The 57671-nt window shown below is 49.1% G+C and carries 55 protein-coding genes and 11 pseudogenes (2 of these 66 running past the window's edge); 14 read left to right on the top strand and 52 right to left on the bottom strand.

Translation table 11 applies throughout. From position 1 onward, the window contains the following. The 29 genes and pseudogenes from DWX91_RS05730 to DWX91_RS05585 form a co-directional block, all read right to left on the bottom strand. Positions 1-222: the 5' portion of a metal-dependent hydrolase family protein gene (locus DWX91_RS05730; protein WP_118471456.1), read on the bottom strand. Its footprint begins 978 nt before the window's first position; 222 of the gene's 1200 nt are visible here — the first part of the coding sequence; its start codon is at positions 220-222; its stop codon lies beyond the left edge, outside the window. 256 nt (positions 223-478) lie between these two features. Then, a pseudogene (leuA, locus tag DWX91_RS05725) lies at positions 479-2145 on the bottom strand (2-isopropylmalate synthase). Positions 2146-2454: 309 nt separating this feature from the next. Then, positions 2455-3009 (bottom strand): phosphatase PAP2 family protein, encoded by a 555-nt coding sequence (locus tag DWX91_RS05720; protein ID WP_182431244.1) that lies wholly within the window; start codon positions 3007-3009, stop codon positions 2455-2457. 23 nt (positions 3010-3032) lie between these two features. Further along, entirely contained in the window at positions 3033-4385 is a 1353-nt protein-coding gene (locus tag DWX91_RS05715; protein ID WP_118471462.1) for an MATE family efflux transporter, read from the bottom strand. A gap of 149 nt (positions 4386-4534) precedes the next feature. Further along, complete coding sequence (locus tag DWX91_RS05710; RefSeq protein WP_118469225.1) at positions 4535-5824, bottom strand: type II restriction enzyme; 1290 nt, start codon at positions 5822-5824, stop codon at positions 4535-4537. Next, the gene (locus DWX91_RS05705) at positions 5811-6659 is read right to left on the bottom strand and encodes a DNA adenine methylase (RefSeq protein ID WP_118493355.1); all 849 of its coding nucleotides are present in this window, start codon (positions 6657-6659) and stop codon (positions 5811-5813) included. Before DWX91_RS05705 ends, DWX91_RS05710 begins: the two co-directional genes overlap by 14 nt. Before the next feature lie 188 nt (positions 6660-6847). Further along, a complete protein-coding gene (locus DWX91_RS05700) occupies positions 6848-7243 on the bottom strand; it encodes a prepilin-type N-terminal cleavage/methylation domain-containing protein (protein WP_118481832.1) in 396 nt (131 codons plus the stop codon). A gap of 212 nt (positions 7244-7455) precedes the next feature. Then, positions 7456-8798, bottom strand: a pseudogene (locus DWX91_RS05695) (MATE family efflux transporter). Positions 8799-8802: 4 nt separating this feature from the next. Further along, positions 8803-8940 (bottom strand): hypothetical protein, encoded by a 138-nt coding sequence (locus tag DWX91_RS16575; RefSeq protein WP_182431245.1) that lies wholly within the window; start codon positions 8938-8940, stop codon positions 8803-8805. Positions 8941-9180: 240 nt separating this feature from the next. Then, a complete protein-coding gene (locus tag DWX91_RS05690; RefSeq protein ID WP_117796841.1) occupies positions 9181-9849 on the bottom strand; it encodes an aspartate/glutamate racemase family protein in 669 nt (222 codons plus the stop codon). Between the two features lie 78 nt (positions 9850-9927). Further along, positions 9928-10290: a hypothetical protein gene (locus DWX91_RS17260; protein WP_243098982.1), complete on the bottom strand. Its 363-nt coding sequence runs from the start codon at positions 10288-10290 to the stop codon at positions 9928-9930. Positions 10291-10319: 29 nt separating this feature from the next. Beyond that, on the bottom strand, positions 10320-10868 hold the full coding sequence (locus tag DWX91_RS17255; protein ID WP_243098981.1) for a hypothetical protein: 549 nt from the start codon (positions 10866-10868) through the stop codon (positions 10320-10322). 16 nt (positions 10869-10884) lie between these two features. Further along, entirely contained in the window at positions 10885-11562 is a 678-nt protein-coding gene (locus tag DWX91_RS05680) for an AroM family protein (protein WP_227589689.1), read from the bottom strand. Between the two features lie 166 nt (positions 11563-11728). Continuing rightward, positions 11729-12814, bottom strand: coding sequence for a DUF917 domain-containing protein (locus DWX91_RS05675; RefSeq protein WP_118471474.1), 1086 nt, complete (start codon positions 12812-12814; stop codon positions 11729-11731). 42 nt (positions 12815-12856) lie between these two features. After that, complete coding sequence (locus tag DWX91_RS17895; RefSeq protein ID WP_412693835.1) at positions 12857-13501, bottom strand: hypothetical protein; 645 nt, start codon at positions 13499-13501, stop codon at positions 12857-12859. Next, entirely contained in the window at positions 13453-14169 is a 717-nt protein-coding gene (locus DWX91_RS17890; RefSeq protein ID WP_118522193.1) for a cytosine permease, read from the bottom strand. The genes DWX91_RS17895 and DWX91_RS17890 overlap by 49 nt, the downstream gene beginning before the upstream one ends. A gap of 42 nt (positions 14170-14211) precedes the next feature. Then, positions 14212-15873: a nitrilase-related carbon-nitrogen hydrolase gene (locus DWX91_RS05660; RefSeq protein WP_118538472.1), complete on the bottom strand. Its 1662-nt coding sequence runs from the start codon at positions 15871-15873 to the stop codon at positions 14212-14214. 244 nt (positions 15874-16117) lie between these two features. Next, a complete protein-coding gene (locus tag DWX91_RS05655; protein ID WP_118538470.1) occupies positions 16118-16900 on the bottom strand; it encodes an IclR family transcriptional regulator in 783 nt (260 codons plus the stop codon). A 109-nt stretch (positions 16901-17009) separates the two neighbouring features. Further along, positions 17010-17549 (bottom strand): histidine phosphatase family protein, encoded by a 540-nt coding sequence (locus tag DWX91_RS05650; RefSeq protein ID WP_107000727.1) that lies wholly within the window; start codon positions 17547-17549, stop codon positions 17010-17012. Positions 17550-17966: 417 nt separating this feature from the next. Continuing rightward, on the bottom strand, positions 17967-18128 hold the full coding sequence (locus DWX91_RS05645; RefSeq protein ID WP_243034048.1) for a hypothetical protein: 162 nt from the start codon (positions 18126-18128) through the stop codon (positions 17967-17969). Positions 18129-18131: 3 nt separating this feature from the next. After that, positions 18132-19316, bottom strand: a complete 1185-nt coding sequence (locus tag DWX91_RS05640) for an AI-2E family transporter (RefSeq protein WP_147354387.1) — start codon at positions 19314-19316, stop codon at positions 18132-18134. A 221-nt stretch (positions 19317-19537) separates the two neighbouring features. Continuing rightward, positions 19538-20284: a YoaP domain-containing protein gene (locus DWX91_RS05635; protein WP_118471486.1), complete on the bottom strand. Its 747-nt coding sequence runs from the start codon at positions 20282-20284 to the stop codon at positions 19538-19540. Beyond that, positions 20281-20937 (bottom strand): TetR/AcrR family transcriptional regulator, encoded by a 657-nt coding sequence (locus DWX91_RS05630; RefSeq protein WP_107000730.1) that lies wholly within the window; start codon positions 20935-20937, stop codon positions 20281-20283. Before DWX91_RS05630 ends, DWX91_RS05635 begins: the two co-directional genes overlap by 4 nt. Before the next feature lie 193 nt (positions 20938-21130). Continuing rightward, positions 21131-21601, bottom strand: coding sequence for a flavodoxin (locus DWX91_RS05620; RefSeq protein ID WP_107000731.1), 471 nt, complete (start codon positions 21599-21601; stop codon positions 21131-21133). Between the two features lie 122 nt (positions 21602-21723). Then, positions 21724-21861, bottom strand: a pseudogene (locus DWX91_RS17245) (LysR family transcriptional regulator); the annotation flags it as partial. Between the two features lie 316 nt (positions 21862-22177). Beyond that, a pseudogene (locus DWX91_RS05605) lies at positions 22178-24087 on the bottom strand (heavy metal translocating P-type ATPase). A 188-nt stretch (positions 24088-24275) separates the two neighbouring features. After that, entirely contained in the window at positions 24276-24494 is a 219-nt protein-coding gene (locus tag DWX91_RS05600) for a cation transporter (protein WP_107000734.1), read from the bottom strand. Between the two features lie 247 nt (positions 24495-24741). Continuing rightward, positions 24742-24849 (bottom strand): annotated as a pseudogene (locus DWX91_RS05595) (DNA-3-methyladenine glycosylase I); the annotation flags it as partial. Positions 24850-25696: 847 nt separating this feature from the next. After that, positions 25697-26692, bottom strand: a complete 996-nt coding sequence (locus DWX91_RS05585; protein ID WP_182435058.1) for an NAD-dependent protein deacetylase — start codon at positions 26690-26692, stop codon at positions 25697-25699. A 127-nt stretch (positions 26693-26819) separates the two neighbouring features. On the opposite strand from DWX91_RS05585, the gene DWX91_RS05580 reads away from it, so the two are divergent. From DWX91_RS05580 to DWX91_RS05565, 4 genes are all read left to right on the top strand, one after another. Next, a complete protein-coding gene (locus DWX91_RS05580; protein WP_107000738.1) occupies positions 26820-27263 on the top strand; it encodes an Rrf2 family transcriptional regulator in 444 nt (147 codons plus the stop codon). Positions 27264-27507: 244 nt separating this feature from the next. Next, positions 27508-27870, top strand: a complete 363-nt coding sequence (locus DWX91_RS05575; protein ID WP_107000739.1) for a CGGC domain-containing protein — start codon at positions 27508-27510, stop codon at positions 27868-27870. Between the two features lie 53 nt (positions 27871-27923). Next, positions 27924-28310 (top strand): ArsR/SmtB family transcription factor, encoded by a 387-nt coding sequence (locus tag DWX91_RS05570; RefSeq protein ID WP_118538464.1) that lies wholly within the window; start codon positions 27924-27926, stop codon positions 28308-28310. Continuing rightward, complete coding sequence (locus tag DWX91_RS05565) at positions 28307-29329, top strand: helix-turn-helix domain-containing protein (protein WP_118538462.1); 1023 nt, start codon at positions 28307-28309, stop codon at positions 29327-29329. Before DWX91_RS05570 ends, DWX91_RS05565 begins: the two co-directional genes overlap by 4 nt. A 126-nt stretch (positions 29330-29455) precedes the next feature. Here DWX91_RS05565 and DWX91_RS05560 read toward each other — a convergent pair whose 3' ends face one another. From DWX91_RS05560 to DWX91_RS05550, 3 genes are all read right to left on the bottom strand, one after another. Then, entirely contained in the window at positions 29456-29872 is a 417-nt protein-coding gene (locus DWX91_RS05560; RefSeq protein WP_412693834.1) for a sugar O-acetyltransferase, read from the bottom strand. 256 nt (positions 29873-30128) lie between these two features. Further along, positions 30129-30239 carry a DUF2200 domain-containing protein gene (locus DWX91_RS17240; RefSeq protein WP_147341939.1) on the bottom strand — a complete coding sequence of 37 codons (111 nt, stop codon included), beginning with the start codon at positions 30237-30239 and terminating at the stop codon, positions 30129-30131. A 142-nt stretch (positions 30240-30381) separates the two neighbouring features. Then, a complete protein-coding gene (locus tag DWX91_RS05550) occupies positions 30382-30777 on the bottom strand; it encodes a pyridoxamine 5'-phosphate oxidase family protein (RefSeq protein ID WP_107000742.1) in 396 nt (131 codons plus the stop codon). 119 nt (positions 30778-30896) lie between these two features. On the opposite strand from DWX91_RS05550, the gene DWX91_RS05545 reads away from it, so the two are divergent. After that, positions 30897-31235, top strand: a complete 339-nt coding sequence (locus DWX91_RS05545) for a winged helix-turn-helix transcriptional regulator (RefSeq protein ID WP_107000743.1) — start codon at positions 30897-30899, stop codon at positions 31233-31235. 410 nt (positions 31236-31645) lie between these two features. Here the strand turns inward: DWX91_RS05545 and DWX91_RS05540 are convergent, their stop codons facing one another. After that, complete coding sequence (locus DWX91_RS05540; protein ID WP_333489793.1) at positions 31646-31960, bottom strand: hypothetical protein; 315 nt, start codon at positions 31958-31960, stop codon at positions 31646-31648. A gap of 12 nt (positions 31961-31972) precedes the next feature. Continuing rightward, the gene (locus tag DWX91_RS05535) at positions 31973-32236 is read right to left on the bottom strand and encodes a hypothetical protein (RefSeq protein ID WP_333489792.1); all 264 of its coding nucleotides are present in this window, start codon (positions 32234-32236) and stop codon (positions 31973-31975) included. A 324-nt stretch (positions 32237-32560) separates the two neighbouring features. Here DWX91_RS05535 and DWX91_RS05530 point away from each other — a divergent pair, with 324 nt between their 5' ends. The 3 genes from DWX91_RS05530 to DWX91_RS05525 all read left to right on the top strand — a co-directional run bounded on the left by DWX91_RS05530 (position 32561) and on the right by DWX91_RS05525 (position 34919). Then, the gene (locus tag DWX91_RS05530) at positions 32561-34321 is read left to right on the top strand and encodes a diguanylate cyclase domain-containing protein (protein WP_118538480.1); all 1761 of its coding nucleotides are present in this window, start codon (positions 32561-32563) and stop codon (positions 34319-34321) included. An 87-nt stretch (positions 34322-34408) separates the two neighbouring features. Continuing rightward, positions 34409-34555 carry a hypothetical protein gene (locus DWX91_RS16570; RefSeq protein WP_182435057.1) on the top strand — a complete coding sequence of 49 codons (147 nt, stop codon included), beginning with the start codon at positions 34409-34411 and terminating at the stop codon, positions 34553-34555. 46 nt (positions 34556-34601) lie between these two features. Beyond that, positions 34602-34919, top strand: a complete 318-nt coding sequence (locus DWX91_RS05525) for a hypothetical protein (protein WP_147354386.1) — start codon at positions 34602-34604, stop codon at positions 34917-34919. Here the strand turns inward: DWX91_RS05525 and DWX91_RS05520 are convergent. Both DWX91_RS05520 and DWX91_RS05515 read right to left on the bottom strand, forming a co-directional pair. Next, a complete protein-coding gene (locus tag DWX91_RS05520) occupies positions 34905-36056 on the bottom strand; it encodes a sensor histidine kinase (protein ID WP_118538458.1) in 1152 nt (383 codons plus the stop codon). The two genes, DWX91_RS05525 and DWX91_RS05520, sit on opposite strands and share 15 nt — an antisense overlap. Further along, on the bottom strand, positions 36053-36730 hold the full coding sequence (locus DWX91_RS05515) for a response regulator transcription factor (RefSeq protein WP_107000745.1): 678 nt from the start codon (positions 36728-36730) through the stop codon (positions 36053-36055). Before DWX91_RS05515 ends, DWX91_RS05520 begins: the two co-directional genes overlap by 4 nt. Positions 36731-36877: 147 nt before the next feature. Here DWX91_RS05515 and DWX91_RS16565 point away from each other — a divergent pair, with 147 nt between their 5' ends. The 4 genes and pseudogenes from DWX91_RS16565 to DWX91_RS05500 all read left to right on the top strand — a co-directional run. Continuing rightward, positions 36878-37024 carry a CD1871A family CXXC motif-containing protein gene (locus DWX91_RS16565; protein WP_181357199.1) on the top strand — a complete coding sequence of 49 codons (147 nt, stop codon included), beginning with the start codon at positions 36878-36880 and terminating at the stop codon, positions 37022-37024. Positions 37025-37049: 25 nt separating this feature from the next. Beyond that, the gene (locus DWX91_RS05510; protein WP_181357212.1) at positions 37050-37943 is read left to right on the top strand and encodes a 4Fe-4S binding protein; all 894 of its coding nucleotides are present in this window, start codon (positions 37050-37052) and stop codon (positions 37941-37943) included. 11 nt (positions 37944-37954) lie between these two features. Further along, the gene (locus DWX91_RS05505; RefSeq protein ID WP_181357213.1) at positions 37955-38905 is read left to right on the top strand and encodes a TlpA disulfide reductase family protein; all 951 of its coding nucleotides are present in this window, start codon (positions 37955-37957) and stop codon (positions 38903-38905) included. A gap of 89 nt (positions 38906-38994) precedes the next feature. Then, positions 38995-39236, top strand: a pseudogene (locus tag DWX91_RS05500) (peptide-methionine (R)-S-oxide reductase); the annotation flags it as partial. On the opposite strand, the gene DWX91_RS05495 reads toward DWX91_RS05500, so the two are convergent. The 3 genes from DWX91_RS05495 to DWX91_RS05485 form a co-directional block, all read right to left on the bottom strand. Continuing rightward, positions 39203-39433 carry a hypothetical protein gene (locus DWX91_RS05495; protein ID WP_107000748.1) on the bottom strand — a complete coding sequence of 77 codons (231 nt, stop codon included), beginning with the start codon at positions 39431-39433 and terminating at the stop codon, positions 39203-39205. The pseudogene DWX91_RS05500 and the gene DWX91_RS05495 sit on opposite strands and share 34 nt — an antisense overlap. 139 nt (positions 39434-39572) lie before the next feature. Continuing rightward, the gene (locus DWX91_RS05490; protein ID WP_233430213.1) at positions 39573-39710 is read right to left on the bottom strand and encodes a hypothetical protein; all 138 of its coding nucleotides are present in this window, start codon (positions 39708-39710) and stop codon (positions 39573-39575) included. Between the two features lie 211 nt (positions 39711-39921). Then, positions 39922-41238, bottom strand: coding sequence for a hemolysin family protein (locus DWX91_RS05485; protein ID WP_107000749.1), 1317 nt, complete (start codon positions 41236-41238; stop codon positions 39922-39924). 776 nt (positions 41239-42014) lie between these two features. Here DWX91_RS05485 and DWX91_RS16560 point away from each other — a divergent pair. After that, complete coding sequence (locus tag DWX91_RS16560) at positions 42015-43256, top strand: hypothetical protein (protein ID WP_181357200.1); 1242 nt, start codon at positions 42015-42017, stop codon at positions 43254-43256. Positions 43257-43282: 26 nt separating this feature from the next. Next, positions 43283-43948 (top strand): type I restriction-modification system subunit M N-terminal domain-containing protein, encoded by a 666-nt coding sequence (locus DWX91_RS17885; protein WP_333491304.1) that lies wholly within the window; start codon positions 43283-43285, stop codon positions 43946-43948. 521 nt (positions 43949-44469) lie between these two features. On the opposite strand, the gene DWX91_RS17235 is transcribed toward DWX91_RS17885, so the two are convergent. The 13 genes and pseudogenes from DWX91_RS17235 to trxA form a co-directional block, all read right to left on the bottom strand. Continuing rightward, the gene (locus DWX91_RS17235; RefSeq protein WP_233430214.1) at positions 44470-44631 is read right to left on the bottom strand and encodes a hypothetical protein; all 162 of its coding nucleotides are present in this window, start codon (positions 44629-44631) and stop codon (positions 44470-44472) included. 294 nt (positions 44632-44925) lie between these two features. Then, positions 44926-45855, bottom strand: a complete 930-nt coding sequence (gene trxB, locus DWX91_RS05455; RefSeq protein WP_117796825.1) for a thioredoxin-disulfide reductase — start codon at positions 45853-45855, stop codon at positions 44926-44928. Between the two features lie 14 nt (positions 45856-45869). After that, positions 45870-46192: pseudogene (locus DWX91_RS17880) on the bottom strand (thioredoxin domain-containing protein). A 161-nt stretch (positions 46193-46353) separates the two neighbouring features. Then, positions 46354-47534: pseudogene (locus DWX91_RS05445) on the bottom strand (MBL fold metallo-hydrolase). Positions 47535-47571: 37 nt separating this feature from the next. Next, positions 47572-48614 (bottom strand): annotated as a pseudogene (locus DWX91_RS05440) (ribonucleotide-diphosphate reductase subunit beta). A 10-nt stretch (positions 48615-48624) separates the two neighbouring features. Beyond that, complete coding sequence (locus DWX91_RS05435) at positions 48625-51141, bottom strand: ribonucleoside-diphosphate reductase subunit alpha (protein WP_182435056.1); 2517 nt, start codon at positions 51139-51141, stop codon at positions 48625-48627. Positions 51142-51311: 170 nt separating this feature from the next. Next, positions 51312-52516 (bottom strand): annotated as a pseudogene (locus DWX91_RS05430) (FprA family A-type flavoprotein). A 22-nt stretch (positions 52517-52538) separates the two neighbouring features. Next, positions 52539-54451 (bottom strand): annotated as a pseudogene (locus DWX91_RS17875) (acyl-CoA dehydrogenase family protein). A 22-nt stretch (positions 54452-54473) separates the two neighbouring features. Next, a complete protein-coding gene (locus tag DWX91_RS05420) occupies positions 54474-54905 on the bottom strand; it encodes an RrF2 family transcriptional regulator (RefSeq protein ID WP_015553424.1) in 432 nt (143 codons plus the stop codon). A gap of 344 nt (positions 54906-55249) precedes the next feature. Next, positions 55250-55687 carry a hypothetical protein gene (locus DWX91_RS05415; RefSeq protein ID WP_243098980.1) on the bottom strand — a complete coding sequence of 146 codons (438 nt, stop codon included), beginning with the start codon at positions 55685-55687 and terminating at the stop codon, positions 55250-55252. Positions 55688-55764: 77 nt separating this feature from the next. Next, complete coding sequence (locus DWX91_RS17215; protein ID WP_243009408.1) at positions 55765-55920, bottom strand: hypothetical protein; 156 nt, start codon at positions 55918-55920, stop codon at positions 55765-55767. Next, positions 55917-57611: an FAD-dependent oxidoreductase gene (locus DWX91_RS05410; RefSeq protein WP_118538454.1), complete on the bottom strand. Its 1695-nt coding sequence runs from the start codon at positions 57609-57611 to the stop codon at positions 55917-55919. Before DWX91_RS05410 ends, DWX91_RS17215 begins: the two co-directional genes overlap by 4 nt. After that, positions 57608-57671, bottom strand: partial view of a thioredoxin gene (gene trxA / locus DWX91_RS05405; RefSeq protein WP_107000757.1) — the 3' portion only. Its footprint extends 257 nt past the window's final position; 64 of the gene's 321 nt are visible here — the last part of the coding sequence; its start codon lies beyond the right edge, outside the window; its stop codon occupies positions 57608-57610. The genes DWX91_RS05410 and trxA overlap by 4 nt, the downstream gene beginning before the upstream one ends.

Genomic DNA, 57671 nt, shown 5'->3' with positions numbered 1-57671 from the left:
CGGCTGGCTGTAGTAGTAGCCGAAATGCACATGCATATCAAACAGTCCCGGCAGGATCGTCGCCTCGCCGTAATCCTTTACCATCTCTTCCGGGTAGCGCCCCGCCGCTTCCGCAGCGTCTCCTATCCAGCCGATTTTTTCCTCTTTATCCAGATACACCGCCTGATCCTGCAAACAGGTTCTGCCATCTCCGGTAATTAAATACTTCGCCCTTAGAATCATTTTCACGGACTTCCTTTCTCTTTTTCATAAGCATGAAATTTTCAGTCGAATATCGTCATTTCACGCAGTTTTTCAGTTTTCTATATCGTAACACCGGGATTTTGTTCTTGTCAATATTGGAATGCGGAGTATCCGGTGAAACCTGTTTTAAAAAAGATGGGCAGGCAGAAAAAGAGCGGCACACATTTCTGCATACCGCCCAAACCAGCGACTGTCCACACACAAGCAGTCACTCTGAATTGATTCATTTTATTTTTTAGTAGAACAATCTGTTTACCGCACTGAAGATACCGCGGATAGATGCTCTCGTAATGTTAGAGCTGATGCCGACACCGTAGGTGCCCGGCCGCTCTTTACATCCATCAGATGGATGTAGGACGCTGCCTGTGCGCCGGAACCGGAACGAAGTGCATGCTCGTTGTAGTCCAGAACACGGATCTCGATGCCAAGTGCCTCCTCGATCGCTCTCTGTACCGCATCGATCGGTCCGTTACCTACGCCCTCAACGGTGCGCTCGGTGTCATGAGCGGTAAAGGTAAGAGTTGCAACGGTTGCGAATGCGCCGCCCTCGTACTCCTTGTCTGTGATCTGGCATTTTTTGAAGTGCATCGGCTCTTTTCTGTCCAGGTAGTTTGCACGGAACTCGTCCATGATCTGCTCCGGAGCTACCTCGCCCTGCTTCTCTGCAATCTTCTGGATAATGTCAGCAAACTCTTTGTGCATTCCCTTCGGAAGACGGAATCCGTAGAAGGAATCCATGACGAAGGCTACGCCGCCCTTGCCGGACTGGCTGTTGATGCGGACAACCGGCTCGTACTCGCGTCCGATATCACTCGGATCGATCGGCAGGTACGGAACCTCCCAGATGCCGTCGGTTCTCTTCTGCAGCGCCTGCATACCCTTGCTGATTGCATCCTGATGGGAACCGGAAAATGCGGTAAATACCAGCTTGCCTGCATACGGATGTCTCGGGTCAACGGTCATCTTTGTGCAGCGCTCACAAACCTCGGTGATCTCCTTTACATTTTCCAGATTTAACTCCGGGTTGATACCCTGGGAGAACATATTGTAAGCGATATTTAATATGTCAATATTACCAGTACGCTCGCCGTTTCCAAGCAGTGTACCCTCGACACGGTCTGCACCTGCTAAGAGCGCCAGTTCGGTCGCTGCAATGCCGGTACCACGGTCATTGTGCGGATGGATACTTAAAATAATGCTGTCACGGTTCTTAAAATGCCTGTTCATCCACTCGATCTGGTCTGCATATACGTTCGGAGTCGTCATCTCAACCGTTGCCGGAAGGTTGATGATGATCTTATTGTCCGGGGTTGCGCCCCACTCTTCCTGTACAGCGGTGCAGATATCCAATGCGAAATCAAGCTCGGTTCCGGTAAAGCTCTCCGGAGAGTACTCAAGGATTACTTTTCCGTCGTAATCTTTCATATATTTCTTTACCATGCGGGTACCATCGATCGCGATCTGCTTTACTTCCTCGCGGTCTGCATGGAATACAACCTCACGCTGTAAGGTAGAAGTTGAATTGTAAATATGTACGATCGCCTTCGGAATACCCTGGATGGCATCAAAGGTTCTCTTGATCAGGTGCTCGCGGCACTGGGTCAGAACCTGTACAACTACGTCGTCCGGGATAAGCTTGCGCTCTACTAACTGGCGCAGAAAATCGTACTCAATCTGGGAAGCTGCCGGGAAGCCAATCTCGATCTCTTTAAATCCAAGTTTTACCAGGAGATTGAACATCTCAATCTTCTCCTCTACGACCATCGGCTCAACCAGTGCCTGGTTGCCGTCGCGCAGGTCAACGCTGCACCAGATCGGCGCTTTCTCAATCTCTTTATTCGGCCACTCACGCTCCGGGTAATCTACCACCGGAACTCTCTTATATTTCTTGTAATTTAACATGTCTTTCTCCTCCATCACTCTATCCCTGGTCTCGTTCCAAGTACCTCATCATCAAAAAACGCATTTCCTATCATCCTAAGCTTTGGAGTCGATAGATCACGCCGTACCTTTTAACAATGAATAAAATTACTGATTCTGGTCTAACCCCATCATAATCATCCCTTTTCTATCATAAAAGAAATTATTTCGATTATAGATTATACCATCGGAAATAAAGGATATCAAGAGAAAAACGGGACAATTACAGGTGTTCTGGCATTACTGTACACGCATACGTGCCCAGTAACTTCTGGCATCTCTTACATAAAATTATCTATTTTTTCTGTCCTCTGGTTTTTTCATCTTCTGTCTCCAGGACCGTATCAGATGCGCTGCCAGCCGGTTTCCAAAATACCCAGCCGCGCATCCCACAATCATGCCGCCCAAAACATCGGTCGGGTAATGCACATATAAATACATTCTTGAAAACGCCATCAGGATCGCCAGAGGCAGCGTGATTTTCCACCATTTTTTCGCCCCGGCAAAGTACAGAGCCGCGACCGCAGCAAACGAAGCCGCCGTATGTCCCGACGGGAAGGAATAGTCCGCCGGGCGGGCAATGAGCAGCTGAATTGTCTGATTCACATCGCACGGACGGATCCGGCAAACCATAGGCTTTAGTAAGATATTACAGATGATCGCATCCAGACAGAGCGCTGCCGCCAGCGCAGCTCCCCATCTTCTCGTCCGCGGAATCATAAGCAGCAGGCATGTAAACAGAATCCAAATCATTCCTGCATTTCCAAGCCGCGAAATAAACACCATCCAGACATCGCCCACCGGCGTCCGCATCTGCTGAATCCAATCCAGTATTTGTAACTCCATTTTTATTTTGCTCCCTCTGTTTTTTACACAACTTTATGTGCGAGCCATCTCCGGCCCATAAAGCGGAATGTGAATACGATGCCCCGGATCGTCCAGTCTGTAAACATGCCGATCCACACCGCGATCGGTCCGAAGCCATGGACGCGGCAGAGATAAATGCACAGCGTCACCCGGAACGCCCACATACTGATGCAGGAGAGAATCATCGAAAACTTCACATCCCCGGCAGCCCGCATTCCATATGCCGGAATAAATGCGAGCGTCCAGACGATCGGCTTTACCACCGTGATCCATCCGACCATGTAGAGACACATCTTCGCACTCTCCGGCTCCATGCCGCCCAGAATCGTGACCGGTTTCGTCGCCAGAAATACGAGCGCACAGCTTGCGATGATGACGATCTCCGCCACTGCCGTCAATTTTTTGATATAATAGATCGCCTCATCCTTGCGCCCCGCGCCGAGACACTGTCCGACCACCGTCATCATGCCGATTCCGATACCGATCGCCGCGATGCCGTTTAAGTTTTCCAGAATATTCGTCATCGCCTGGGCTGCGATCGCGATCGTCCCGAGGGTCGAGACGGTTGACTGAATCGCAAGCTTTCCAAACTGGAACATCGCATTTTCGATACCGTTTGGGATTCCCAATGAGAGAATCCGCATAATCCGGCGTCCGTCCGGACGGATATGCAGATAGTCACGCACCGCAATTTCCTGGCTGGGATTGTGCAAAAAGGCAAACACCACCACTGCCGAGATAACGCGGGAACCGAGCGTGGCAATCGCCGCACCGGCAACTCCAAGATGGAAGCCCCAGATAAGCACCGCATTTCCGGCGATATTTAACCCGTTAGAGACGACCGCGATCGTCATCGGAAGCCTTGTATTTCCCTGCGCCCGGTAGATCGAGGAACCGGCATCATAGAGGGCGATAAATGGGAACGAAAGCGCCGTGTAGAAAAAATAGATCTGCGCTGCCTCCATGACATCCGCCTCGACGCTGCCGAAAATCAGCCGCAGCAGCGGTCCGCGTGTCAGAAGGCAGACTGCCATGACCGCCGACGAGATGCACGCCACCACAAAAGATAACTGTCTCGCGGATTCCTCCGCATTTTTCTTATCTTTCTGTCCGATGTACTGGGAGCAGACGATCGTGCCGCCTGCTGCCAGCGCATAGAATGCCTGTATCACTAAAATATTGATGGAGTCAACCAACGAAACCGCCGAGATCGCCGCCGCTCCCACGTTGCTGACCATAATGCTGTCCGCTGTACCCATCAGGGAGTTTAAAATCTGCTCTACGATCAGCGGAACCAGAAGAATCCGCAGATCGCGGTTGCTGAAAAGATGATTTGTCTGCTCTTGTCTGCCCATATGCTGTCCTGTAACTTTCTATATTTTATTCTCTGTCCAAATGGTCTGTTTTTCTAACGGTCAGGCATCACATGCACGGACGCCGCCGCATCTGAGACGAAATTACCCCCTTAGCATGATAACGGATAAATATAATAATTCCCATTTCCCTATCCTTCGTTCACCAGCGTCAGAATCCAGTACAGCCATGCTCGCACTGAACTTGACCTTCGCACGATCAGATTCTCCCCGCAGACCTGGTATTCCCGCATTTTCTTTGCGACATACTCCTTGTCCGGAACATCTCCGATCTGAAGGGCAGCTTCAAATAAATCGTGGAAAATCGGGTGTTCCAGAATCAGGCGGACGTATTCGAGCTGGCGCGCCCTATACGGCAGTTTCAAAAGCCGTCTTCCTATCGCCGTGATATGCACTTTCACGCCGTCCTCATCCGTCTGCTTCTCCGCCAGCCCCAGATAGCGGCACGCGTTGAAATAATAGTCCGACTGTCGCTCCTTAAATCCAAAAAGCTGCGCGATCTCCCCGCCCGTCATTGGATTCTCGTTCAGGCGCTCCACCAGTGAAATAACCTTGTAAAAGCTGTCCGCCTGGATAAAGGTAACCGCCGGTTCCGGCTTGACCTTTGTCCGTGCCCAGACATCGTATAAATCATCCAGCGTAATCTCGATTTCCTCTAAGCTGTAATTTCGCTCCTGCACCAGCCGCAGCGAATTGTAGTAGCGCAGGTCCGTAAATTCATATTCCAGCAGGCGGAAAATATTATTCGAATACACCATAAATACCGGACGGATCGGCTTGTGTATCTTCTCCGCCCAGAGTCTCGCCGGATAATAAAGCTGCCGGATCAGAAAATTGCTGTGGACGACGTTTTTTCCCTCGATCAGCGTAAATACATTCTCATTTTCAAATCCACCGTCGATCTCGACCTGCGAATTCTGTACCTGGATAAGTGGCTTTTTCTCAATCGGCTCTGATTTTTGATAGTCGCTGACATAAAACTCAAAATTTCCAGACCCCATCCGCCCCGAAACCGTCTGCACCATGCGATCCTCGCCCAGAAAATCATCCAGAATCCCCGTGATGCTCATAACGTTGATCGCGCTGGCTTCCGAGCGGATGTCATGAAGGTCGATCGACTCAAAGTAATCGGGTATCTTCGCGCTCGTCACCCGTTTGATATCGGACGGAATCTCCGGAAAATCCTGATACAAGTCAAACTCGCCCAGCACATAGCCGCCGCGCGACACCGGAAGAATCGAAATCTTCTTTCCAAACACCCGCGGCAGGGATTCCCGCGTGTCAAATTTCGTCATCAGACGCGGTTCCTTGACTTCGCGGATCTGGTCAGCGGTGATGTAAAACCGCCCATGTTTCTCAATTTCCCGCTCAATCCGGTATTTATCAAATAAAATTCTCCATTTATCATCAATCAAGCTCATAATTGCGTACCAGAACTTCCTGAATCTCTCCGCGCTTCTCCGGTTTCACGTTGATCGCGCGCTTAGCATCCACGTGGTCGATGATGTAATCTTTATATAAATCCTCGATAAATTCGCAGGACGAATTGGAAAGCAGGAACTTGATGCCCTTTGCATTCAACATGTCACACTGCTCTTTTAATGCGATCTGCTCTTCCTCCCCGAAGCCGCCCGCGGTGTAGCCCGTGAACGACGCCGACGAGCTAATCGGCATATAAGGCGGGTCAAAATAGACGAACGCGCCCTTCCGGATGCCCTTTAACGCCTCGCGGTAATCGCCGCATTTGATCGTAATATTCGCTTTATTTAAATACGCATTCAGCGCATGGATAGTCGCCTCGTTCGTGATATTCGGGTTCTTATATCTGCCCCACGGAGAATTGAACTCGCCGGAGCTGTTGACGCGGAACAGGCCGTTGTAGCAGGTCTTGTTCAGGTAAATGATCCGCGCTGCCCGCTCGACGTTGGTCCGCGTCTGATACGTCTCCTTGTCGCGATCCCACGCCCGCACCGTATAATAATACTCCTCGCAATTCTGTTCCTTATGGGCGCTCAGCGCCGCAATCAACGCTTCCGGCTCTTCCTTGATCATCCGGTATACATTGATCAGCTCTTCGTTGGAGTCATTGATCACCGCCTTGTTCGGCTGTCTCCCAAAGAGCACCGCACCGCCCCCGATAAACGGCTCATAATAGGTCGAACATTCCGGGATCAGCGGATTGATGCTGTCCAGCAGCTGCCGTTTGCCGCCTACCCATTTGAGGATGGGCATGACGAACGGATTTTTTCTTGACATCGGATAGGGTACCTCCTTCTGTTTGTCTTCCGGATACATTGCAATACAAAAACGGGAAATCAGATGTCCGCTTGTGCTCTGATTACCCGTTTATTATAATCGTACAACTGTTCTAGTTCATTATACTTGACTTTGGGGTGGATGTCCAGCATTAGAACCGGAAATTCCTTATGTATTCTCAAGCTATATCATTGACTCGTATACTTCTCTCCTAAACCTAAGTCACATTTTGCATGACCTTTATTACAATTATATGCAATTGAATATCCTTTATCCGTAGTAAAACTAACTGCACAGGTTCCAGCCTTTATCTCAGCCTTATGCCCATCTAAAAAAGTCACCGAATGCCAGTCATAGTTGGGATTTGTATGCCAATCCGTTTTAACTTTCGGATTCTGTTGCTGGGTAGACATATAATCTGCCTGTATTTCCGCATAATATGCCCTGAGATTCGCCCAGTCTGCCGCCACCTCTGCCTTGTGCATCTGTGCCGTAAAAATCGGGATTGAAATTGATACCAGTATTCCAATAATAACAACCACTATCAAGAGTTCAACCAGTGTAAAACCTTTCTGTCTCTTCATCACAAATTTCTCCTTCTGTCAGTTTATGTTATTATATTCGTTTTTTCCTCCTAAAGCAATTACATGATGTTGGGGTCAAAAATTCTCCCGCAAGCAAGCTTGCGTCGGACTTCTGACCTTTTGACCCTGGTATCATAACATATTTTTAACAAAATCGATATTCATAAATCAAACAAGACAAACGTATGTATTTCATTTCAGTACATCCAAATTTATCGAGACGGCTCCACTTTCTCAGCCGGCCAGGATTTTCTCAGTGCCGCATAGGAAACCAGAAAGTTGGCAAGCCATCCTGCCGGCACGGCAAGCCAAACAAAATTAATACCAAAACGCGGTGCACCGATCAACGCCACGGACAGGCGGATCGCAAGATTTACCATGTTGGCAACGAGGAATGGCCGCATGATTCCGAGTCCGCGAAGGACTCCATCGGTCGCCATTTTAATTCCCATGAAAATAAAGAAGTAACCAAGCCATCTCATATAATCCCCCGACACCTGATAAGCCAGGGCGGTTCCGTCTTTTCCAAGGAACAGTGATGAAATCTGCGTGTGCAGCGTTTCAATGACAAGGAAAGCAAGCGCCGCAAAACACACATCCAGCACCAATGCTGCGTGGTAGCCTTTTTTGATGCGCTGGGTTTTGTTTGCGCCAAGATTCTGGGAAACAAATGGGGAAACCGCATTGCCGATGGACACAAAAATCAGGGAAAAAACATTCTCTACACGCATCGTTGCCGCGTATCCGGCGAGTGCTGTGTGCCAAAAGGATTTACCACCGCCTGTACGATCATCATACCGATGGATACGGTAGACTGCTGAAGAACCGACGGAACAGCAATCCGAAGCATCGAGCGCAGCTCCTGTCCCTCAAACCAGGCAAAGATACTCTTATACCGCCGCATCCGGTAAAAGAAAATCAAAAGTGAAAACACAGCCGAAATGCCCTGTGCGATCAAAGTTGCAAGCGCCGCACCGAACACGCCAAGTCCCAGACCGGCTACCATCCAAAGATCCATTACAATATTCAGGATTGATGAAAAGATCAGCAGTCCCAACGGAATTTTTGATTCACCGATGGAAGTGAACATGGTAGAGAGAATATTGTACATGAACAAAAACGGAAAGCCCACAAAATAGACCCGCAGGTACAGCACTGCTTCCTCCAGAATATCGGCAGGAGTCTGTAATCCGCTCATCATCGCATGGGAAAAACAAAAGCCAAAGACACCAAGGATGATGCTCAGCAGCAAAAAGCTGATCAGTGATGTAGACACAATCGTTTTCATTTTTCCATACTCTTTGGCACCGAAATAGCGGCTCACAAGCACACCTGCACCAGCACCGGCCCCCAGTGCCACACAAATGAAAACATTCGTCAGCGCTGCACAGGCGCCAACCGCCGCCAGTGCGGAGGAACCCACAAACTGGCCGACGATAATGGAGTCCGCCATATTGTATACCTGCTGAAAAAAACTGCCGAGAATCATCGGCATTGCAAAAACCGTCAACGCTTTCAGCGGCGCATCGGTAATCAAATACTCATCTTTTGACATGATCCTATTCCTCCACAACTTCCTGCTTTTTACCCGAAAGCACAAGCTTAGCAAGTACGATCCGTAATTCGTGCACAAAAATTCCGGCAAAACCAAAACAGGATCCAGAAATAATTGGCATAACATTGTTAATTCGTTTCATAATTTCACTCATTCACTTTCTGCGCCACAGTTGCAGCTATGGTTATCCGATGCCTCCATTGCCTTTTACTGTGTTCAGCAGCTGCTGGGAATGTATGTGTACCCAGCATAATATTTATATAAACCGCCAGTTTTTCTGTCTATTTATATTATAATCGATCTTCCATTTAAGATACAATCATTATACACAAAAAAGCTCCGCCTATATTTTAGTATAGACGAAGCTTCCTAATTCTAACTCCTAATCCTCCATATTTTCTCTTCTCAATAGCTCAAACAATGTCAGCAGTCCCTCACACAAAACAGGATCCAGAACCGGAATTCCTACTGTCTTTTCGATGGAGGGAGCAATACGGATACTGGACATTCCTGTACAGCTAAGGGCAATCACATCGGCCCCCATCTCTTTCTGCGCAGCCGCTGCTTTCATGGTGGCTTCATATCCTCTGTCTGTCATCAAATCCAGGACATTTTCTACCCCATCTCCCTTTGCATTGTCTACAATCCGATCACCGAATATCCGCTGATATCCTGACGGTACATCTTCGGTAATCCCCAACACAGCCGGATGACTGCCAAAAAACAGACTCAACGCTGCAGTACTGGATCCCGCTCCTATAACCGGAATCGGTACAGCCTGTCTTGCCTCCGGAACTCCCGGGTCACCGGCACAGCTGATAATAATAGCCTGACAGCCTTCCTTCCACAGTTCCACTGCAAGATTCACCACCTTAGGTACACCTACAGCGAATGTTTCATCGTCATGAATTCCCTCCGGTTGATCCGGAATACATCGTGACACTACCTGGAACATAGGGAAATACGATTCTATCAGCTTTCCATGCAGCTGCAGCAATTCCTCGTCCTCTGTGGTCAGCACCCGAATCAGACCAACTTTATAAGTTTTCATATTATACGTTCCTTCTCTCTTGGTTCCCTAAAAATAATTTCATGAGCAAAATACTCAGGCAGCAATTGAAATATCTCCTTAAATCTGGAAAACTCCATCTAACATAACTAGCTTGTCATCCAAATACAATGTGGGATTCTTAATAATTCCGTCCATATGGCAGTCTGCCTGATTATTTCCTCCAAATCCTACGTTAGTACCAAAGGCAATATGAACCGTTTGATAAGCTTTCTCATCCTCCAGAATAACGCCGATCAGTCTGGCCGCATAGTTGGTTCCAATGCCCAGTTCACACAGAGTGGCATTGTTCCTATTTCTCAAGAGAATCTCCAGTTTCTCTGCTTCTTTTCCTTGGATGCTTTGAAGAACCCCGTCCTTCACTTTCACTTCCAAAGGCTGTTCTAATAAACCGATTCCAACCATAGATCCATCAATTACCATCGTACCATTTGCTCCTGTCTCTATCGGAGCTATGTATGACTCTCCGGAAGGAAGATTTCCCGCCTGCCCCTTTTCCCGATAGACACCAGGCTAGATACTCCACGCCGTCCCCGAAGATCCAGCGTTAAAACATGTCCATCTTTCTCTATGCGGGCTGTATTGGCATTCGTCAATAAATCAGTCACCTGCTCTGTAAGTGCCATAACACGACTGTAATCTGCAGTCATAGCACCCATGGCAAACATTTCCTCCGTGATTCCCGGCATTGTAGCAATCCTTGCTCCAGCTTCCGCTGCCTCAATTTTGGCTCGTGTATGCGTAATAGATGTTTTCATGGGGCAAATTACCACATCCGCCGCTTTCATGGCAGCTGCCACTACAGCGGGTGGTTCCTGACCAGACACCTCTCTAGCAGTCATAGTCATTAACATAGCTTCTGCTTTCAAAAGTTTAGCCGCCTGATACAAGGCCTGACCAATGGCATACTTCTCATCATCGGTCACTATCAGTACATTCTCCCCTGGTTTGACATTCATGCAGTTTGTTAAAATATTTTTTCCAATTTCCGCCAGTTCCATCGCATTTCCCCCCCTCTTATGACAGCAGTTCCATCATAACCCGGACTGCAAGTGTCCGGGACAAAATCACCCGTTTTCCAGATAATTTTTGAAATTGTTCTTTCATTCCGATATTATAGCCAATGCAGTCCATTACCACCAGATCCACATCCATTTTCGCTGCAGCTCTAGCCGCCGCATCCAAATCATCCTGGCTACCGTAGGGAGAAGCCGGAATAATAATACTCTCCTTTACATACTGATTCCACTTTTTCTCTGTCTGATCCACGTGCTGCGGTGTTGGAACCACTACAGCGATCTTTCCTCGATTAGACAAGGCTGGCACAAGCCCATTAAGCACCTTGCACGGAAAAATCAATGGCACTTTAGAATGAAACACAGCCGGAAAATCCCCCGTGCACAAAAACAGAATCAAATTTACGCCCTGCTCTTCCAACCGTTCGATACACTGCTGCAGCTGGGGCAGAATATGTCGTTCGGCAATCATAACCGAACTTCCGTCTCGAAGTCGTGAGATTAAAGTATAATCCTCTGGTCCTGGTGCAAATGCCTGGATATCCTCCCGAGTGAGCCCATCTAATGCACCTGCCTGAATTAGTTCCACCTGCTCACCCATCAGCGGAAACAGTTCTTGTACCACATCCGTCCTGGGTGACTGCCCAATGGTTATTGCTCCAACTTTCATCTTCACCATCTTAATTTCCTCCATCTTATACTTGCCCTATCGTAACTGTTCAGTACTTTCACAGTCACGCGCAATAAATGCACAGACCTACTGAACCGTTACGTCCTATCTACAAAGGCCCCGCTGCCAGTATTTTGGCGGCGGGGTCTTTCGCATAGATTTCCTTATCTCCTTATCAGAATGACACACAATCCACAATAGGACGGTTGATGATCTTCTCTACGCCCGCCAATAAGTCCTTGTCAAACATGGGAGCCGCCAACTTCAGATGCTGATAACCCACATGAATGAGATAAACTTCTTGGCCCTGTTTCAAGTCAGATGTAGGCGTTGGCCGTCCAGTCTGGCTGTCAAATGTCATAATCAGATCAGGGAATGTGCCTTTGCGCTGTCCATCTGGTCCATCCACCGTCATGTACTCATTCCAGAAAGACATCTCATATCCACCAATCTTAACGATACCTACATCAAAGCCGCCTTCACTGCGCAGCTGATACTCCTCTACCGGACCGTGAGCCAATATCTCACCGCCTAAAAATTCACAAACCTCCTGCACACCATTTTCTACCGACTTTTCTAATCCCTGTGAATAACGGCGTCCCGTCTCAATAGCCAGTGACAAGCCCCCCACAGCGCTGTTTTTTTGCAGGAACGAAGCCTTCACCGGGTTCCGGATTACAGCCACAAGGCCTCCAGCCTCCACAGCAGCCGCCCGCACCAGTTTAGAACAATGATCAATAGAACCTGTAACTGTACATTCCACGTGTCGACCCAATTCCTTTCGTCCGCCCACACAGGTCATGGTAGTAATATAATTGGGATCACGATGAAGATTCAGGCTTCCCATCACTCCCGTAGGATGAGCACGGCCGTTGCAGGGAGCGTCTATCAGAGGGATTCCCAGCATGGATGCCTCTAGCCATCCATTGAACGTAGAACCGCCTCCATTCTCATTAGTAACGATACCTCCTGGACGAATACCCGTGCTTTGAGTAAAGAGCTCCACGCAGCGCATCATATCTGCCGGGGAGACAAACTTCTCCTGTGCGGCAGGAGCCCCTACCATAGAAGCTGTGACAACCACGGTTTCCGGATCAATCTGATCCAACGGGGTTAATTCCAGCTGGCTGAACCGCACAGCCAGATCTCCGAACTCAGCTCCGGTCTTTGCCGAACCGCCTCCACCGCCGCCAAGAATGGAGCCACCAAGAGCCGCCCAACGGACATGTTCTTCTGTCAATTTCATTCTAATATGTTCCATAACTTTCTTCCTTTCTATATTCTACATCAAAATGCTTCCACCTTAATTCTTCTTATTTGCCATCAGATTAAATACCACATGCAGCACAACCGTAGCTACCATACCATTAATAGCCTGAATGCCCGGAGAGAAAATAGCAACTGCTACACCACATCCCCAAGCCAGAACGGAAGGCCACTTGATAAGTGGAAGGTTTTCGTAAGAAATGTCATTATAATTATAATTATGTTTTACTCCAAACAAAGGCAGTACCAAATAATCAGCCACCATAACTGCAGCCATTGGCGGGATTACAATACCAAGCCATGTCATATACGGCACAAAGTAGTCCACCACACCACAGAAACCTAAAGCAATTCCGATAGCGCCCAGAACAATGGTAACAGTGCTCTTTTTCTTCACTTCGATAATGTTGCATGTCGCATTGGATGCGGAGTACAGGTTCTGCTGGTTAGTTGTCCATGCAGCTAAAGTAATAAGCACAGCACCAATGATTCCTGAACCAGTGGCCAATACGCCGATGTAATCAGATACTACTCCGAAATCCCATGTTTCCAGATGCAGAGCAGCTGCAATACCAGCAATTGGAAGCAGAAAATGACCAAAGAAAAGACCAGCGATCCAAACGATAGAGATCTTTATGATATCCGTCTTTGCAAATCGGCCGCAGTCGGGAACAGTAGCCATTCCGGCTGCCCAGCTGCCAATAACTGTGGTAACGCCAGTAGCCATGGTGCCAATCTGACTTCCCGTAGGCTATAAGAGAACAAAGAATCTACGCCAATCAATCTTACACAGTTAACCAGTGCCAAAACAATAAACAGAAGCAACGGAATCGCTGCAAATGTGCTTAACTTCTCCATTCCCTTAAATCCCTTAATTGCTGTAGACGCCATCATAATTCCGCCCAGCACTGCCAGAATCGGTACACTTATCGGAAGATACTGAGACCAAATCTGCCCAAAGAAGCCCAACTGGGTGGCAAACCAACCCACGGAGGTCACACAGATAATCGCCGAGAAAATATAAGTTCCTACCCGACCTACGGTAAACCGAATCAATGACATTGCTGCCAATCCGGTTTTTGAACCGATATACACAGTCATAATCATGACCACCACTAATATAATATCACCGATTGACAGGGCAATGAGAGCATCCCGAAACTTCATGCTGGATCCCAACGCCGTACCTGTAGCCAAGTCTCCTACTACTACATTCCAACATAACCAGACGAAAAACATCTTAATCCATCCGTACCGCTTATTCTGAGGAACCGGAGTATAAATATAATCCTGATCTTCCACGTTAGACTCAGTTGTCACAGCATTCACATCTTGTTTTTTATCACTCATATGGCTCTCCCTTCTTTTAAAGCACACAATCCGTTTCTTCTATCAACTTGTCATACCATGTAGTATGTCTGGTCCCAAGCATTGGCTTTTCTCGAACAGGTTTATCACTGGACATCCACTTTCATCTGAGAATATAAATCGAGTATCCATTGTCATATCTGCAAATCCGCTCTCGTTGAGCACCACCTCATTCCGCGGTACTAGGAACATATCTGGACCAAATATGCCGCTCACTCCTTTTTGAGCCGCAAAGGCTGCGTATGTACTATTTTCATTAGCCCTTACCCTAGCAAGATGATAATGTTCCACCTCCTGTTGAACCTCTGGAATACCAGGAGGGCACGACGGATTTTCCACCGCTGGAACAGCTAAAATATCGCATCCGCCATTGGCCAGCAATCGAGGCACTTCCGTAATAAAAATTTCGTTGCCTAACAGTACACCGATTCTGCCATAAGGGCGATCAAGGACCAGTCCGGCACGGTCTCCTGCTTCCGCCCACTGTGCTTCCCTCTCAGTCAGATGACTCTTCCGATAGTAATGTCGAGAACCATCTTCGCACAAGCATGCTGCTGCATTCCATAGCTTCCCGTTTTCTTCTAATACAAAGCCCAGAATCACATCCACATGATTCTCCATGACTAGAGAAGATAGCTCTTTCCACACAGGATCATCCTCTCGAATGGCCATGCACTGTGCTTGCTGCAAGTCATCAGGCACACCTCCAAGCACCAGTTCAGGCAGAACCAGCAAGCGCTCTCCTTGCTTCCCAGCTTGACTGATAGCCTGCTTTACAGCCATAAACCCTTCTTCCCGATTCTCTGGCTTTATGCTGCATACCGCCGTAGAAAATTGCTTTCCCTCAAGCAATGGCTCCGTAGCATATGCTTGGTAATACTGACTCTGATACCATGGATAACGCTGTAACTGAAGTTCACGGTAGAGCTTCGGGCGGCGTAAAGGAATCTCGCTTCGATCCGGCTTCATCTCTAAATCAATCTCAGCCATAGCAATTCCATCTCCATAAGGATGACACGCCACTACTCTGCCCTCTGGATCAATAATCCCGCTTCCGCCGCAGAAATCGAATCCTTTTTCATTTCCGTGTCGATTAGAAGCAATCACATACATACCGTTTTCCTTAGCACGTGTCAGCCAGATAGATGAAGGGATAGATGGCTCGTTCCAGTTCATAGGCGAACACAAAACCTGTGCTCCCATAAGCCTGCTTAACCTAGGTCCTTCCGGATAACTTAGATCCATACAAATCTGTATGCCTATATTTCCAATAGGAGTATTAAACACCTTTACCGGTTCATCTCCCGTTTTAGCCCATGTACTATCAGGAACATAATGGTGCATTTTCCGATGTCGGCCAATCAGCCCCTCCGGTCCTATAAGAACCGCTGAATTGTACAACCTCTCTCCATCCGACTCAGGAAGTCCTGCAACCAAATAGCAATCTAACTCCTTTGCTAAATTCTCCAATAATCGTACCGTTTGCCCATTTGCTATGGGCTCTGCCATCTCGGCCGCCTGTTCCATGCTATCAAAATAGTATCCAGTCGCACACATTTCTGGCAGGACAATGAGCTTCGCCCCTTGAGCTGCTGCCTGACGCACCAAGTTCGTCAGAGCAGCCAAGTTTTTCTCTTTATCCATAAAATGGCAGTCATATTGGATTGCAGCACCTTTGTATTTCATGATTCTCACGCTCCTTTCTATCGTTCATTTGTTCGATGTTCCTATTATAGGAACAGCATTACTTAGATAGGAATTATGTTTTTATATTAGCATCTTGTCAGAGTCTTGTCAATATATTACATCATTTTCTAACAGATTAATTTTATGTCAATATTTTTAGCAACAAAAAAAAGAAACCCAGACAAAAGAGTATTTCTTCTGTCCGAATTTCTCATATTATCATTCTTCTTTGCATCTCAACAAATCAATCAGATATTCTACTGTAATAGTTTGAGCCCATTTGATTATTGATCTCAACAGCCAGTTGACGCCCCTGCTGAATATATTTCTCCACAGCGTCTGGTCGTTCCAAATCATATACTCCCCCTACACTCAGACCAGCCACTAGCTGGTTAGCTGAGTTATAGATAGGAAATCCGACGGCAAACAGTCCCTCTGTCAGCCTGTTATGAGTAATATCATATCCACGAGCTCGAGCAGCTTTCAAATCCTCCTTCAGCTGAGTCTTCTCCTCTTCTGCCAACTCTAAGCTATTGAGATAGTTGCTTTGAAATTGAGGCGAAGCAAATGCCAGTAATACTCGATTGCTTGCCCCACGAAACAACGGGTATACTCCCCCCACAAACACTGAACTCAAACGCCCAGTATTATCTGAAACCACACGATCCACACACAAACTCTGATTCCCACACGGAATAGTAAGATAAGTGCTGATCTTGGTGCGCTCATGGAAATTCCAAAGAAAATCGTGAGCAATTCGTTTAACATCCAGCCTATGCACCGCACAAAATCCCAATATCAGCACCTGCTCTCCCAAAGAGTACTGTTTCGTAAAAGGATCCTGTATTAAGAATCCCTCTTCGGTCAAAGTATGTACCAATCGATAGGCGATGGTTTTTCCCACCCCCAGCTCCCTGGCAATCGACGGCAGAGACAGTGTATTCTGCTGTCTGAACATTTCTAAAATAGTTAGGGCACGGTCAACCGTCTGCAGGTAGCTCGCATCCTCCTTTTTATTTGGATTCATCTCTCCTCCTTAAGTTTGTGATTTTGTAACTGTTCAGTACCTTCACAGTTACGTGATTTTTACTCTCCCGCTGCTTCCCGGTAAGCTTTACTGCCCACCTCGCTCCAGATTAGAAGTCATACCGCACCACCTGGCAGTTTTTTACGCCAAAGGATGCAAATTCTTCATTGGTCATATCCGTAAAATACGACTGAATCATCCTTGAAATTCCATTGTGTGCCACCAGAATGTATGTCTTATGGTCAGACTCCTGTTTTATTTCATCCAGCAGATTATAGATACGCTGTGCAAGCTGCAGCATGGATTCTCCCCCTTCATATCGGCAGGCAAATGACTCTTTCGCCGTCTTAAACTCTTTGCCGTCTCTCGGCGTAGACTCCCATTTTCCAAAATTCTGCTCTATGAGTCTTGGTTCTTCCCTGCAGGGAATCCCGCTCATTTCAGAAATAATTTTTGCTGTATCTGCTGCACGGCTAAGGGGTGAATAGAGAATTTCATCTGCCTTGATTCCGCTTCCTACAATATTTTTCCCGGTTTCAGCCGCCTGCTGCCGTCCATGCTCCGTCAACGGACTGTCTGTTGCTCCGCAAATTTTATTCTCCACATTCCACACAGTCTGTCCGTGTCTTACAAAATAAAAATGTCCCATGATGTCATCCCTTCTCATTAGCTTCGCAAGCTTTTTTATACCCAGGAAATTCCCTGCTGCCTATCATCGTCATACATCATTTCCGTCATTGATAATCCTGGGAAAGCAGCTGTCATAATTGTATTATAACTATACTCAGGTTAAGATACAACTCTATCCTTTACTGGGCACGTATGCGCAAACAGTTCCAGTGCTGTTCTCAAAATCCGTTTCTTTGTGACTTCCGCCATAATTATTTTCTTCATTAAAGTAACCATTCGATAACTACGCTATGATTACCGAATGGTTACTTATCAAGAACTAATGAATAATTCAAGTCGAACGTCTTCCATTTGACTTGCCTCCCTCGAAACCCTTCGTTTTTCCTCGAACGGCAGCCCTAGATCAATGCCGGCTGCTTCCGACGCCCCCAACTTATCAGCAGATACTTTCAGAACCATACCATTTATTATTGTCGTTGCGCCTCAGCACAGCTTTCCAGTCATTCCAGGGATATTCCGGCTCTGCGCCGTAATGGTCATCCATCTCATCGTAAATAATATGCTCGATAATTGCCGTGGTCTTTGTTGAATAGACCACAACTTAAAGGGTGCTTGCTTTCTTCATGAACTCCAGATAAAGGCTGAACAGCACGGCGCAGACGGGAACGCTGAACAGCATCCCTAAGATGCCAAATGCTTCGCCGCCAATCGTAACAGCCATCAGCACAAGCAGTCCAGGAAGTCCGACGGACTTGCCGACCACCTTGGGATAAATCAGATTGCCCTCCACCTGCTGCAAAACGATCAGAAAGAGAATGAACCACAGAGCCTTGCCAGGTTCTGCCAGCAGAATTAAAAACGCACCAAAGCCGCCGCCAATCCATGCGCCAAAAATCGGCATCAGCGCAGTGACGGCCACAAACGCGGAGACAGCACCGGCATACGGAATCCCAAGAATCAGCATTCCAAAGAAGCACAGAACACCGATGATAACCGCTTCGGTAAGCTGCCCGCTGACAAAATTTGTGAAGGTCTGATTGGTCAGCGCGGCAATACTAAGAAGCCGCTGCGCCGTCTTTTGCGGAAGGACTGTCACAATGAGTTTTTTCAAATGTGCCGCAACGACCTCCTTCTTTGCAAGCAGATAAAGTGCAAAAACAAGCCCCAAGAGAACGTCTACAAAAACCGACAGGACAGAGGTTGCCGCGCCCCATGTCACGGTGAGAATCCCGCTTTTCTCGTCACTGATCAAGGCGGTGACCTTCTCAATCAACAGGTCAGAGTCTATGACATATTCGGGCAGGACAATGTTATATTTTGCAGCAAACTGGACAACGCCAGCCCACCACCGCCCGATTTCCTCCACATAGACCGGAATGTTTTGGATAAACTCATCGCCGGATTCCCGCAAGCTGGGGAGCATCATAAACACCACAGCAAATAGAATTCCAAGGATAAGCACGGTGCTTGCTGTCAGGCACACGGGGCGAGTCAGCTTTGCAGGAGCTTTGCGGCACGCCTTGTTCCAGCAGCATTCCATTGGTCGAAGAACTACGTTGATCAAAAAAGCAATCGCGCCGCCGATCAGAAACGGAGTGAACAGTGCAAGCACCTTGCCGAGAAAACACAAAACAGCGTCAAGGTTTACCAGCGCCCATGCGAATACAATAAGCAGCAAAAAAGCACGGATGATATAGCGAATGATCGTCTCGTCCGGCCATTTGCCTCCCTGCGGTGCGGGTGTTTCATTTTTGTTAGAGGTTGGATTTTGCAATTTTTTCTCCATGTTTTTCCTTTCTGTCAGTATCGGAATCCCTTTTTTTAAATCCGAAAGCACTTTTGCAGGGCTTTATACTCACTCCTTGTGAATCGCACGATAGCTTTATTGTGCGCAGGTCAAAGACACGTCACATTGGCAAGCTTGAAATAATCAATATATTTTTCATTCGTTTTTTCTCCATTTCATTTGATAACATTATGTTGCGACTCAAAAATAGCGGAGTAAAATCAATTTTGTAAACCTGCCAGCGCCAGGAATTTTTTATCTGACTGGATACTCTGTGTCAGAAACTGACCGTCCCGAAACAGTGCATAAGTCGTGACCGGTGCAGGTACATTCTGTGCTGATTCTTTGTCAGTGATGTGGATGGCATTGAACGGGATACCATGTTCCTTTGCCGCCTCCTGCACCTTTGGTACCCAATAATAGGTATATGGGCATTGATCGGTGTAATAAAGAACAAAACCTGCTTCTTCAATCACCGGATGTTTCGCACATTCCTTGAAATACGGCGGTTGTGCCCCCGATTCAATGGAAAGATACATAAGATTGATCCCGCAGTCGGATATGTCTGCCACACGGAAACCCTTATAAGTAAGGAATTTCGGGTCAGCGAGGAATTCCCGCTTTCGGCCCTCCGCGCACAAAATGCAAATACCTTTCTTTCCCTGCACCCTGGCATCACAGATACACGCCTCCAGCAGATCATTTGAGTATCCGTGTCCCTTCATGGAGCCGGATACCCATAGACAGTTAATGTAAAGATAACCATCTGCCGCAATCGGCACCCAGGCGTTTTCAGCCGGAATGTATTCAATAAAGCATTTACCGCGTTCCTCACTGCGATAGAAAACAAGTCCATCATCAAAGCGCTGCCGCAGCCATTCCTTTTTTACAACACTCTGCTTACCGGACATGGCGCAGCAGATATGTTCCTTGTCAATATTGTCTTTGGTGATCCGAATATAGTTCATCCGTTATTCCTCCTGCTTAAAACAGCTGTCCCGGCAGCTTCTGATCTGTAACCAGCCTCAACCTTGGCAATAAAGCGATCAATGTGTGTCGCCAATAAGGAAGAAACCGATTCTTTTTCCTCCGCACCGTCGTAGACACTGTATAGAAGATACATTGGCCCATAGAATTCCAACGCCAGCTGCATAGCCTCCTCATCAGAATCTGCCAATTTGCGGAAGATGGCCGCCATATACTCCAGAGGACCGCCCGCCAGATAGTCGTGGTGAAGCTGTGCAAGCTTGGAATCACGGTATTGCTCCAGCGTCAGCATTTTACGGAAATTGGAGGAAAACGGCTCCTTTGTCCAATGGTCAAACTGGGCAAGGCTGTATGTGCGAATTTTTTGAATTGGTGTATGCAGATATGCTTCCGCAAAGCCGTCTGGTTCCGTTTCCGGCATTTCATACGCCTCAGCGCGCTCATAGTCCATCTTGTTCATTCGCTCCACGATCTTATCTAAGATTTCCTGTTTGCTGGCATAGTGCTTATATAAAGCAGCTTTCGTAATTCCCAACTGCCCTGCAATATCATTCATAGATGTCCCCAGATAGCCGTTCTGCGCAAACAGTTCCAGTGCTGTTCTCAAAATCCGTTCCTTTGTACCCTCTGCCATAATTATCCCCTTTATCAAAGTAACCATTCGGTAACTACATTATAGTTACGAATGGTTACTTGTCAAGAACGAATGAAAAAATTATGCCCTTTCGTTAAAATGTGCAAACTCCGGCGCAAATTCGCCAAGCGCATTTCTTCCTGCTGTCTGTACCATTTTTTCCATATTCTGTATACTTCCATAACACTGCTGTTTATAAAGAATTTACCCACTCACTGACTTTCTGTTTTGTTCCGCGGTTTAACAGACTGCCTTCTGTGATAACAGCCTCTGGTGCGGATGGCTGCAATTCTTTTACAGTATTACCGAATCCACTTCCACCGGATGTTGCAAAAAGAACGATCTTTTTACCGCTGAAATCATAGGCTTCCAAAAATGTATTGATAATTGTTGGAGCTACATACCACCAGATAGGGAATCCCAGAAGGATTTCATCATAAGAGCTCATATCTATCTCTTTCTTCATAATCTCCGGTCTGTATTTCTTATCACTCATTTCCACACTGCTCCGAGATTTTTTATCCATCCAGTCAAGATCAGCCTTTGTATATGGAACTTTTGGCTCAATCTCAAATAAATCAGCTTTTGCTTCCTCTGCAATCATCTCTGCTACTTTTTTTGTTGTTCCGCTTGCACTGAAAAATGCCACTAATTTTTTACTCATAATAAAAAGCCCCTTTCTTTGCAAATTTCTTGTATAAAAATAGATGTATAAGATTTGAATTTCTCTTATACATCTATTTTATACCCATTATTTTATTATGTCTAATGCTTATATTGAATTCTATCTACAAGTCCTTTTTTCATCATCTCATAAACCGTATCTGCTGTTGCGGTATGAAGTTCAATCTGAATCCGTGGGTATTTTTCTTTATACGTTTTACATATCCTTGCCAAGGTCTCTACTGCCGCAAATTCACCGCATAGCTCAAATTTTATGCTGTAATGCCATTACGATTTCTTACAATACAAATTCCGTCATTTCGGTCATATTCATCCAGCAGTTCCGGATAATGCGTAGTGAAAATAAGCGTTTTAGAACATAGTAAATAGCCTTTCCACTCCTGCGCCAGCGAACCAAACCTTTCATGCGTAAAATACGGATATGGTGAGAAACAGCGGACTCTGACCTATTCAGTTTGTCTGCAACTTCACTGACACATGCTTCTGAGGGACCAATTTAAAATAAAGCCTTCATGCGGGAAGGGTCCCCCCTTTTGTTTTTGTTTATTTCTGAACTTTAAAGATTTTTCACAAACAGTGCCCGGATAGCGTTGAGGACGGCTATAATCATCACGCCCACATCCGCAAACACGGCCAGCCACATATTGGCGAAGCCCAGAGCGACCAGCACGAGGCAGACCAGTTTTACGCCGATGGCCACCACGATGTTCTGATAGACGATGCCAAGGCACTTGCGTGAGATTTTGATTGCTTTGGAAATTTGCATTGGATCGTCATCCATCAGTACTACATCCGCAGCTTCAATGGCAGCGTCAGAACCCATAGCGCCATAGCAATGCCGATGTCTGCCCGGCGAAGCACCGGGGCATCGTTGATGCCATCTCCCACAAAAGCCAGTTTTTCTTTCTCCGGCTTGTTCTGAATCAACTGCTCCACTTTCTCCACCTTGTCGGCAGGAAGCAGTTCACTGTAAACCTCATCCAGCCCCAGTGCGGAGGCTACACTATCAGCCACCTTCTTGGCGTCACCAGTAAGCATCACAGTCTTGCGAACCCCAGCCGACTTTAATGTCTGAATGGCTTCCTTGGAGTGAGGCTTCACGATATCGGAAATAACAATGTGCCCGGCATATTTCCCGTCAATCGCCATGTGAATAATGGTGCCTACGCTGTGGCACGGAATAGCCTGGACCCCCAGACGATTCATGAGCTTGTCGTTTCCAGCCGCGACCTGATGATCATCCACTGTGGCGATGACACCGTTGCCGCTGAGCTCCTGAATATTGGTTACACGGCTGCGGTCAATTTCCATGCCATAGGCTTTCTGTAAGCTCTTGCTGATGGGATGACTGGAAGCGCTCTCTGCCAGGGCCGCGTACTCCACCAGCTTGCGTTCGTCCATCTCGTTGTGGTGGATGGCGTTGACCTCGAACACGCCCTGGGTCAGAGTACCGGTCTTGTCAAAGACCACGATCTTAGCCTGTGACAGGGTCTCCAGATAGTTGGACCCCTTCACCAGAACGCCCGCCTTACTGGCTCCGCCAATTCCTGCAAAGAAGGACAAAGGAATGGAAATGACCAAAGCGCAGGGGCAACTGGCAACGAGGAAGGTCAGCGCACGATAGATCCAGGTCTCCCAGCCTGCATCCAGCCCCATGGCAAACATCCGTACCAGCGGCGGCAATACAGCCAGCGCCAGCGCGGCATAGCACACCGCAGGAGTGTAGATCTTGGCAAAGCGGGAAATGAAGTCCTCCGACTTGGACTTCCGGGAGGAGGCGTTCTCCACCAGATCCAGAATCTTGGAGACAGTGGACTCGCCAAATTCCTTGGTTGTCTGAATATGGAGCAAACCTGTCATGTTGATACAACCGGAGATGATCTCATCGCCAGTCTTGACCTCACGGGGCAAACTTTCACCAGTGAGAGCGGCAGTGTTCAAAGTGGATTCTCCCTGCACTACGGTACCGTCAATAGGAATTTTCTCACCGGGCTGTACCACAATAATGGTGCCGATACCCACTTCGTCCGGGTCTACCTGTTCCAGTTTTCCCTCCCGTTCGATATTGGCATAATCAGGACGGATGTCCATCAGATCACTGATGTTCCGGCGGCTCTTGCCCACAGCGTAGGACTGGAACCATTCGCCCACCTGGTAGAACAGCATCACCGCAATGGCCTCCAGATAGTCGCCGTTTTCATATACAGCCAGTGCCAGAGCCCCCAGCGTAGCCACCGCCATCAGAAAGTGCTCATCGAACACCTGACCGTTACGGATACCTTTTCCGGCTTTTTTCAGAATGTCGTAGCCAATAACCAGATAATCCACCAGGAACACAGCCAGACGTACCCAGCGGCCTGCCGAGCCAAACACTTCAAATGCGCCTGCGCCCAGGATCTGCAAAATTAACAGTAGAACCGTAGCAGTCAGAATCCGCCACAACATCACTTTTTGTTTTTTGGTCATACCGGCGGAGGGCCGCATGCCGATGATCTGAAGGATCACGGCCAGCAGAGCCACCACGATCAGCAGACCGTTGATGATATACTCCTGCATTTCGTTTTACCCCTTTCACAATTGCTTATTCGTTTATTTATCTAAGAGAAAAAATGCCCTGCAAGCTGCCGCTCGACAGGGCATTTCGTTTCGCTGGCTTACAGAAATATCTCGCAGTCGGGTTCCACCTTCTTGCAGGCTTTGCGAACCTCCTGCATAACAGCCTTGGGATCCTGATCTTCCTCGAACTCCACGTTCATCTTGAGGGTCATAAAGTTCACCGTAGCACTCTGTACGCCGCTGGTCTTGCGGGCGGCATCTTCCATCAGGTTGGCGCAGTTAGCGCAATCCACATCGATTTTGTAAGTCTTTTTCATTTTGAAAATCTCCTCTCTTAATTTGTTCCTGTTGTCAGAACAATTAAATCATCGTTTAATTGTATCTTCATCATACGCAGGAAAACCGTCCTCGTCAACGCTTTGAACCCATATCCTGCTATTCGGGAAAAGGGTTCTTCTGTTTGGGCAAAATGCAGCTTTTATCGGCACATTCCAGTACCCGGTAAAAAGCCGGGAGGCATTGACAATTTGAGTCAACTTCCCGGCGTTTTATTTTCTGCATTTTCTACTGCTGCAAAGGATTCAGAAAGCAAATTGATTCATGAGAGTTGATAGCTCCCACCGCCTGCAAATAGGCATAGATGATTATGGTCCCCACAAACTTCATGCCTCGCACGCCTCCCGGAGAGCAGGCAGCAGCTCATCCAGCCGCCCGTCCAGTCCGAGGACTTCTCTTTGATATTGTCCGCAATGTAGATCTCCCCCAGATTGATGGCCACATAAGTGGCGTTTGGCTCGCCGGCCACCAGGCGCATCATCGGAGCCTTGATCAGCTGATTGCGCCAGCCAATGCCCAGCTCCAGAGCCACCAGTTTCTTCCCGTGGTAGGTTTTCAGAAAGTTTTGGAACCGTGCCTGCGCTGCGGTATCCGAAATCATTCTCTGACCCGCGCCCATGTGGATGTCCATGGGACCTCCGCACTTGGGACAGCGCGGCACCAACTCTGTAGGCACATGGCCGCCCTGTTCGGCAGTCGATAATTTTTCGACCACCTCTAAACTTGAATAGAGGGTGTCGTGGCAGGGGCGGGCACACTGCATCGTAAACCAGTTGCCCTCAATCTCATAGATTTTCGTCGGATCGAAGCCACACCGTTCAAAGTGACCTTCTCCGTTTGATGTGACGACAAAGTAATCCTTCTCTCCCACAATGGCCTTCAAATCGTTCATCACCGGCGTAGGCTGGTACTGCCCACAGTAATGATGGATGAGCCGGGCCCAGAAGGCCCATTTTTCCTCCTCACGGGGCCATCCGGCCATCATGCCCTGCAAAATACAATGTAAGCCGTATTTTTGTTTGAAATCTCCAAACAATTCATCAAAGGCTGCATTGTCCGCAAACAAATGCAGTCCTTCGGTGATGGACAGGCCGTTACTGGCCCCGATCAGGATAGCGTCCGCTTCTCTGAATTTTTCCGCAATAGGGTTCCAATCAATCATATTCGTTCGCTCCTTTCTATTTTATGGTTGCTGCGATGGATCGCTCCTGCCGGAGGGCAGCCAGAGTTTCCGTGCATCCCGTAGCACTTGAGCAATGTCGGCCACAATGGTCATGCCCTTGTCCTCCAACTGCTTGGGCAGGAAGTCATACTTATCGTTGATAGCAATATATCGAGCATGGGGAAAGCTGAGGGTCATGTTCCAGAAAGGTTCTTGGATAAACATAGGAGTCATTCGGCCAACGCCCAGTTCCAGAAACAGAATTTTGCTGTCTTTGTGTTCCAGCACATAGCGAGAAATTTTTTCGTACTGTTCTTCGTATTTCTTTCCTTGCAGGAAATTCCCATATCCTCGCACCCAGGGGAATGCCTCACCGCCGCAGTGGGGGCACCGGGGAATGAGATCCGTAGGAATCTTCGTGCCCTCCCCCATAGCAGCTACCATATCAGCCACCGGCTTTACCGCATCCCAGGTGTCATCGGTACAGCAGGCGGCACACTGAAAGAAGCGGTGATCCCCCTGGATCTCCGCCACCTTCTCCTCCGGGTAGAGTTTGACAAACTGGGTATCCTGGTTCGTGGTGAGGATGAAGAAGTCCTTGCCTTTCAGCAAAGCGTCTAAATCCAAATAGGAATGACGCACAGGGGCGGTCTGGGTGGTGTGAAGGAAGGTGGCGAGATACCCCCAATACTCTTCCCTTGTCTTCCAGGGGTGCATCATCCCTGCAAAAGCACCTTTGAAGTGGTATTTCTCGGCAAAAGGTCGGAAGTATTTGCGGTAGGAGTCGTTGTCCTCGTAGTAAAAATCTCCGCCACCGGCAGCGGACAGGCCGGAGGCCCCGCCCACTACTACACAGTCAGCTTCCTTTACCTCCTGTACCAAACGATGGATCTGTTCGCTATACGGCAGCGGCTTTTTGTCAGTCAGCTGATAAGGCGTACTGCCGGAAGCATAGATATGATAGTACCTCGAGTAATTCATCTGGGTCTGCATGACCAAATCATCATAGAAGTTCATTGTCACCATTCCTTTCGAGTGGGTGTTATTTTTATTCTTACTTCAAATCATCTTAGCATCCTCTTGCATCGCTGTCAATATGCTGTTATAATAAAAATAACATCAAAGCAAAAAAGGAGATCCGTCCATGAAATATCCAACCCGCCTTAGCGATGCTGTTCACATTCTGACTTTTATCGCTCTGTACCCAGACTGCGACCTAACCAGTAACAAGCTGGCAGAGAGCATTCAGACGAATCCTGCCTATGTGCGCCAGCTCATGTCCTCCTTGCGGAAGGGAGGACTGCTGGTCAGCGTGAAGGGACATCCCCGACCCGCTCTGGCTCGTGAGCCGGAGAAAATCACTCTGCTGGATGCCTATCGGGCCGTAGAGGGCAACAAGCCCCTGCTCCATCAGGACATCCACACCAACCCCGCTTGTGGCGTGGGTGTAAATATCCAACTGGTGCTGCGGGATTTTTACTTGGACATTCAAAAAACAGCGGAACAAAGAATGCAAGAAATTACACTGAAAGATGTACTGGAACAATATCACATGAAGTTAGAAGGGACGCTCTTGCAGCGTTTATGATGGATTGATTTTCAGAAACTCTTCCATTTGGGACAAAAATTCTTCTGAACGGGAAATACAGAACCTCCTTGCGGAGCTATACTGAGAACCGGAGAGGCCTATAACCCGTATTTTGTGAATGATTAAAGAGGATCGCTACTACGAGGACATTTCCATCCAGCTGTTGGAAAATCTGGTTACATAATAATAGACAATGGACCGGCCAAATCTGAATGGCAGACCCTAAATCAAGGAGGAAACTAATATGAAACTTGGCATTATTCGTTGTATGCAGACAGAGGATTACTGCCCCGGAAGCCGGGATTTTCGGACAATCCGAGAGAGAAAAGGCGCTTTTATGGGAGAGGATGATATTCAGTTAGTGGGCTTCATCAACTGCGGCGGCTGCCCCGGAAAAAAAGCGGTGCTGCGGGCCCGTTCTCTGGTAGAACAGGGCGCTGACACCATTGCTTTTGCTTCTTGCATCAGCAAAGGGACTCCCATTGGTTACCCCTGTCCTTTTGCTAAGCGTATGCGGGAGCTGGTGCAGAAAGAGGTAGGCGATGGTGTCCGTATCTTGGATTACACCCATGACGCTGGCCCTGAACCAGAAACATCTCAGAAGTAAAGTTTCTTTTCTCTCCGGTCTATGATAAGATAGACTTCAAGGAGGAGTGCTAAATGATTCAGAACCACTTACCCCACGACCACGGACAAACTATCGAGCATGAGCTGGAATATATGCCCAGCGTAGAAAACTTTCAAACCGTAGCTGATATTTTCAAGCAGCTGGGAGATGGCAGCCGTATTCGCATTTTTTGGTTGCTTTGCCACTGTGAGGAATGTGTTATCAATCTTTCAGCCATGGTAAATATGAGCAGTCCTGCAGTTTCTCACCATCTCAAGCAGTTGAAATCAGCGGGTCTGATCGTTAGCCGCCGGGACGGAAAAGAGGTCTATTATAAAGCAGCTGATACCGAGCAGGCCCGAAATTTCCACCACATGATTGAGTGGCTTGTAAAAATCGCCTGTCCGTCGCAAGTAGAAAAACAAAAAGGAACGCCATGAAAAAAGAAGAATCCAAAGTTATCGCTCAAAAACTTCAAAAGATCCCAAACGGCACCCTCGCCTTGAAGCATTGCCGGGCTGGTGGAACGGGTACTACACTCTTTGGAGAACAGTTTCGAGCGGTTACCGCTGGAAAAGGGTGTATGGAGGCATATGAAACTTTTCTTGGAATAGAGGTATCCTTCAATGTTTTTCTTGCTTCAGAGGTCAAGTTTCGGCATAATGCTTCGGATTCTGTTTTAGAAATTTACTATTGTCGCAGTGGTCGCGTAGGTTGGAATATGCAAGGCGGTACTGCCGTCTATTTAGGTACAGGTGATGTGACAGCACACAGTATGGCCTGCTGCGCGGATTCCGCCATGATGTTTCCCCTAGGATATTCAGAGGGAATTTCCATTTCCGTGGATCTGAAACAGCTCTCTTCCATTTGCCCAGAAGTTTTAAAGAATGCCGGTGTGGAAGCAGACCAGTTACAGAATCGATTTTGCTCCGGAAAGCCATCCGCAATCCCGTCCTGTTCCGATTTAGAGCATATTTTTGCCCCACTCTTTTCTGCTCCTATGTCCGTTCGAAATTCCCTCTTGAAATTGAAGGTGCTGGAAATTTTGATTTATTTGAGCAACATGAAATCGGAGCATAAAGAATTGACTCAATACTTCTCCCAGCAAACCGAATTGATAAAAGAAATTCATCAACAGTTGACAGAGCACTTGGAGCAACGATTTACGATTGCAGAACTTTCCAAACAGTATTTGATAAATACCTCCACTCTAAAGGAGATATTCAAGGCAGTCTACGGTCAGCCTATCGCCACCTATATGAAGGAATTTCGAGTGCGTCAGGCTATGAAATTATTACGAGAAACAAATGACACTATCGCGGATATTGCTTCCCAGGTAGGCTACCAAACCCAGGGAAAGTTTTCAAGCGCTTTTCAGTCTATCGTCAAAATGTCACCCAGAGAATACAGAAAAATCCAGGGTATAGCTCCATTGGATTCCTTTAGCAAAACACTGTAATGAAAAATCCCGAATTGTCATTCCCAGTATAACATGCCTTCTCCCCGCAGAAAAGCATGGCGAAAAACAAAAATGTCCCCGGAGAGCTTGTGCGTATGTTTTTTCAGCGTTTCCGATCTGAATTTCTCAGAACAGAATATCCTCCGGCTTGAACTTATCTTTTTCGGTAATGGGGCGGATCACCTTGCAGGGCACCCCTGCTGCGATGACACCGGCGGGAATGTCATGGGTGACGACGCTTCCCGCCCCGATAACCGAGCCTGCCCCGATGGTAACGCCGCCGCAGACGGTGGAATTTGCACCGATCCAGACGTTTTCCTCCAGCGTAATAGGTGCTGAGGTTCCAATGCCGTGGCTGCGCTGCTCCGGGTCGATGGCATGACCGGAGCAGGCAAGGCATACGCCGGGGGCAATAAAGGCACCTGCTCCGATGTTTACCGGAGAGGTATCCAGAATGACACAGTTATAGTTGATGACCGCCAAGCCGTGGGTATGGATGTTGAAGCCATAGTCACAGTGGAAATCCGGTTGAATGCCGGTCATGGGAGAGCAGGTGCCCAGCAGGGTCTGCAGGATGCTGCGCCGCTTTTCCTGTTCGTTGGGAGCGGTGCGGTTGTACTCCCAGCACAGTTGCTTTGGTTCTGTTCCTCCGTGGGGGTGTTTTCATAGCCGCTTACGTAGGCGGCAGGGCGTTTCATAATATCCAGAGCGTTCATCGTGTTTGTCCTTTCCATACAATGTTTCCTCAAGGATTATACCACATTCTCTGTCGGTGTGTAATAGGCTGCTTTCCCCTCCCTCATTTGTTTCTCCGCTTGATCTTCTCCATCACTTTGCCCTTAGCCAGCTCATCCACCAGCATGGGATATATTTTTGCAAATGGCATGGCATATACTTTTTCAGTTTCCATTTTCGTTCCTCCCTCAGGTGCGTCTATGTGCAGCGTATACCACGCTTCCGGATAATAAAGAATATGTGCCGCCGCCCGCAGCGCCAAACATCAGCCGGGGAATTTCCAGTCTGACAAACCGTAATGTACATTACTCAAAATTTTACAGATTGATAACCTTCGGTTCTTCTGTGAATGAATAAATAGTTGCGATGCCACTTTCAAAAACGAATACCGTCATCAAATTGTCATCAACCGTATACATAGACTGGAGAGCATTTTTATTTGCTTCCATCATGGCTACACGAGCTTCACGGCGAGTATCTTCTTTTACTGCACCTTTCACACGAATCCAAGTACCTTTGTTCATTCCACACATTTCAACTTTTCCATTTACTTTCATCTGATTGTAAACATCTTTTTTATTATTCGTTACAATATAAAGTTTTCCTTCAAATTCACATACAGCACCAAATGGGCGTACATGTGGCTGGTCTCCTTCTACCGTGGCAAGATAAAAAGTTCCGCATTCCTGCAAATATTTTACTACGTCATTCATTTCAAAATCCTCCTGAAAACAAATTGTATTTTTATTTTTTATGCGTATAATTATATATCATAGGAGAAAACAAACAAGTACGATATTTTACGATACTGGTATCAGAAAGGAACGTATATATGGAAAAGAAAAATCTATTTGGGCTTTGCCCGTATGTGACTTCGCAAAAAGTTTTAACAGGTAAATGGTCTATGTATATTATGTATTTGTTAACAGATGGCCCCATCCGGTTTAATGAATTACAAAGAAAAATGCCAGAAGAAATGACACATACAACGCTATCAAGACAGCTGAAAAAGTTGGAAGAAGAAGGCTTGATTGAACGCATAGAATATCAGCAGATTCCACCAAAAGTAGAATACAAATTAAGTGATATTGGAGAAAAATTCAGGAAAGTACTGAAGGAGTTGGAAATATGGGGAAACGAGTATATTCAATATTTAAACGATAAAGAATGATGAAATATTCTCCTACGAATATGGGTAGCATATAAGCTATTCAGTTTTCAAGGAACATCCGTTTTCGCGTTGGCCTCGTAGGCGCGCTTTGGTTGTCCTTGCAGGACTACCTACGGTTCATTTTGACTTTTTTAGTGTCCTATGCAGTCGGATTGGGGCAAAAAATACCCCGTTGGTTTCCCAACGAGGCATCGAAGACGATTCTATTCTGTTTTCTGTAAACTGGTAACCGTTTATCTCCTGGTGACCATTTGAGTCACGGCCAATGTATTAAAAAAGCAAAGCTCATCTCAGCAAATCAGACAAGCTGTATTCTCCTTTGGGGATATTTGCTGTTCTGCGATACTCTTTTATAGCTTTCACCAGGAGCTGTGGGTTACTGAAATACTGCTTCACAAAATCATACGACTTCACATCATGCATCCGAAGATTTGTTTTACAAAATTCGCTTGTTTTTTTCCAGAACGCTTAAACTGATCATATGCTTTACTCAATCGAAATTCCTCTCTGCGAGAATCCAAAATCCGTATCACAGAAATCTGCTCATCAAATCCTTTCCGTAAGTATCGCTCCTCGAATCGTTTAGCACTTCTGCAACGGATAACACATTCTTCCAACATTTCTTCTCTTTTGAAAATCAGAAGATCATTATCAACCAGTATGTCGATAATAGCTTCTTCGGCAGATCCTTCACATATACACGCCTTATATTTTGCTAATTCCATTCTGCTGCCTCCTTAATTGATTGAAGCAGCCAGGCTTTTCTTCAAGCGCATATACGCTTCATATGCTGGCGTTGTTCCCTCAAGGAAACCGCTCTGGTAGGCATCACTCTTTTTAATATCATTACGTTTCAATATATGGCTCAAATTTTCTGCTGTAATGCCATTACGGTTTCTTACAATACAAATTCCGTCATTTCGGTCATATTCATCCAGCAGTTCCGGATAATGCGTAGTGAAAATAAGCGTTCCGCCATTTTTGTTCAGTCGGCTGTCCATAAAGAAGCGTAACCGCCATGTTGAATTCCAAAAGAAAAGATGCCATAAAAACAAGCAATCCAACAATCAAACTGTACTTTTTTTATTTGTTTAGGAGCACTACTTCTCTTTTCCATTGTACGCAAGGAAAACGTTATCAGTACAATGTAAAAACGTTCTATAACTTTTTGGGCAAAATTTATTCAATTTTTTTACTTCCGTGATATAATGCTTAATTATAAAAACATCAGTCAGAGACCCAACTCCCACTGAGACAAATTTGCTATTACTCACCACCTGAAGAGGTGGGAGTCTTCTCGACTGAGATAAAACGAGGTGAATCAGGTGAAAAAAAAGACACTTGTGCCTCTTCTCGTTTTTTTAATGGGCATATGCCTTGTTAGTTTAGTCGTATACAACACAGATACTCATGAAAAAGAGCAGAGCCGCACAACAGCACAATTAAATGCAACAACCTATGGAGAACGTATAGAGAATGAGATTATAAATGGAATAGAGATTACAGATGTTCTGAAACAGCTTTTGATCAGCGGAACTGGAGAAATCAATCAATTTGACACAATTGCAAAAAATATTATGTCGGATTCTGTTGAAAGCGTACAGCTTGCTCCGGCTGGTATTGTAACGGATATTTATCCGGCCGATGGAAATGAGGCAGGTAAGATTGATCTGATTCATGATAAAGAACGTGGTGAAATTTCCATATATGCAAGAGATCATCATACAATCGTTACACAGGGACCTTTTGAATTGAAACAGGGTGGATATGGAATTGCTGTCCGCAATCCTATTTATCTGAAAGATGAAAACGGGCAGGAATATTTTTGGGGATTTACCATTGTTATCCTTCGTGTTCCGGATATTTTTTCAGATGCGACAAGTGCGCTTTCGAAATTTGGATATGAATATAGTCTTTCCAAAACGGATAATCCATGGAGTGATAATTATAAAATTATTTATCAGTCAGATCGTCAATTAACGAATCCGGTTTCCTATGACTTTACGATAGGAACGGAGAACTGGAAGTTTGAAGTAATGCCTGAAAATGGCTGGGGAAACAATACATTAATAGCAGTAATCAGTGTTTTCTTTATTGCGATTACCATGCTTTTGGTAACTCTTACCCGGATGTGGCTGGTATCAAAAGAAAATAAAAACAAATTTCAAATACTGGCACACACAGATTCTCTTACAGGTATTTACAATCGCTATGGATTCGATGAACTGGCAGAAAAGATGATTAATAAAAATCCGAAAGCGAAATTTGTGGCTGTACTCCTTGATATTGATGATTTTAAATTTATTAATGATATCTATGGACATGTTTACGGAGACAAAGCATTAAGGAGTCTGGCAGACAGTATGAAAGCTTTTTTCCCGTCTGATGCGTTACTAGGAAGAAATGGTGGAGATGAGTTCTGTATTCTTTTAAAAAATTATTCCTACGAGGATGTAAAAGAGAAGCTACAGCAATTCACTATGGCTCCAAAGACATTTTCATATAAGGGAAAAGAATATCCATTTTATATTTCTCTTGGATATTCGGAATATCCGACATTTGCGTCTAACCGTTCACAGCTTATGCGCTGTGCAGATGCAGCCCTTTACGAAATAAAACTTCATGGAAAAAATGGCTGCATGGCTTATAGGGAAGGACTTGAATTAAGGGTTCGTAAACAACTGGGATTTGCATTTAGGGATATCTCCGAGCACCTTCCAGGAGCATTTATCATATACAGAGCAGACAAAGAAGATGATGAACTCTTTTATGCAAATCAGGAGTTTCTTCATATGGCCGGATATAAAGATATGGATGAACTATTCAGACTTACAAAGAAAAGTTTCAGCAACCTGATACGGGAAGATGAGAAGAAGAAGATAGAAGCAAGCATTTGGAAACAGATTGATAATGGCAATGGAAATGACTATATCCACTTTCATTTACGAAAAGCAGATGGATCGTATCTGTCTGTGCTTGACCATGGGAGAATTGTTGAGAGCCAGCAATATGGCAAAGTATTTTATGTATTGTTCATGGACTGGGAGGATATGAAAAGTCATTACAGTGAAAAATTTTCCGGATAATCGAAGGAAATATTGTAAAAAATATCGTTGTAAATAGAAAAATCCTGCTCATATTCATATATTGAACAGGATTTTTTTAAATCGCATGTGGAGCGAGGCGAACGCGGCAGCTCCGAGGAATATCTGACGGTGACGCAGTTCAAGGTGCAGCAGGAACAGGCGCGGCTGGCAGAATTCACAGAGCAGAACCGTCAGCAGAAAAAAACAGGCAGCAACGCTTGGGAGCAAAATTGAAAAAATCCAGAATCAGCGGGGCGATGTGCGGTCTATAGAAAAAATCGTGGCAACATCCATTCCCTTCTCATCCAAAGTTGCCGTGGAGCGTGAGGACTTTGACCGACTTTCCACTCTGGCAAAGAAGTACGTTACAGCAGAGAAAAAGGAATCCAAACTGCAAAAGGCGGTGGATGCGGCAAACAAGCTAATTGCAAATCTCAAGGCTGAGATTGACAGTTTGAAACAGGAAATTTCTGATTATAAGTCTGTCCACAGCAAGCTCCGTGCGGCGGAATTGGAGCGTGAAAATACGGAGAGGGACGCCGCAGGGCGGCAAGCGAAGCAGCGAAAAACGAATAAAAGTGTTTTAGGGCTTCGTTGATTGTTGCGTTGGCAACCCCACCGCAATGGTAGTGCCCTTCTCCGAACTTTTCTCCACCCAAACGGAGCCGCCGTGGAGGTCGGCGATCTCCCATACCAGTGAGAGCCCCAGTCCTGCGCCACCGTATTCCCGGCTGCGAGACTTGTCCACCCGGAAGAAGGGCTGGAAGATACTGCGCTGATACACCTCCGGGATGCCGCAGCCGGTGTCGGAGACGCGGAGCAGGAGCTTTTCCAACTCCTGAGTGACAGAAACCCGTACCGAGCCGCCCGGCCGGTTGTACTTGACAGCATTCTCCGTCAGGTTGAAGATCAGCCGGTAAATCAGTGCATCGCTGCCGGTCATAATGCCGTCGCCCTCCGCCGTCAGCGTGACGCCGAGCTTATCTGAGAGCGGCGCAAGATCTGTGAAGATCTCCTCGATCATGGGAGCGAGCTGGATCCGCTCGTTCCGCGCCACCTGCTTCAGATTGCTCATCTCCAGCAGTGTCCTGGTCATCTGTATCAGCCGTTCCGTCTGCTCACGCAAAAGCGTGAGGAACTCCGCCGTCTCCGGTCGCACATCAGGATGCTCCGCGGAAAACAGCTCCAACTGCGCCTGCATTAGTGCCAGTGGCGTGCGCAGCTCGTGGGCGGCGTTGCCGGTGAACTGCCGCTGGGCGGAAAAGGCGTTGTTCAGCCGCTCCAGCATCTGGTTGAACGAGCGGCTCAGCTGCCGGAACTCCGAAATAGCGTCTTCATCGATCCTCATATCGGCAAGATTGTTCAGCTGCACCTGCTCCACCTGCGAGGTAAAGCTGCGCAGGGGCTTGAGAGCGCGTCCGCTGACGAAATAGGCGAGGATGCCGCTGAGCAGCGTTATCGCCGCCGTGATGTACCAGTTGGTGGTGCGGAAGCGCCCCTGCACCCCATCGACAATGATCGTCAGATCCTCGCCAGGGGCTATGAGCTGTGGGTCAAAGCTCGCCGCTCCGCCATCATTCAGGATCACCGTGCCGCCGCCTTGTAAGTTGTCCGCAATGGTGTCCATATAATACACACCGGAGGAGCACAGCAGCAGATTCATGGCCACGCAGGTGACACCGATGAGCAGGACGGACATCAGCGTGATGCGCCACTGCAGGGAAAGCCGCTTCATTCCTCCTCACCTCCCATCAGATAGCCCTCGCCGATGCGGTTGCGGATGGGGTCATAGCCCAGCACGGCGCGGAGCTTTTTGCGCAGGGCGGAGATGTGGACGCGAATGGAATTGCTGAAGCTGTCCACGCTATTGTCCCAAACGTGATCCATCAGCTCCTCCTGACTTACTGGCCTTCCTTGATGCACCATCAGGTATTCCAGGATTCCTGTTTCCTTCCGGGTGAGCGTCAGCGCCTGCCCGTTGACGGTGGCGGTACGGGAGCGGGTGTCAAAGGTCAGTCCTCCGCAGCTTAGCAGCACATCCTGCTGGGTGAACTGCCGCAATGTCAGGCTGCGGATGCGGGCCTCCAGCTCGGCAAGGTGGAAGGGCTTCGCCAGATAGTCGTTCGCCCCGGCGTCCAGCCCCTGCACCTTGTCCTCCACTTCGCTGCGGGCGGAGAGGATCAGCACCCGCGTCTCCCGGTCGGTCTGCCGCAGGGTGCGCAGCACCGTCATGCCGTCCTTTTTCGGCAGATTCAGATCAAGAAGCACCAGATCGTATCGTTCCACGCCCAGAAGCGCCAGCGCTTTTTCCCCGTCATAGCAGTAGTCCACGCTGTAGGCCAGCCGCCGCAGGCTGCGGACGATGGTCTCGCACAGGGCGCGTTCATCTTCAATTACTAAAAGGTGCATGAGAGCCCTCCTTTTTATTTCTTCGTTTTTGTGTTGCTTTCATTATAGCAAAAACAGATAAGGTTTGTGTTAAGTTTTCGTTCTTAACAGAGACTTTAACTCTCCCGCGCTATGATAGGGACAGAAAATCGGAAAGGGTGATGAAAAATGAGCTGCGAGAAAAAGGCAGCGGCGCAGATCGTGCTGCTGATGGCCGGAGCCGCCATGCTGTGCTTCGGTGTCTGGCGGGGCGAGGCGGCGACAGTGCTGAGCAAAGCAATCAAATTATGTCTGGAGTGTGTGGGCATTGGGTAAAAAGTTTTCAGGCGTTTCACAGACCATGTCCCGCTTCCGGGGCTGGATTCAGGCGGGGGCGACGCTGCTGACCAACCTGCATCTGCCGAACTTTCTCAAGGGCGGACTGTATCAGGGGGCGGGGAAGACCGTCTGCGTGCCGGGGCTGAACTGCTACTCCTGTCCGTCGGCGTCCGGGGCCTGCCCCATTGGGGCGTTTCAGGCGGTGGTGGGGTCTTCCAAGTTCAGCTTCTCCTACTATATCATAGGCTTCCTCATTCTGCTGGGCGTGCTGCTGGGGCGCTTTATCTGCGGCTTTCTATGCCCCTTCGGCTGGTTTCAGGAGCTGCCGCACAAAATCCCCACTAAGAAGCTTTCCACAAAGAGGCTGAAACTGCTGGCATACCTGAAATACGCTGTCCTGCTGGTGATGGTTTTCCTGCTACCGGCATTCCTTGTGAACGATGTTGGCATGGGAGACCCGTTCTTCTGCAAATACCTCTGCCCCCAAGGCGTGCTGGAGGGAGCTATCCCGCTGTCCCTTGCCAATTCCGGCATCCGGGCGGCGCTGGGCAAGCTGTTTACATGGAAATTCAGCATCCTGCTGTCGGTGATTGCGCTGAGCGTACTGTTCTACCGACCGTTCTGCAAGTGGCTCTGCCCGCTGGGCGCGTTCTACGCGCTGTTCAACCGGGTGTCCCTCTTCCAGATGAAGGTGGATAAGAATAAGTGCGTTTCCTGCGGGAAATGCGCCAGAGCCTGCAAGATGGATGTGGATGTGACGAAAACGCCCAACCATACCGAGTGCATCCGCTGCGGAATGTGCATCCGCGCCTGTCCGACGAAAGCCGTGTGCTTCCGCTACGGCTTCGGAGACGGTAAAGATAAGGCAAAAGCAGCGGAAACACTACAGACAAACAACACTAACAGGGAGGAATAAAACGAATGAAGATGAATAGGACGAATACTGCCGGCAGAATTCTGGCGCTGCTGCTTACTGCACTGATGGTGCTCTCTCTGGCAGCCTGCGGCACAAAGGGCGGAGACAAAATGGACGGAATGAGTAGCGAACCGAAGAATGCCGAGGAAGCGGTTGCCATGCACAAGGAGCTAATGGCGCAGGAAAATGCCATTCTCTCGGAGAACACAGCGCTTTGGGAAAAAGTTTTCATAGCGGCCGACAAGGGCATGACCATGCAGGAGGACGGCAAAAACTATGGTGAGTTCTTGTTGGACACCATCGAAGATTCCAAAGATCAGTTTACAGAGGATGAGCTGAAGCTGCTCAAGGAGGCGGCAGAGAAGATCCGCGAGATTGAAAACAAGCTGACCATGATAGAGAAAAAGTACCCCGAGGCGGCACAGCAATCTACGGATGGCGCTATGAGCGTGCCCGCGGGCAGCGACATGACCACGCCGCCTGATGACGGCAGTATGCAGAAATTTCCCGTCTTTGAGGGCAAGGACCTGGATGGCAACACGGTGAAGAGCGACGAGCTGTTCTCCGCCAACGCCGTCACCGTGGTGAATTTCTGGTTCACCACCTGCAATCCCTGCGTAGGCGAGCTTTCCGAGCTGGATGCGCTGAACAAGGAACTGGCGGAGAAGGGCGGCTCCCTCATCGGCGTCAACACCTTCACGCTGGACGGCGACGAAACGGCAATTTCCGAGGCGAAGGATGTGCTTGCCAAGAAGGGCGCCACCTATCAGAATGTGTATTTTGACTCCGACGGTGAGGCGGGAAAGTTTACCACCAACATCTTTGCCTATCCCACCACCTATGTGGTCGACCGCAGCGGCAATATCGTGGGTGAACCCATCGTAGGCGCCATCACGGAAAAGAAGCAGGCGGAGACTCTGCAAAAGCTCATCGACCAGGCTCTTGCCGCCGATATGGGCTGACAAACGAATTTATCTTCTCCGAAAGGAGGGATACACCATGTATCGGAGAGTATTGCCGCTTCTGCTCACCGCGGTACTGCTGCTGAGCGGCTTTCACAAAGCCCATTGAAGAGCCTGCCGTGGTGGAACTGGAGGACCTGAGCCACGGCATGCGCCGTACAGAGGTCAGAAGCCGTGCCGGAGATTCTCACCTTGGTCATGTGTTCACTGGCGATCCGGAGTCCCCAATGGCGTGCGCTACTGTATCAACAGTGCGGCCCTGCGCTTTGTGCCTTACGCAAAGATGAAAGCAGAGGGTTACGGATATCTTCTGTATCTGTTCGAGGAATGAGTTCGCAAAATACTGTTATGTTTCTTAATATTTTTGCTATCAACATGTTCTCCTGCGGCCTTACGATCTGTCAAATCCATCCATGCTTTTGCCTTAAATGGAATCAAATATGCCGCATCCAAGACAGTCACTCCGTGCTTAAACTCTACGTCCTCATAGGTAACCTTGACTCCAAGAACTTTATCGAGATATTCCATGTCATCACCTGCATTCTTAACTCTTTTTCTGTATTATAACTTTTTTTGAGTTAAGATACAATATTTGAGTTAAGAGCAGTCAAAGATCAACATTATAAAAAATCATTTTCAAAGAAAAAAGCCCGGTGCAGCATGAGCATTACACCCACACTGCACCGGACATTCCATCATCGACTGCTTTGTCTATTTTCTTCTTCCTGCCGCACTTCCTGCTCATGCAGCTGCTCTTTTTCTGCTCGTCCTCTTTCAGGTTTTCCTGCATAATCTTCTGCGCCACAAGCCAATCCTGCATTTCCGATTTGGTCTTGCGGTACTCTGCATGTGTTCGTCCGTCAACGGCAAAATTGGACTTCATGGATTAAACAAATGTGTGTCTCCCTCTTTTTTATCGCAACATCATTCTATCCCTGTTGTATTTGAAAATGTATATGTACTCTTCTGATATATCCCCTTGTTTCTAAAATAATTTTCAAATGCATTTCAAAATTTTATTCTAAAATTTCTATAATTGCATGTTCAACTTGATGTTCTTTTATTTTGTCAATGATTATATGCATATTTTCTATTTCTAATTCTATTTTTGTATCCCCATCCTTTGGTACCATACCAAATTTTTGAAATACAAATCCAGTAAATGTGTCACAATCTTCTGCTGTAAATGTAACACCTATAGCGTCTTCAATATCACTTAATCGTATATTTCCTTTCACTTCCCACTTGTTATCGCTTATTCTTATAATAACAGTTTCTTCTTCCGACGATATTGGTTCAATATCGTTTAAATCGCCAACAATTTCTTCTAATAAATCAAAAAGAGTTACTATTCCAACCACTCCACCATGCTCATCTAATACAATCGCCATAGATTGCTTCGATTGTTTCATATTTTTAAAAAGCACATCTGCTTTTGTAGTTTCCATAACAAAGTATGGTGCAGAAATTGCAGAATCTATAACCATATCCTTACTTTTTTCTTTTAATCTAAAATAGTCTTTTGCATTTAAAATACCAATAACATGATCTATCGAATCTCCACAGACGGGATAAAGGGTATGTCGTGTATTGTGGATCGTTTCATCCCACTCCTTCACATCATCAGACATCCATAATATTGTCACATCTGTTCGATGTGTAGCAATCGTACCAGCCATAATATCATTAAATTCAAAAACATTTTGAATAAACTCTTTTTCTTGATGATCTATTGTTCCTTTTTCACTTCCCGCATCAACAAGCATACGTATTTCTTCTTCACCTACTTGATCTTCCGCTTCATTTGGATCAATACCACAAATCCTCAAGACAATATTGGTTGATATTGAAAGAAATGAAACGATTGGCTTAAATAGGATAGAGATTCCCGTAACCAATCCTGAAATCCCCATTGCCAGTTCTTCAGATTTTTTCATTGCGATTCTCTTTGGAACTAATTCGCCAAAAACCAACGTGAAATATGATAAAATCAATGTAATCAATATAACAGCTATGGTATCTAAAGTAGAACGTGGAATATTCACACCCATCCCAACAACCCAATCAACTAAAGGTTCTGAGAAATTATCTGCTGCAAAAGCACTTCCTAAAAATCCCGACAATGTGATTGCAACCTGAATTGTCGCAAGAAATCGTGCCGGCTCTTGCGTTAATCGTACTAATCTCTTTGCCCGACCATTACCTTGTTCTGCCATTCGTTCTAGCTTTGTTTCATTCATTGATAAAACAGCGATCTCTGCACTCGCAAAAATCGCGTTTAATATAATTAAAATAATCTGCACTACTAAAAGAATAAAAATTGATGTACTCATAAATAAAACCTTTCTACAATAAAATTATCTAAATATCACACTTACTTAAAAGCAACAAAAGACATGGTCTATGTTCCGAATACATAGTCCATGCCTTGCGATATATAAATAAAAATTCTATTGAATTGGTTCGCTTCAGAATCATTATCACTTTCGTCCATGTTAAATATTCCTCCTCTCAAATAGTATTGTAGTACAGTATAACAAAAAGACCTAACATAATCAATTCGAAAAAAGCAAAAGTGTGTTAAATTTATGTAAAACATAAAATCCGATTATTTTTATTTTCTTTGTGAAATTCAATTTTCTTTATCATCACTTAACATCATTTTAAAGTAAAAAGCAAGCCATTTTCAGACTTGCTTTCCACCATATCATCTTCCTTATTGATAAATCATTTCTTTATTCACAATCTCCCTTGCACATGCTTGTATATCACTCATTCTCGTCTAAAACCTCTTTCTTTGTGCGTCTATGCTTTCCCTGCTCATCATAAAACATATTTCGGGTAGCAACCTTTACTTCGGGTTGTTCCAACATTTTCCGTTCACTAAATACCAGATGAATATGATAATTCGTCTTTGCAATGGTATTTTCAATCACACATCGTTGTGTCAATTTTACCAAGGAAGGCTTTTGCCCAGGTCACGATACCTTTTGAGGAAAAGCCCACAAGTAATCTGCCCGGTGACAATCTGAGGTATTACAGACAGAGAAAGTCTCTGACTACCAGACAGCTTGCAGAGCAAATAGATGTTGTACCCGCAACTATCCTGATGTATGAACGAAATAAGCACCCGATCAAAGATTTTGAACATAACCCTATTTCTGATCAGTTGCTGGAAAGTATGGAAGCCAGCAAAAAAATAGCAGATAGTTTAGCGCCCATTCTGGAGCAAGAGGAAAAACTCAAGCGAATCGCAGAAGGTGCTACTGCACATATCCCCAATTTTGAGATTCCGACGCTTGCGTTGGATGCAATTTCAGAACCTTCACCAGCTATGAAAGCGATTGCTGAACAGAGTAAAGCTATGAAGTTGGCTACCAGCGTAGGTACTGCAATAGATGCCCTACAACACAGTAGTACCATCCAGACTTTAGGAGAACTTGCAATAGTCGCTAATGTCCCCAACTATACTTTCAAGAATCCGCTGCTTGAACAAGCCAATTTAGGGATGACGGCGATGCTCCAGTCTTTCAATAATAGTGCGGTAAAACTACTTGCGGATTCTGTTCATGGAATTATAAGCTCCTTTGGGTCTGCACTTACAGCGACAATTCATTCGCCTGTGATGGATTGGCTTCAGAGCATTGACATCTCTCCAATGCGCTCTGTGTTGGAGAATCTTGCACTGGAACCGGATATTCTTGGGAGATACAAGAAGTTCAATCAAGCGTACTTGACGGCTATGTATGAATGCAAATGGTTCCCCTACGCTGGCTGGGCAGCGGATATTACCATGACAGCGGAAATATCGGACATCCTGGCAACAAGCCGAGGTGCAAGTAAGCGACGAGAAAAGCGTATCGACAAGGTCATTCTCGACTATTACGACAAGAATGAAATCAAATTCATCAAGCGAATATGGAGAGAATCTGATTTAGAACCACATATCAAACGAATTCTGGGACAGGCTCTTGAAGCACATCTCCGTGGTGAATATGCCCTGTGTATTTCCAGCTTGGCAACTATGTGGGAGGGCTTAATCTACATAAAGGCAAACAATGCTACCATGCAGGATCGTCACCGGCAAAGGATGGCGATCACTAAAAAAGAACTGGAAGATCTGATCGAGGCAAACGACTACGACAAGATCTTCAGCGATTATTTTAATACCTTCATTGTTTCTCAGTGCAATAAGGTTGATGATGTGGTTGATGGTGTGCCGAACCGGCATGGCGTTTCTCACAGCTGGTATCACAGCTATCCGAGCAAAAAAGCTTCTCTGAATGCTATTTTGCTTACCGACTTCATAATTGGTCTGGAGCCACTTGAAGGCACCCAGGCCAGTGCATAAAGAAAATACGAATCGAGGTACACACGATGTCTAACGATAAAATCCAAGCGGTAGGAGTAAATATTGCAGAAAAAGCAACGATGATCTGGAATGTGGCAGATATGCTCCGTGGCCCCTTTAAGCCCCATGAGTACGGACTTGTAATCCTTCCTATGACCGTGGTTAAACGTTTCCACGACTGTCTGCTTCCCACCCACGAAGCAGTCTTGGCACAGTATGAAAAGGTCAAGAAGCTGGCCGTCATTGATGGCTTTCTGACCAAGGCTTCCGGTTATCAGTTCTACAATACCAGCAAGTTCACATTTGAAAAGCTGCTGGCTGACCCGGATAACATCGAAGCCAACTTCCGGGACTATCTGGCTGGGTTCTCTCCCAATGTCCAGGATGTTCTGTCCAAATTCGATTTTGACAACATCATCAAGAGAAACAGTATGAATGTCATAATCGGATCAGTTGGCATATCCCATTATTTCGGATGTGTTAGCCCTGTCTATTATGTTTTCAAGGAAACAGAAGATGCTGATTTAAGGTTTATTAGTTACATCTTTAGCACTGTAGGTTTTCAGAAAGAGCTGCGGAAATATGCCAAGGGTATTATGGAAATTCGTTTAAGAATATCCGTATCAGATACACTTAGACGGGTTGTGCCATTACCAAAACTGGAAGAACAAGCCTGCCAGGTATCATGCTGATACAGCACCCAGCAGTGCTTTCTGAAAATATGGTTTCTCTGTACTTTTTCTTATCACCCCAGAGATGTAGGATTTCTCACAGGCGGCAGTGTGCTTCACTGCTCCATTGGAATTTAACCATCCCGCCTTCCTTATGGCCGGACCGCGAATTACGGAAGTATCATTGTCCCTGTCTGGCTTTAGCACCGCCGCCGGTTGCAATCCGGCATTTGCTTCTGCGAAACCGCTATCGCCCCGATGGGCTTCATGGCGTGCAGTCGATGGCTCGACCAAACAGGAATGTACCTGAAGAATGAGTATTCAGTTTTCAAGGGACATCCGGACTTTCGTCCTTACAAAGTAAGTTTAACAAGAATCCTCCGGTTTCGCGTTGGCCTCGTAGGCGCACTTTGGTTGTCCTTGCAGGACTACATATGGTTTGTTTTGATTTTTTCAGTGTCCTATGCAGTCGGATTGGGGCAAAAAAAATACCTCGTTGGTTTCCCAACGAGGCATCGAAGACGATTCTATCTCATACGACTTCACATCATGCATCCGAAGATTTGTTTTACAAAATTCGCTTGTTTTTTTCCAGAACGCTTAAACTGATCATATGCTCCTTCTGCATGAATAATCAGCATTTCAATTTCTGGAGCAGTAATGACATTTACCACGTCAATTTTCTGCTCATATGCTTTACTCAATCGAAATTCCTCTCTGCGAGAATCCAAAATCCGTATCACAGAAATCTGCTCATCGAATCCTTTCCGTAAGTACTATGCATAAAAGCACAGCCGCAGAGTACATCTGTGGCTGTGTTTCGTGTTCAGTTGCTCACTGTTGCGTGGACTGGATATGGAGAGACAACATATCTCCCGATCTTACATGGGTGATCTTATCTGCCATCACTCTGGCAGTTTTCCTTGCAGATATGTCGGCATCCCCACTGCGGTCGTATCCGGCCTGACCTTAAACATGGCTTTTTCAATCTACCTTCCTTATCGGTTTTCCGCGATATATTTCTCCGCCATGTGGACTGCCACCGCGCCGTCCGCCACGGCGGTGACCACCTGACGGAGGGGCTTCGTCCGCACGTCGCCCACGGCGTAAACGCCGGGAATACTGGTTTCCGTGGTCTCTCCGGCCACGATATAGCCGCCGCCGTCCAGCGCCAGTTGACCCACCGCCAGCGCCGTGGCGGGCTGTCGGCCCACGCTGACAAATACGCCGTCGCAGTCCACCACGCTTTCCTCACCGGTGACGGTGTCCCGCAGGCGTACGCCGGTCAGCCTGTCCCCGGAAAGCAGCGCGGAAACGGTGCTGTTCCAGCGGAATTCCACATTTTCGGTCTGTTCCAGTGGCTCGTGATAGATCTTGGTGGCCCGCAGGGTGTCTCTGCGGTGGACGAGGATCACCTTTTTCGCCACGCGGCTGAGAAGGAGGGCATCTGCCGCGGCGGAATTGCCGCCGCCCACCACGACCACCGTTTTGTCCTTGTAAAACATCCCATCGCAGGCGGCGCAGTAGGCCACGCCCCGGCCCAACAGCTCCGTCTCTCCGGCAACGCCCAGCGTTCTGGGGTCTGCGCCGGTGGCCAGCACCACGGTTTTCCCCCGGAAGATCCCCTCGCTGGTCTCCACGAGCTTGGGAACCGCCGTCAGATCCATGCGGAGAACTTCCGCGTATTCGCTGCGTGCCCCAAAACGCTCCGCCTGCTTTTGCATCTTCTCCGCCAGAGAGAAGCCGTCGATCCCGTTCTCAAAGCCGGGGTAGTTGTCGATCTGCTCGGTCAGGGCCATCTGCCCGCCAGCAGACAGCTTTTCCAGCACGACGGTGTCCAGCCCCGCCCGGGCCGCGTACAGGGCGGCGGTGTAGCCGCCCGGGCCGCCGCCCACCACGAGCATATCATAAACATGATTGTTGTTCATATCTGAATCCTCCGTTATTTCGCCAAGGCTTCCTGAATGAAGCGGTCGATCTCTGCCTTTGAGCCGGGCGCGGTGATGGAATCCACGGCCTTTCCGTTCCGGTACAGCACCAGAGTTGGGATGACCTCGATCCCCTCGGCCCCCGCCAGCCGCGGCTCCTCGTCAATATTGATCTTGCTGACAACGAGGCTGTCCGCGTATTCCTCTCCAATCTTCTCATACGCAGGGCCGATCCTCCGGCAATAGCCGCACCAGGCGCCCAGAAATCCACCAAAACGGGCTTTTCGCCCCGGGTCGCCTGCTCAAACTGCTCCTGATTCATATTCATAGCTGCCATATCTGTCAGCTCCTTTCTTTTGTTTGGGTATTCTCAAGACTCCGTTCTCGCCCCACACCACATCGTGACCTCAACCTGAGATGACGGTACTCTGCCCTTGGGACATAAAGCAGATGAGTAAGACCATCATCTGTACGAGAATAGCTGCGGTTTGTTGCAGCTTATTCCGCGCAGAGCTCCGCCACAAGAGCGTCCATCTGCGCTTCGCTGGTTTGATTCAGTGCGCCGCGCAGCGATACCTCCGTTTCACACAGTCGGAGTTCCTTCATCTTTTCCAACTCGGCGCGCATCAGCCGCGCGGCAGCAGGGGCCCATGAGCCGTTTTCCATGAGGCCGATCCGGCGGTTTCGGAATCCCTTTGTCTGTAAATGATCCAAAAAGGCCTTCATGGGCGGGAACAGTCCTCCGTCATAAGTGGAGCAGGCCAACACCAGTTTCCCGCAGTAGAACGCACTGGCAACAGCGTAGGAAAGATCTGTCACAGTGAGATCACATATGCTGACCTGCACGCCTTTTTTCTCTAATTTACCCTTGAGGGTCTTCGCCGCATGGGCAGTATTTCCATGGATGGATGCGTGGGCAATCAGTATGCTCTCCGATTCTTCTGGTTCCCATTGTGACCAGAGATCATAGAGCCGCAGACACTCCTCCAGCCCTTCTGTAAGCACGGGACCATGGAGCGGGCAGATCGTTTGGATCTCCAGCGCGGAGGTCTTTTTCAGCAGAGCCTGCACCTGTGCGCCATATTTCCCGATAATATTGTAATAATACCGTCGGGCCTGCGGCACCCAGGGGGCACGGGCAGTCCGTTCCAGTGAGCCAAAGCGTCCGAAGCATCCGCCGAGAACAGGATTTTTTCCGTTTCCTCATACGCCGTCATCACCTCCGGCCAGTGCACCATCGGTGCCAGCAGGAAGCGCAGCCGGTGTGAGCCCAGAGAGATCGTGCTGCCCTCGCCAACCTCCAGCATACGGTCTTCCGACAATGCACCCGTGCCAAAGAACTGCTTGATCAGGGTAAATGTTTTCGCGTTTCCCACGATCTTCATCTCCGGGTACTCTTGCGCTATCCGCATGAGGCTGCCGGAATGATCCGGCTCCATGTGTGTGACCACAAGATAATCGGGGTTGCGCCCCCCCAACACCTGCGCTACATTGGAAAGCCATTCCTCCGCCGCCCGTGCGTCCACGCTGTCCATCACGGCGATTTTCTCGTCCAGAATGACATAGGAGTTGTAGCTCACTCCCATAGGCTGGACGGGGTACTGGTTTTCAAAGAGTGCCAATGTGTTATCATCCACCCCTACATAGCGGATGGCATCTGTTACCGTTCGGATATCCATATAAAAAATACCTCCTATTCTGATGTCTTTGGTTTTCTTATAAATCGTCTATCAGTGCGGTGCTCTTGGCGTAGGCGGTACTGCGTGCCTCAAAGAAATCGGTCTTGACCATGTTGCGTCGGCGTACTGGCTGACCCATTCCATGCTCTCCGGTTCGCTCTCAAAGCCCGGATACAATGCCGGATAGCCAAGGCTCGTCCAGCGAAGATTCCCGAGATAGCGGATGTAATCGCTAATCATCTGCCGGTTCAACCCCGGGATGTCGTCGCCGATCACATAATGCCCCCATGCGATCTCCTGCTCCACGCCCTCACGCATCATCTCGCGCAGCGCTTGTACGCTCTCGGCGGTGAACAACTCCGGCTGCTCCTTTTGCAGCTCCGTGATGATATTGCGGAACAGCCACAAGTGCGTGTTCTCGTCGCGGTTTATATAGCGGATCTCCTGCGCCGAGCCGGGCATCTTCCCGTTTCGGGAGAGATTGTAGAAGAACATAAAGCCGCTGTAAAAATAGATGCCCTCCAAAATATAGTTCGCCATCATCACGCGCAGCAGCGTGGGAGCGTCCTTCCGCTCCTGAAACTCGTTGTAGCAGTCCCCAATGAAGGTGTTGCGGCGCAGCAGATGCTCGTCCGTTTTCCATTGGTAGAGGATGTCATTGCGCTCCACGGGGGAACAGATGGTGTCGAGCATATAGCTGTAGCTCTGTGAGTGGACACACTCCTGAAACGCCTGAATGGACAGGCAGAGATTGACCTCGTTGGCTGTAATGTAGGCGCCGATATTAGGCAGGTTCGCTGTCTGAATGGAATCCAAAAAGACAAGAAAACTCAGAATTTTATCGTAGGCGCTGCGCTCGGCTGACAGCAGGCGGGGATAGTCCTTCACATCCTGCGAGAGATTGATCTCCTCAGGGATCCAAAAGTTGTTCATGGCCTGCCGGTACCAGTCGCTGACCCAAGCGTACTTCATATTGTTGAAGTCGTTGAGGTTGGTGGTATTGCCGCCGATCATGCGCCGCAGGCGCACATCAGGGTCGCCCTCCGGGTTAAAGAGGGGCTTTTTCTTCAGTTCCATCATGCTATCCTCCTTATGACGAGCAGCTTTCACAGGCCTCGACCTCAAGGGCCTTGCTGCGGACATAATAAATGGTCTTGACGCCGGCCCTCCACGCCTCCAAATACAGTCTGAGCACCTGACGCATGGAATAGTCGTTGGTGATATAGAGATTCATGCTCTGCGCCTGGTCAATATGTCTCTGGCGAAAGCCCGCGGCGCGTACCGACCAGCTTTGGTCGATCAGATGCGCCGCCTTATAGTACCACCATGTATCCATAGAAAGCTCCGGAGCAACGCGGGGCAGCATGCTGCCCTTTTTTTCCTCTAAAAAGAATTTCTTCATAATTGGATCGATGCCCGCCGACGTGCCGGAGAGGATGGATGTGCTGGAAGTGGGTGCGACAGCCAGCAGATAGGCGTTGCGCATTCCCTGCACCGCCACCGTTTCCGCAAGCGCCCGCCACTTTTCTGAGGTATAACCTCGCTTTTCAAAATACGCGCCTGTCTGCCAGTCGCTGCCCTCAAAGAGCGCATAGCGGCCCTTTTCCCGTGCCAGTGCTGTGTCCGCCTTGACGGCGGCGTAGTTGATATGCTCGAATACCGCATCGGTGAAGGCAAGGTGCTCATCGCTCTCCCATCGGATGCCGCGCTTTGCCAGCATGTGGTGGTAGCCGCTGACGCCCAGGCCGATGCTGCGGTACTTCTGATTGGTAAGCCGCGCGTATTCCAACGGGTAGAAGTTGAGGTCGATCACATTATCCAGTGCGCGGATGGCCGTTTCCACCGTGCGTTCCATATAGGCCTCGTCCTCCACCGCCAGATTACCGAGAGACAGACTCGCCAGGTTGCAGACCACAAACTCACCGGGGAGTGTGGCCGTCACCACCACTGTGTCGCCGTTCTCCGTGTGCACCTCAGTGCTGATATGCTCGATGGGCGCCATGTTCTGTGCGATCTCCGTGCAGAGATTGGAGCAATAGATCATTCCCGTGTGGTCGTTTGGGTTCATACGATTTACGCTGTCGCGGTTGAAGGCGAAGGGCGTGCCGGTCTCCACTGCCGAGCGAAGCACCAGCCGCACGATGTCCTTGACGGTGACGCTGCGCTTTTCGATGCGCGGGTCATTGACGCAGTCCAGATACCGCTTCTCCCATTCCGTACCCCAGTAATCCTCCAGTGCATAGCCCTTGACCGTGAGGATCTCATGCGGACACATGAGATGCCACGGCGCGTCTATGTTCTCCTCCGCCAGTCGCCAGAAGAGATCCGGATAGCACACGGCGGGAAACACATCATGCGCCTTCATGCGGTCGTCGCCGTTGTTGGTGCGCAGTTGAAGGAATTCAGGCAGATCCCGGTGCCATGCGTCTAAGTAAACCGCCGCAGCGCCCTGCCGCATCCCCAACTGATCCACCGCCACGGCGGTATCGTTGACCAACCGGATCCAGCGGATAACACCGCCCGCCGCCCCTTGAAAGCCGCGGATGGTGCTGCCTGCAGCGCGCACCTTACCGAAGTACATCCCCATTCCACCGCCAAATTTAGAGACCTTTGCGAAGTTGTCCAGCGAGCGGTAGATGCCGTCCAGACTGTCCGGCACAGTGTCCACAAAGCAGCTTGAAAGCTGATGGTAGGGCTTTCGTGCGTTGGACATGGTAGGTGTCGCCATCGTGACCTCCATACGGCTGAGCATATCGTAAAAGCGTTTTACCCACCCCATGCGGTCAGAGCCTTCGTTCATAGCAAGATGCAGCGCGATACCCAAAAACATCTCCTGCGGTGTTTCCAGCGGCACGCGGCTGCGTGACTGGATCACATAGCGTTTGAGCAGCAGGTCAAGGCCGGAGTAGGTGAACAACTCGTCCCGTTCCGGGCAGAGAAAGTCCTCCGCCATAGCGATCTCCTCGTGGGTATAGTGGGCAAGAATATAGTCACCGTAGAGTCCCTTATCCGTCAGATAGCGAAGCCTGCCATAGAGGTCGCCGACGCCGCGCCCCTCCCATTCCTGTGCGTTGCGACAGCGAAAGGAGTGGTTCAGAAGCCGCGCCGCGATGAACTCCCACTTGGGTGCCTCTGCCGTAGTCAGCTCTACCGCTGCCTTGGTCAGTGCCTCAGCCCTCTCATCCTCCGTCATGCCCGGGCGACAGAAGCTCTCAAACTTCATTTGAAGCGCCGCGAGGGAGTAGATTTCCTCGGTAAAATCCATCTGGATACGGCGCAGCACCTCGTCAAGCGAGTTATCCCCCACCGTCTGCGCGATGGTATGCCGGACGCGGCGCAGCGCAGACCGCTTTTCGCGATAGAGGATGTACGCCTTGGCCACCTCATAGTGTCCGCGCTCCATGAGCGTCCGCTCCACCTCGTCCTGCACACGTTCCACGGTGAGCGGTACTGTGACGGAGAGATTGTCGAGAACGGCGGCGAGGATCTCCTCCAGTTCTCCGCCCCCAATCTCCCTTCCCTGTCCATCAAACGCTTTTTTCATGGCGTTGAAAATTTTATCCTGTTGAAAAGGAACAGACTTCCCGTTTCGTTTTCTGATCTCCATTTCGATCCTCTCATCTTCTCCGGTCACTTCTCATGTCCTTTTGGGCAAAGAGCGGGCAAGCGCAGTATCACGCTTGCCCGCTCTATTTTTGAAAGCCGGTTTTTCTGCAGCCGACACGGCGGGGCTGTTTGTTGTCTGTTGTCTTGGTTTTGGCTTTCCTGCCAGTTACTTCATAGATTCCAGAATGCGTCCGCCAGTGCTTCCAGCTCAGTGCGCTTGTCCGTGCCCATGGACGAGGCGAGGCTGAGCCGCTCGTTGAGCACCGTCATGTTCTTAAGCTCATCGTTGACGAATTTCTGCATGAGGTCACCGGACTTCACCGCCCATGAGCCGTTTTCAATGATGGCAAAGGTGCGGTTTTGCAGATTCAGTGCCTTCATATCCATGAGGAAGTCATGCATGGCGGGGTAGATGCCGAGATTGTAGGTCACAGAGGCCAGGACAATGTGACTGTACTTAAACGCCTCGGAGATCAGCTGGGAGACATGAGTGGAGGACACATCGTACATCGCCACCTTGCTCATGCCCTTATCGCAGAGCGACACCGCCAGCGCCTGCGCCGCGTTCTCCGTGTTGCCGTACATGGAGGCGTAGACGATGAGCACGCCCTGGGTCTCAGGGGCATAGCGGCTCCATGTGTCGTACTTTTCGATGAACCAGCCCAGATCCTTGCGCCACACGGGGCCGTGGAGCGGGCAGATGTACTTGATCTGATCCAAAACGCCGCCGGCCTTTTTCAGCAGGAGCTGGATGTGGGGGCCGTACTTGCCCACGATGTTGGTGAGATAGCGGCGGGCGTCGTCCAGCCAGTCCCGCTCGAAGTCCACCTCGTCGGCGAACAGCTTGCCGTCCAGCGCGCCGAAGGTGCCGAAGGCGTCGGCGGAAAAGAGGACGCCGTCGGTGACGTCGAGGGTCACCATGGCCTCCGGCCAGTGAACCATAGGCGCGCCCACAAAGGTGACGGTGTGCTTGCCAAAGGAGAAGGTGTCGCCCTCCTTCACCTCGATGCACTCATGTCCGTCCACATGGAAGCCGAACTGCCGCATGAGCATGAATGCCTTCTCGTTGGAGATCAGCTTCACCTTGGGATGGCGCAGCAGGATCTCCTCGATGCAGGCGGCGTGATCCGGCTCCAGATGGTTGACCAGCAGGTAGTCCAGCTCGCGGCCATCCAGCACATACGCCAGATTTTCCAAAAGCTGGCGGCAGGCAGACCAGTCCACCGTGTCAAAGAGCACCGTCTTTTCATCCAGCAGGCAGTAAGCGTTGTAGCTTACGCCCGGGGAATGGGAAAGCAGTTTTCAAACAGGGCCAGGCGATGGTCGTTGGCGCCCACCCAGTAGAGGTCGTTTGTTACTTTACGCACGCAATACATCTTATCTTACCTCCTTCACGGCTCAAGCCTTTACAAATTGATCCTTCGTCTCCGCGCACTCCGGGCACACCCACTCGGCGGGAAGCTGCTCAAAGAGCGTACCCGGCGCGATCTCGCCGTCCTCGTCGCCCAACTCCGGCACATACTCGTAGCCGCAGCCGCTGCAGACGTAGCGGTCGCCGATGGGGGCGGGCTTCGGCGGTGTGGGCCGCTTCATCTTTACCATAGGCGGCGCGGGCAGCTTTTCGCCGCTATCCAGCGCAGCAGTGAGCAGGGGCAGGATCTCCTCCACATCGCCCACGATGCCGTAGTCGCAGTTCTTGAAGATAGGCGCGTTACCGTTCTTATTGATGGCCACGATGGTGGAGGCGTCCTTGATGCCCTTAAGGTGCTGGGATGCGCCGGAGATGCCACAGGCGATGTACAGATTGCCGGTGAACTTCTGACCGGACATACCCACATAGCGGTTCAGCGGCAGATATTTGAGAGTCTCCGCCACAGGGCGGGAAGAACCGATGGCCGCGCCGGCAGCCTTGGCCAGCGACTCTACCAGTTTCATGTTCTTTTTCTCCCCGATGCCCTTGCCCGCGGAGACCACCCGCTCCGCCTGCGGGATGGGCGTATCCATAGGGATGCCCACGGAGAAGTCGTGACCATCCTTCTTCAGCGCCGCTACAAGGTCGGCCACCTGCTGGGCAGCATCCCCTTCCCGGAAGATGGTCTTTTTGCGAATGCCGGTGATGGGCGCGGGTTTCTTGGCCGCCGAACGGCTCTCGCCGCCGGAGCTCTTGCCCAGCCTGCCCACCAGATGAGAGGCGATGACCACCCGCTGGATCTCGTTAGTGCCCTCGTAGATGGTGGTGATCTTGGCGTCGCGGTAGGCCCGTTCCACCTCCATGCCCTTGAGGAAGCCACTGCCGCCGTGGATCTGCAAGGCATCGTTGGTGACCTCCAGCGCGATGTCCGAGGCGTACATCTTCGCCATGGCGGACTCCATGCCGTAAGGCGCGTGCTGCTCCTTCAGCTCCGCCGCGGAGTAGATGAGGAACCGGGCGCAGCGCAGCTTGGTGGCCATATCCGCCAGCTTGAAGGCGATGCTCTGCTGGGCCGCGATGGGCTTGCCGAACTGGACGCGCTCCTTGGAATAGCTCAACGCGTGCTCAAACGCGCCTTGGGCGATGCCCAGCGCCTGCGCGGCGATGCCGATGCGTCCGCCGTCCAGCGTGGACATGGCAATCTTGAAGCCCTCGCCCTCCTTGCCCAATAGGTTTTCCTTGGGAACCTTCACGTCGTTGAAGATCAGCTCCGCCGTGGAGGAGGAGCGAATGCCCATCTTGTCATAGTGGTCGCCGAACTCAAAGCCCTTCCAGCCCTTCTCCACGATGAAAGCGGAGATGCCCCGGGTGCCGATGTCCGGCGTGGTGACGGCGAAAACCACATAGGTGTCCGCCTTAGGGGCGTTGGTAATGAAGATCTTGCCGCCGTTGAGGAGGTAGTAGTCCCCCTTATCCAGCGCCGTGGTCTCCGTGCCGCCGGCGTCGGATCCGGCGTTGGACTCCGTGAGGCCGAAGGCGCCGATCTTCTCGCCCTTGGCCAGCGGAACCAGATATTTCTTCTTCTGCTCCTCGGTGCCATAGGCGAAAATGGGCCATGAGCGAGGGAGACGTGGGCGGAGAGGATTACGCCCGCGCCGCCGTCCACACGGGCCAGCTCCTCCACCGCGATGGCGTAGCTCAGGGCATCAAGACCGGCACCGCCGTACTCCTTGGGGTAGGGAATGCCCATCCAGCCCAGCTTACCCAGCTTCTTGACAGCCTCCTCGGGAAACTCATTGTTCTGATCCATTAAAAATGCGAGGGGCTTGATCTCCTCCTCCGCAAAACTCCGGATCTTCGCGCGCAGCTCTTCGTGCGCCGCCGTGGTTTGAAACAGCATATGGGTACCTCCTCTTAAAATTTTACAGCTTGCTTGTATCTTGGGGATCGGATCCGCCGGTCAGCAGCCTGCGCAGGCTCACGGCACGGAACGCCTCGTCCTGCTTTTGCTGCAAGGCCGCCAGCTGACAGTGGATGGCGCACCGCCCATGCTTGTCCTGCCAGCGGCATTCATATCCCGGCTCCATGCAGGCGCACAGGATGCCCCGCTCCCCCACGACCCCCATGAGATCGTAGAGGGAGGTCGCGTCCAGATCGCAGGACAGCGCGCAGCCGCCGAGGGCGCCGCGGCTCACCCGCACCAAATTGCCGGCGGAGAGCTTGCGCAGAATCTGGTAGGCAAACTGATTGGGGATCAATTCCGTTTCCGACATCTCGGCCACCGAATGCTTCTCCCCGTCCAGCAGCACCCGCAAAATGCGCAGTGCGTAGTCCGTCTCTTTGGTGATGATCATGCTCCACATCCTCTTTTCGCTTGCTTGTTAATGCCATTATATCAATCTTGATAAATTTTATCAAGATAATTTCCAAAAAAATATATCGTTTTAACACAGACCGCTCCAGCCCGGGTCAGCTTCGCTTTCCATGTCAGCGAAAAGCCATGTTCCTTACAATATAGAAGCCGAAAAAGCTGTGCCGTGGCAGTCCGCCGAAAGCAGAAAAGACTATGCCTGAAAACCAGAAAGCGGAGAAATTGGTTGGGGCTCGCAGGGGTCGCCCACCCAAGGCGGATAAGGCGGTCCCTGGCAAGTCCAAGGCAAGCACCAAAGTGCGTGCTTTTCATTTTATATTCGACACATTATGTTATGATATGCAGTAAATGTTCCATCTTACCGGCCCATTCTCTGCTGGAATCGGCGCACTCTTTCAGTTCAGTTTCGACTTCAGCATTTATCGGCAAGTTTTTCTTATAGCGGATGGTATGCTCAAGGCTTGCCCAGAAGTCCATAGCGATTGTACGGAGTTGTATCTCCACCGGCACATGGATCACTTTTTCCGCAAAGAATACCGGCAGCCGGAGCGTCAGGTGCAGACTGCGATAGCCATTTGGCTTAGGGTGTGAAATATAATCTTTCTCTGTGATGATTTCAATGTCAGACTGTTTTTTTAAGCACTTTGCCAAAAAGAATACATCCTCCTCGAAAGAGCAGATCACCCGCACACCGGCAATATCCATGATATTTGTCTGCATGGTCGGAAAATCCAGAGGAAGTCCGCGTTTCTGCATCTTATTCATAATGCTGGACGGCGACTTCAAGCGGCTTTTTATACTTTCTATCGGATTGCGATCATGCTGCAATGAAAACTCTTCGTTTAGATTTCCAACCTGCTTTCCAGTGCTTTCAGCGCACATCGGTATTGCAGCATGACTTCCTGATACCTGCGATTTTCGCTTAAAAGGCGCTGGCACTGCAAATCATCTAAGCCTTTATCTGCCGCAACCGTCAAGCCAAATAAATTCTCACTCATAGCTTCTCCATTCCGCAGGGATAGGCGCTCCGCGCTGTCTGCCGCTCTTGTATTACGACCTGATAAAAACTGTATCCGCCGGAGAGATGGGAACAGGTGAAACCGTACTGCGTCAAAAGTCGGCAGGCCAGATAACTGCGAAGCCCTGTCTGGCAATTCACATAAACAGGCTTACCCCGGTCTAACTCGTCCAAATGCTCCCGCAGATCGTCCAGTGGAATATTGCGGAATCCATTCAAGTGCCCACGCCGATATTCGCCTTCTGTACGGACATCCAGCAGTGTCGCATTGCCATCGCAAGGCAAGTCCTCAACCTCATTCCAATGGAACTGCCGTACCTTCCCGCTCTCCAAATCCTCGATCATAAAACCGGCCATATTGACCGGGTGTTTGGCAGAGGAATAGGGCGGCGCATAGGAAAGGTCAAGCTCCGTCAGTTCCAAGGCTGTCATTTTTGCGCGAATGGCCGTTGCCAGTACATCAATGCGCTTGTCCACGCCCTCGCCGCCAACGATCTGCGCACCCAGCAGCCGCAGGCTTTCTTTTTCATACATCACCTTCATTGCCATAGACTGTGCGCCGGGATAATAGGTAGCGTGGGATGCCGGGAATAATACGACTTTGTCGTAAGCGATCCCTGCTGCCTGCGCTGCCTTCTCATTGATCCCCGTGGAGGCCGCTGTCAAGCCAAACAGTTTCAGAACAGACGAGCCCTGAGAGCCGTGAAAGCGGCTGTTTCCGCCGCAGATATTGTCAGCGGCAATGCGTCCCTGCTTGTTGGCAGGCCCCGCCAGCGAGATCAATGCTTTTTGGCCGGTCACGAAATGGGTGACCTCTACGGCATCGCCCACAGCGTAGATATCCGGCACGGAGGTTTCCATCCGCTCGTTGACAGCGATGCTGCCCCGGATGCCCAGCTCAAGTCCGGCCTCTTTTGCCAGATGGGTGTCCGGCGTGACGCCGATGGCCAGCAGCACCATGTCGGAGCGCAGCGGCTCACTTTCCTCCAGCAGCGTCAGCACGGAATCTCCGTCCTGTCGGAATCCGGTGACGGTTTCATCCAACCGCAGAGCCACACCGTGTCTGCGCATTTCCGCATGGACAAAGCTGGCCATATCCGCATCCAGCGGCGCTAATAGCTGCTTCAGACGCTGGACGATGGTAACCGAAACGCCCATCTCCACAAGGTTTTCCGCCATTTCCAGACCGATAAAGCCGCCGCCAGCCAAAACAGCGGTTTTCGGCTTCTGATCCTCTACAAAGCGTCGAATGCGGAGGGTGTCTTCCACGGTGCGCAGGGAAAAGACCCGCTCGCTGTCCACGCCGGAAAGCGCAGGAATCGTCGGCTTTGCGCCGGGGGCAAGAAGCAGTTTGTCATAGGTTTCCGTGTAGACCTTCCCGCTGTCCAGTGCGTGGACGGTGACGATTTTCTCTGCGGGATTGATCGCAGTTACTTCCTGCCGTACTCGCACATCAATGCGAAAGCGATCCCAAAAGCTCTCCGGAGTTTGCAGCGTCAATTCTTCCTGCTCCTTGATCACACCGCCCACATAATACGGCAGACCGCAGTTGGCATAGGACACATAGCCGCTGCGCTCGATCATGATGATCTGCGCGTGTTCATCCAAACGGCGGATGCGGGCGGCGGCAGAAGCACCGCCCGCCACACCGCCTACGATTACAACTTTCATCTTGCGCCCTCCACCATTGCGGCAATCTCCGACTTAGGCCGATAGCCCACCGATTTGGCA

The organism is Clostridium sp. AF22-10 (assembly GCF_003478725.1).
GTDB lineage: Bacteria > Bacillota > Clostridia > Lachnospirales > Lachnospiraceae > Otoolea > Otoolea fessa.
The sequence above is the reverse complement of the archived record's forward strand: the minus strand, read 5'-3'. Positions and strand labels throughout refer to the sequence as shown.

Bases quoted from the DNA above. Each gene is read 5' to 3' on its own strand.
- DWX91_RS05720 (WP_182431244.1), bottom strand. From the start codon at position 3,009: ATGGAGTTACAAATACTGGATTGGATTCAGCAGATGCGGACGCCGGTG.
- DWX91_RS05715 (WP_118471462.1), bottom strand. From the start codon at position 4,385: ATGGGCAGACAAGAGCAGACAAATCATCTTTTCAGCAACCGCGATCTG.
- DWX91_RS05710 (WP_118469225.1), bottom strand. From the start codon at position 5,824: ATGAGCTTGATTGATGATAAATGGAGAATTTTATTTGATAAATACCGG.
- DWX91_RS05705 (WP_118493355.1), bottom strand. From the start codon at position 6,659: ATGTCAAGAAAAAATCCGTTCGTCATGCCCATCCTCAAATGGGTAGGC.
- DWX91_RS05700 (WP_118481832.1), bottom strand. From the start codon at position 7,243: ATGAAGAGACAGAAAGGTTTTACACTGGTTGAACTCTTGATAGTGGTT.
- DWX91_RS16575 (WP_182431245.1), bottom strand. From the start codon at position 8,940: ATGAAACGAATTAACAATGTTATGCCAATTATTTCTGGATCCTGTTTT.
- DWX91_RS05690 (WP_117796841.1), bottom strand. From the start codon at position 9,849: ATGAAAACTTATAAAGTTGGTCTGATTCGGGTGCTGACCACAGAGGAC.
- DWX91_RS17260 (WP_243098982.1), bottom strand. From the start codon at position 10,290: ATGGTAATTGATGGATCTATGGTTGGAATCGGTTTATTAGAACAGCCT.
- DWX91_RS17255 (WP_243098981.1), bottom strand. From the start codon at position 10,868: ATGGAACTGGCGGAAATTGGAAAAAATATTTTAACAAACTGCATGAAT.
- DWX91_RS05680 (WP_227589689.1), bottom strand. From the start codon at position 11,562: ATGGTGAAGATGAAAGTTGGAGCAATAACCATTGGGCAGTCACCCAGG.
- DWX91_RS05675 (WP_118471474.1), bottom strand. From the start codon at position 12,814: ATGGAACATATTAGAATGAAATTGACAGAAGAACATGTCCGTTGGGCG.
- DWX91_RS17895 (WP_412693835.1), bottom strand. From the start codon at position 13,501: ATGGCTACTGTTCCCGACTGCGGCCGATTTGCAAAGACGGATATCATA.
- DWX91_RS17890 (WP_118522193.1), bottom strand. From the start codon at position 14,169: ATGAGTGATAAAAAACAAGATGTGAATGCTGTGACAACTGAGTCTAAC.
- DWX91_RS05660 (WP_118538472.1), bottom strand. From the start codon at position 15,873: ATGAAATACAAAGGTGCTGCAATCCAATATGACTGCCATTTTATGGAT.
- DWX91_RS05655 (WP_118538470.1), bottom strand. From the start codon at position 16,900: ATGAATCCAAATAAAAAGGAGGATGCGAGCTACCTGCAGACGGTTGAC.
- DWX91_RS05650 (WP_107000727.1), bottom strand. From the start codon at position 17,549: ATGGGACATTTTTATTTTGTAAGACACGGACAGACTGTGTGGAATGTG.
- DWX91_RS05640 (WP_147354387.1), bottom strand. From the start codon at position 19,316: ATGGAGAAAAAATTGCAAAATCCAACCTCTAACAAAAATGAAACACCC.
- DWX91_RS05635 (WP_118471486.1), bottom strand. From the start codon at position 20,284: ATGAACTATATTCGGATCACCAAAGACAATATTGACAAGGAACATATC.
- DWX91_RS05630 (WP_107000730.1), bottom strand. From the start codon at position 20,937: ATGGCAGAGGGTACAAAGGAACGGATTTTGAGAACAGCACTGGAACTG.
- DWX91_RS05620 (WP_107000731.1), bottom strand. From the start codon at position 21,601: ATGAGTAAAAAATTAGTGGCATTTTTCAGTGCAAGCGGAACAACAAAA.
- DWX91_RS05600 (WP_107000734.1), bottom strand. From the start codon at position 24,494: ATGAAAAAGACTTACAAAATCGATGTGGATTGCGCTAACTGCGCCAAC.
- DWX91_RS05585 (WP_182435058.1), bottom strand. From the start codon at position 26,692: ATGAACTTCTATGATGATTTGGTCATGCAGACCCAGATGAATTACTCG.
- DWX91_RS05580 (WP_107000738.1), top strand. From the start codon at position 26,820: ATGAAATATCCAACCCGCCTTAGCGATGCTGTTCACATTCTGACTTTT.
- DWX91_RS05575 (WP_107000739.1), top strand. From the start codon at position 27,508: ATGAAACTTGGCATTATTCGTTGTATGCAGACAGAGGATTACTGCCCC.
- DWX91_RS05570 (WP_118538464.1), top strand. From the start codon at position 27,924: ATGATTCAGAACCACTTACCCCACGACCACGGACAAACTATCGAGCAT.
- DWX91_RS05565 (WP_118538462.1), top strand. From the start codon at position 28,307: ATGAAAAAAGAAGAATCCAAAGTTATCGCTCAAAAACTTCAAAAGATC.
- DWX91_RS05560 (WP_412693834.1), bottom strand. From the start codon at position 29,872: ATGACCGGCATTCAACCGGATTTCCACTGTGACTATGGCTTCAACATC.
- DWX91_RS17240 (WP_147341939.1), bottom strand. From the start codon at position 30,239: ATGGAAACTGAAAAAGTATATGCCATGCCATTTGCAAAAATATATCCC.
- DWX91_RS05550 (WP_107000742.1), bottom strand. From the start codon at position 30,777: ATGAATGACGTAGTAAAATATTTGCAGGAATGCGGAACTTTTTATCTT.
- DWX91_RS05545 (WP_107000743.1), top strand. From the start codon at position 30,897: ATGGAAAAGAAAAATCTATTTGGGCTTTGCCCGTATGTGACTTCGCAA.
- DWX91_RS05540 (WP_333489793.1), bottom strand. From the start codon at position 31,960: ATGGAATTAGCAAAATATAAGGCGTGTATATGTGAAGGATCTGCCGAA.
- DWX91_RS05535 (WP_333489792.1), bottom strand. From the start codon at position 32,236: ATGGACAGCCGACTGAACAAAAATGGCGGAACGCTTATTTTCACTACG.
- DWX91_RS05520 (WP_118538458.1), bottom strand. From the start codon at position 36,056: ATGAAGCGGCTTTCCCTGCAGTGGCGCATCACGCTGATGTCCGTCCTG.
- DWX91_RS05515 (WP_107000745.1), bottom strand. From the start codon at position 36,730: ATGCACCTTTTAGTAATTGAAGATGAACGCGCCCTGTGCGAGACCATC.
- DWX91_RS16565 (WP_181357199.1), top strand. From the start codon at position 36,878: ATGAGCTGCGAGAAAAAGGCAGCGGCGCAGATCGTGCTGCTGATGGCC.
- DWX91_RS05510 (WP_181357212.1), top strand. From the start codon at position 37,050: ATGTCCCGCTTCCGGGGCTGGATTCAGGCGGGGGCGACGCTGCTGACC.
- DWX91_RS05505 (WP_181357213.1), top strand. From the start codon at position 37,955: ATGAATAGGACGAATACTGCCGGCAGAATTCTGGCGCTGCTGCTTACT.
- DWX91_RS05495 (WP_107000748.1), bottom strand. From the start codon at position 39,433: ATGGAATATCTCGATAAAGTTCTTGGAGTCAAGGTTACCTATGAGGAC.
- DWX91_RS05485 (WP_107000749.1), bottom strand. From the start codon at position 41,238: ATGAGTACATCAATTTTTATTCTTTTAGTAGTGCAGATTATTTTAATT.
- DWX91_RS16560 (WP_181357200.1), top strand. From the start codon at position 42,015: ATGTATGAACGAAATAAGCACCCGATCAAAGATTTTGAACATAACCCT.
- DWX91_RS17885 (WP_333491304.1), top strand. From the start codon at position 43,283: ATGTCTAACGATAAAATCCAAGCGGTAGGAGTAAATATTGCAGAAAAA.
- trxB (WP_117796825.1), bottom strand. From the start codon at position 45,855: ATGAACAACAATCATGTTTATGATATGCTCGTGGTGGGCGGCGGCCCG.
- DWX91_RS05435 (WP_182435056.1), bottom strand. From the start codon at position 51,141: ATGGAGATCAGAAAACGAAACGGGAAGTCTGTTCCTTTTCAACAGGAT.
- DWX91_RS05420 (WP_015553424.1), bottom strand. From the start codon at position 54,905: ATGATCATCACCAAAGAGACGGACTACGCACTGCGCATTTTGCGGGTG.
- DWX91_RS05415 (WP_243098980.1), bottom strand. From the start codon at position 55,687: ATGAATAAGATGCAGAAACGCGGACTTCCTCTGGATTTTCCGACCATG.
- DWX91_RS17215 (WP_243009408.1), bottom strand. From the start codon at position 55,920: ATGAGTGAGAATTTATTTGGCTTGACGGTTGCGGCAGATAAAGGCTTA.
- DWX91_RS05410 (WP_118538454.1), bottom strand. From the start codon at position 57,611: ATGAAAGTTGTAATCGTAGGCGGTGTGGCGGGCGGTGCTTCTGCCGCC.